Annotated in this window: 49 protein-coding genes; 18 read left to right on the forward strand and 31 right to left on the reverse strand. The window is 64.3% G+C overall.

Annotated elements, in window-relative coordinates:
- Positions 1 to 79 precede the first annotated feature (79 nt).
- The 3 genes from ACH2AT_RS03110 (at position 80) to ACH2AT_RS03120 (ending at position 3,273) form a co-directional block, all read left to right on the forward strand.
- Positions 80 to 775, forward strand: a complete 696-nt coding sequence (locus tag ACH2AT_RS03110; RefSeq protein ID WP_394963532.1) for a response regulator transcription factor — start codon at positions 80 to 82, stop codon at positions 773 to 775.
- On the forward strand, positions 772 to 2,118 hold the full coding sequence (locus tag ACH2AT_RS03115; RefSeq protein ID WP_394963534.1) for a sensor histidine kinase: 1,347 nt from the start codon (positions 772 to 774) through the stop codon (positions 2,116 to 2,118). The genes ACH2AT_RS03110 and ACH2AT_RS03115 overlap by 4 nt, the downstream gene beginning before the upstream one ends.
- A 132-nt stretch (positions 2,119 to 2,250) precedes the next feature.
- Positions 2,251 to 3,273: a PepSY domain-containing protein gene (locus tag ACH2AT_RS03120; RefSeq protein ID WP_394963536.1), complete on the forward strand. Its 1,023-nt coding sequence runs from the start codon at positions 2,251 to 2,253 to the stop codon at positions 3,271 to 3,273.
- 102 nt (positions 3,274 to 3,375) lie between these two features.
- Here ACH2AT_RS03120 and mgsA read toward each other — a convergent pair whose 3' ends face one another.
- From mgsA to ACH2AT_RS03175, 11 genes are all read right to left on the reverse strand, one after another.
- Positions 3,376 to 3,780, reverse strand: a complete 405-nt coding sequence (gene mgsA, locus ACH2AT_RS03125) for a methylglyoxal synthase (protein ID WP_177521873.1) — start codon at positions 3,778 to 3,780, stop codon at positions 3,376 to 3,378.
- A 91-nt stretch (positions 3,781 to 3,871) separates the two neighbouring features.
- Positions 3,872 to 4,648, reverse strand: a complete 777-nt coding sequence (locus tag ACH2AT_RS03130) for an AAA family ATPase (protein ID WP_394963538.1) — start codon at positions 4,646 to 4,648, stop codon at positions 3,872 to 3,874.
- A gap of 125 nt (positions 4,649 to 4,773) precedes the next feature.
- Positions 4,774 to 6,864 carry a penicillin-binding transpeptidase domain-containing protein gene (locus tag ACH2AT_RS03135; protein ID WP_394963539.1) on the reverse strand — a complete coding sequence of 697 codons (2,091 nt, stop codon included), beginning with the start codon at positions 6,862 to 6,864 and terminating at the stop codon, positions 4,774 to 4,776.
- A gap of 44 nt (positions 6,865 to 6,908) precedes the next feature.
- The gene (gene mreD / locus ACH2AT_RS03140; RefSeq protein ID WP_394963540.1) at positions 6,909 to 7,433 is read right to left on the reverse strand and encodes a rod shape-determining protein MreD; all 525 of its coding nucleotides are present in this window, start codon (positions 7,431 to 7,433) and stop codon (positions 6,909 to 6,911) included.
- 12 nt (positions 7,434 to 7,445) lie between these two features.
- A complete protein-coding gene (gene mreC / locus ACH2AT_RS03145) occupies positions 7,446 to 8,288 on the reverse strand; it encodes a rod shape-determining protein MreC (RefSeq protein ID WP_394963541.1) in 843 nt (280 codons plus the stop codon).
- A gap of 113 nt (positions 8,289 to 8,401) precedes the next feature.
- Entirely contained in the window at positions 8,402 to 9,418 is a 1,017-nt protein-coding gene (locus ACH2AT_RS03150) for a rod shape-determining protein (protein WP_394963543.1), read from the reverse strand.
- A gap of 126 nt (positions 9,419 to 9,544) precedes the next feature.
- The gene (locus tag ACH2AT_RS03155) at positions 9,545 to 10,096 is read right to left on the reverse strand and encodes a Maf family protein (RefSeq protein WP_394963545.1); all 552 of its coding nucleotides are present in this window, start codon (positions 10,094 to 10,096) and stop codon (positions 9,545 to 9,547) included.
- A 24-nt stretch (positions 10,097 to 10,120) separates the two neighbouring features.
- A complete protein-coding gene (locus tag ACH2AT_RS03160) occupies positions 10,121 to 10,366 on the reverse strand; it encodes a DUF4321 domain-containing protein (RefSeq protein ID WP_394963547.1) in 246 nt (81 codons plus the stop codon).
- 22 nt (positions 10,367 to 10,388) lie between these two features.
- Complete coding sequence (gene dut / locus ACH2AT_RS03165; protein ID WP_394963549.1) at positions 10,389 to 10,829, reverse strand: dUTP diphosphatase; 441 nt, start codon at positions 10,827 to 10,829, stop codon at positions 10,389 to 10,391.
- On the reverse strand, positions 10,826 to 12,940 hold the full coding sequence (locus tag ACH2AT_RS03170; protein ID WP_394963551.1) for a DUF3656 domain-containing protein: 2,115 nt from the start codon (positions 12,938 to 12,940) through the stop codon (positions 10,826 to 10,828). Before ACH2AT_RS03170 ends, dut begins: the two co-directional genes overlap by 4 nt.
- A complete protein-coding gene (locus ACH2AT_RS03175; RefSeq protein ID WP_394963553.1) occupies positions 12,937 to 13,281 on the reverse strand; it encodes a cell division protein ZapA in 345 nt (114 codons plus the stop codon). The genes ACH2AT_RS03170 and ACH2AT_RS03175 overlap by 4 nt, the downstream gene beginning before the upstream one ends.
- A gap of 292 nt (positions 13,282 to 13,573) precedes the next feature.
- On the opposite strand from ACH2AT_RS03175, the gene ACH2AT_RS03180 reads away from it, so the two are divergent.
- Together ACH2AT_RS03180 and ACH2AT_RS03185 are read left to right on the forward strand one after the other, a co-directional pair.
- The gene (locus ACH2AT_RS03180) at positions 13,574 to 15,979 is read left to right on the forward strand and encodes a glycogen/starch/alpha-glucan phosphorylase (protein WP_394963555.1); all 2,406 of its coding nucleotides are present in this window, start codon (positions 13,574 to 13,576) and stop codon (positions 15,977 to 15,979) included.
- Positions 15,980 to 16,072: 93 nt separating this feature from the next.
- On the forward strand, positions 16,073 to 17,914 hold the full coding sequence (locus tag ACH2AT_RS03185) for a glycoside hydrolase family 13 protein (protein ID WP_394963557.1): 1,842 nt from the start codon (positions 16,073 to 16,075) through the stop codon (positions 17,912 to 17,914).
- Between the two features lie 65 nt (positions 17,915 to 17,979).
- Here ACH2AT_RS03185 and ACH2AT_RS03190 read toward each other — a convergent pair whose 3' ends face one another.
- The gene (locus tag ACH2AT_RS03190; RefSeq protein WP_394963559.1) at positions 17,980 to 19,572 is read right to left on the reverse strand and encodes a hypothetical protein; all 1,593 of its coding nucleotides are present in this window, start codon (positions 19,570 to 19,572) and stop codon (positions 17,980 to 17,982) included.
- Positions 19,569 to 20,471 (reverse strand): helix-turn-helix domain-containing protein, encoded by a 903-nt coding sequence (locus tag ACH2AT_RS03195; RefSeq protein ID WP_394963561.1) that lies wholly within the window; start codon positions 20,469 to 20,471, stop codon positions 19,569 to 19,571. The genes ACH2AT_RS03190 and ACH2AT_RS03195 overlap by 4 nt, the downstream gene beginning before the upstream one ends.
- Before the next feature lie 174 nt (positions 20,472 to 20,645).
- Between ACH2AT_RS03195 and ACH2AT_RS03200 the strand changes: the two genes are divergently transcribed.
- Both ACH2AT_RS03200 and ACH2AT_RS03205 read left to right on the forward strand, forming a co-directional pair.
- On the forward strand, positions 20,646 to 22,034 hold the full coding sequence (locus ACH2AT_RS03200) for an MATE family efflux transporter (RefSeq protein WP_394963562.1): 1,389 nt from the start codon (positions 20,646 to 20,648) through the stop codon (positions 22,032 to 22,034).
- Between the two features lie 52 nt (positions 22,035 to 22,086).
- A complete protein-coding gene (locus ACH2AT_RS03205) occupies positions 22,087 to 22,965 on the forward strand; it encodes an NAD(P)-dependent oxidoreductase (protein WP_394963563.1) in 879 nt (292 codons plus the stop codon).
- Positions 22,966 to 23,049: 84 nt separating this feature from the next.
- On the opposite strand, the gene ACH2AT_RS03210 is transcribed toward ACH2AT_RS03205, so the two are convergent.
- The 4 genes from ACH2AT_RS03210 to ACH2AT_RS03225 form a co-directional block, all read right to left on the reverse strand.
- The gene (locus ACH2AT_RS03210; protein WP_394963565.1) at positions 23,050 to 24,453 is read right to left on the reverse strand and encodes an ROK family protein; all 1,404 of its coding nucleotides are present in this window, start codon (positions 24,451 to 24,453) and stop codon (positions 23,050 to 23,052) included.
- A gap of 231 nt (positions 24,454 to 24,684) precedes the next feature.
- Positions 24,685 to 25,407: an amino acid ABC transporter ATP-binding protein gene (locus tag ACH2AT_RS03215; RefSeq protein WP_394963567.1), complete on the reverse strand. Its 723-nt coding sequence runs from the start codon at positions 25,405 to 25,407 to the stop codon at positions 24,685 to 24,687.
- A complete protein-coding gene (locus tag ACH2AT_RS03220) occupies positions 25,394 to 26,128 on the reverse strand; it encodes an amino acid ABC transporter permease (protein ID WP_394963569.1) in 735 nt (244 codons plus the stop codon). The genes ACH2AT_RS03215 and ACH2AT_RS03220 overlap by 14 nt, the downstream gene beginning before the upstream one ends.
- Positions 26,129 to 26,235: 107 nt before the next feature.
- Positions 26,236 to 27,087, reverse strand: a complete 852-nt coding sequence (locus ACH2AT_RS03225) for a transporter substrate-binding domain-containing protein (protein ID WP_394963571.1) — start codon at positions 27,085 to 27,087, stop codon at positions 26,236 to 26,238.
- 408 nt (positions 27,088 to 27,495) lie between these two features.
- Here ACH2AT_RS03225 and feoB point away from each other — a divergent pair, with 408 nt between their 5' ends.
- The 4 genes from feoB to ACH2AT_RS03245 all read left to right on the forward strand — a co-directional run bounded on the left by feoB (position 27,496) and on the right by ACH2AT_RS03245 (position 32,503).
- Positions 27,496 to 29,832, forward strand: coding sequence for a ferrous iron transport protein B (gene feoB / locus ACH2AT_RS03230; RefSeq protein WP_394963573.1), 2,337 nt, complete (start codon positions 27,496 to 27,498; stop codon positions 29,830 to 29,832).
- A 24-nt stretch (positions 29,833 to 29,856) separates the two neighbouring features.
- Positions 29,857 to 30,015: a FeoB-associated Cys-rich membrane protein gene (locus ACH2AT_RS03235; protein WP_394963575.1), complete on the forward strand. Its 159-nt coding sequence runs from the start codon at positions 29,857 to 29,859 to the stop codon at positions 30,013 to 30,015.
- Between the two features lie 223 nt (positions 30,016 to 30,238).
- Positions 30,239 to 31,321: a 3-phosphoserine/phosphohydroxythreonine transaminase gene (gene serC / locus ACH2AT_RS03240; RefSeq protein ID WP_394963577.1), complete on the forward strand. Its 1,083-nt coding sequence runs from the start codon at positions 30,239 to 30,241 to the stop codon at positions 31,319 to 31,321.
- 18 nt (positions 31,322 to 31,339) lie between these two features.
- Positions 31,340 to 32,503: a 3-phosphoglycerate dehydrogenase family protein gene (locus ACH2AT_RS03245; RefSeq protein WP_394963579.1), complete on the forward strand. Its 1,164-nt coding sequence runs from the start codon at positions 31,340 to 31,342 to the stop codon at positions 32,501 to 32,503.
- Positions 32,504 to 32,582: 79 nt separating this feature from the next.
- Here the strand turns inward: ACH2AT_RS03245 and ACH2AT_RS03250 are convergent, their stop codons facing one another.
- The gene (locus ACH2AT_RS03250) at positions 32,583 to 33,446 is read right to left on the reverse strand and encodes a patatin family protein (protein WP_394963581.1); all 864 of its coding nucleotides are present in this window, start codon (positions 33,444 to 33,446) and stop codon (positions 32,583 to 32,585) included.
- A 139-nt stretch (positions 33,447 to 33,585) separates the two neighbouring features.
- Positions 33,586 to 34,404 carry a hypothetical protein gene (locus ACH2AT_RS03255; RefSeq protein ID WP_394963582.1) on the reverse strand — a complete coding sequence of 273 codons (819 nt, stop codon included), beginning with the start codon at positions 34,402 to 34,404 and terminating at the stop codon, positions 33,586 to 33,588.
- Between the two features lie 165 nt (positions 34,405 to 34,569).
- Here ACH2AT_RS03255 and ACH2AT_RS03260 point away from each other — a divergent pair, with 165 nt between their 5' ends.
- Positions 34,570 to 34,824 carry an NAD(P)-dependent oxidoreductase gene (locus tag ACH2AT_RS03260; RefSeq protein ID WP_394963584.1) on the forward strand — a complete coding sequence of 85 codons (255 nt, stop codon included), beginning with the start codon at positions 34,570 to 34,572 and terminating at the stop codon, positions 34,822 to 34,824.
- Positions 34,825 to 35,081: 257 nt separating this feature from the next.
- Here the strand turns inward: ACH2AT_RS03260 and ACH2AT_RS03265 are convergent, their stop codons facing one another.
- The 3 genes from ACH2AT_RS03265 to ACH2AT_RS03275 all read right to left on the reverse strand — a co-directional run bounded on the left by ACH2AT_RS03265 (position 35,082) and on the right by ACH2AT_RS03275 (position 37,195).
- On the reverse strand, positions 35,082 to 36,263 hold the full coding sequence (locus ACH2AT_RS03265; RefSeq protein WP_394963586.1) for a hypothetical protein: 1,182 nt from the start codon (positions 36,261 to 36,263) through the stop codon (positions 35,082 to 35,084).
- Positions 36,264 to 36,290: 27 nt separating this feature from the next.
- Positions 36,291 to 36,713, reverse strand: coding sequence for a hypothetical protein (locus ACH2AT_RS03270; protein ID WP_394963588.1), 423 nt, complete (start codon positions 36,711 to 36,713; stop codon positions 36,291 to 36,293).
- Between the two features lie 290 nt (positions 36,714 to 37,003).
- The gene (locus ACH2AT_RS03275; protein ID WP_177521957.1) at positions 37,004 to 37,195 is read right to left on the reverse strand and encodes a hypothetical protein; all 192 of its coding nucleotides are present in this window, start codon (positions 37,193 to 37,195) and stop codon (positions 37,004 to 37,006) included.
- Between the two features lie 180 nt (positions 37,196 to 37,375).
- Between ACH2AT_RS03275 and ACH2AT_RS03280 the strand changes: the two genes are divergently transcribed.
- The 4 genes from ACH2AT_RS03280 to ACH2AT_RS03295 all read left to right on the forward strand — a co-directional run bounded on the left by ACH2AT_RS03280 (position 37,376) and on the right by ACH2AT_RS03295 (position 40,990).
- Complete coding sequence (locus ACH2AT_RS03280) at positions 37,376 to 38,200, forward strand: bifunctional hydroxymethylpyrimidine kinase/phosphomethylpyrimidine kinase (protein WP_394963590.1); 825 nt, start codon at positions 37,376 to 37,378, stop codon at positions 38,198 to 38,200.
- Between the two features lie 3 nt (positions 38,201 to 38,203).
- On the forward strand, positions 38,204 to 38,701 hold the full coding sequence (locus tag ACH2AT_RS03285) for a tRNA (cytidine(34)-2'-O)-methyltransferase (RefSeq protein WP_394963592.1): 498 nt from the start codon (positions 38,204 to 38,206) through the stop codon (positions 38,699 to 38,701).
- Between the two features lie 10 nt (positions 38,702 to 38,711).
- Positions 38,712 to 39,587, forward strand: coding sequence for a DegV family protein (locus tag ACH2AT_RS03290; protein ID WP_394963594.1), 876 nt, complete (start codon positions 38,712 to 38,714; stop codon positions 39,585 to 39,587).
- A gap of 107 nt (positions 39,588 to 39,694) precedes the next feature.
- A complete protein-coding gene (locus ACH2AT_RS03295; RefSeq protein ID WP_394963596.1) occupies positions 39,695 to 40,990 on the forward strand; it encodes a putative ABC transporter permease in 1,296 nt (431 codons plus the stop codon).
- 54 nt (positions 40,991 to 41,044) lie between these two features.
- Here the strand turns inward: ACH2AT_RS03295 and ACH2AT_RS03300 are convergent, their stop codons facing one another.
- Genes ACH2AT_RS03300 through proB form a run of 3 tightly spaced genes read right to left on the reverse strand, consistent with a single transcriptional unit; the run spans position 41,045 to position 43,998 of the window.
- Positions 41,045 to 41,932 (reverse strand): Ice-structuring protein, encoded by an 888-nt coding sequence (locus ACH2AT_RS03300; protein ID WP_394963598.1) that lies wholly within the window; start codon positions 41,930 to 41,932, stop codon positions 41,045 to 41,047.
- A 33-nt stretch (positions 41,933 to 41,965) separates the two neighbouring features.
- Positions 41,966 to 43,222: a glutamate-5-semialdehyde dehydrogenase gene (locus ACH2AT_RS03305; RefSeq protein WP_394963600.1), complete on the reverse strand. Its 1,257-nt coding sequence runs from the start codon at positions 43,220 to 43,222 to the stop codon at positions 41,966 to 41,968.
- Positions 43,219 to 43,998, reverse strand: coding sequence for a glutamate 5-kinase (gene proB / locus ACH2AT_RS03310; protein WP_394963602.1), 780 nt, complete (start codon positions 43,996 to 43,998; stop codon positions 43,219 to 43,221). Before proB ends, ACH2AT_RS03305 begins: the two co-directional genes overlap by 4 nt.
- A gap of 164 nt (positions 43,999 to 44,162) precedes the next feature.
- On the opposite strand from proB, the gene ACH2AT_RS03315 reads away from it, so the two are divergent.
- The gene (locus ACH2AT_RS03315) at positions 44,163 to 45,206 is read left to right on the forward strand and encodes a threonine aldolase family protein (RefSeq protein WP_394963604.1); all 1,044 of its coding nucleotides are present in this window, start codon (positions 44,163 to 44,165) and stop codon (positions 45,204 to 45,206) included.
- Between the two features lie 37 nt (positions 45,207 to 45,243).
- The gene (locus ACH2AT_RS03320) at positions 45,244 to 48,009 is read left to right on the forward strand and encodes a DNA methyltransferase (protein ID WP_394963606.1); all 2,766 of its coding nucleotides are present in this window, start codon (positions 45,244 to 45,246) and stop codon (positions 48,007 to 48,009) included.
- 95 nt (positions 48,010 to 48,104) lie between these two features.
- Here the strand turns inward: ACH2AT_RS03320 and ACH2AT_RS03325 are convergent, their stop codons facing one another.
- From ACH2AT_RS03325 to ACH2AT_RS03350, 6 genes are all read right to left on the reverse strand, one after another.
- Positions 48,105 to 49,127 (reverse strand): hypothetical protein, encoded by a 1,023-nt coding sequence (locus tag ACH2AT_RS03325; protein ID WP_394963608.1) that lies wholly within the window; start codon positions 49,125 to 49,127, stop codon positions 48,105 to 48,107.
- Between the two features lie 220 nt (positions 49,128 to 49,347).
- The gene (rfbB, locus tag ACH2AT_RS03330; protein ID WP_394963610.1) at positions 49,348 to 50,406 is read right to left on the reverse strand and encodes a dTDP-glucose 4,6-dehydratase; all 1,059 of its coding nucleotides are present in this window, start codon (positions 50,404 to 50,406) and stop codon (positions 49,348 to 49,350) included.
- A gap of 22 nt (positions 50,407 to 50,428) precedes the next feature.
- Entirely contained in the window at positions 50,429 to 51,337 is a 909-nt protein-coding gene (gene rfbD / locus ACH2AT_RS03335) for a dTDP-4-dehydrorhamnose reductase (RefSeq protein ID WP_394963612.1), read from the reverse strand.
- A 21-nt stretch (positions 51,338 to 51,358) separates the two neighbouring features.
- Positions 51,359 to 52,246, reverse strand: coding sequence for a glucose-1-phosphate thymidylyltransferase RfbA (gene rfbA / locus ACH2AT_RS03340; RefSeq protein WP_394963614.1), 888 nt, complete (start codon positions 52,244 to 52,246; stop codon positions 51,359 to 51,361).
- Between the two features lie 120 nt (positions 52,247 to 52,366).
- Positions 52,367 to 53,125 carry a glycosyltransferase family 2 protein gene (locus ACH2AT_RS03345; RefSeq protein WP_394963616.1) on the reverse strand — a complete coding sequence of 253 codons (759 nt, stop codon included), beginning with the start codon at positions 53,123 to 53,125 and terminating at the stop codon, positions 52,367 to 52,369.
- Positions 53,126 to 53,333: 208 nt separating this feature from the next.
- The coding region (locus ACH2AT_RS03350) for a S1 RNA-binding domain-containing protein (RefSeq protein ID WP_394963618.1) at positions 53,334 to 53,758 on the reverse strand (425 nt) is incomplete at its 5' end.

Below are 53,758 nucleotides of genomic sequence, written 5' to 3' on the forward strand. Positions count from 1 at the left end.
GCTTAGGCACGAGATGGAAGGAAAGCCGGACTGGCTGCACGGCTTTCCTGTCCAAATTTATTGTAATAGGAGTGGTCCCATGCGCATCCTCGTGGTGGAGGACACAAAGGACATGAACCGGCTCATCGTCAAGGCCCTGGCCAAGGCGGGCTACAGCGTGGACGGCTGCTTTGACGGCGAAGAGGCCCTGGACTATCTGGCCGGGGCGGAATACGACGGCATCGTGCTGGACGTGATGATGCCCAAAATGGACGGTCACCAGCTGCTGGCAAAGCTGCGGGCCCAGGGCAGCGACATCCCGGTGCTGTTCCTCACCGCCCGGGACTCGGTGGCCGACCGGGTGGAGGGGCTGGACCTGGGGGCGGACGACTATCTCGTGAAGCCCTTCGCCTTTGAAGAGCTGCTGGCCCGCATCCGGGCCATGACCCGCAAGCACGCGGGCAGCCGCACCGACACCTTGACGGTGGGGGACCTGGTGCTGGACACCCGGGGCCGCACCGCGTCCCGTGCCGGGCGGGACATCCCCCTGCTGCCCAAGGAGTACGCCATTCTGGAGCATCTTGTGCGTCACGCGGGCACGGTGCTCAGCCGGGAGCAGCTGGAAGACCGCATCTGGAACTATGAAAAGGCCGGCAGCTCCAACAACATCGACGGCTACATGAGCCGCCTGCGCAAGAAGATCGACGCGGACGTGCCCGAAGGCCGCCGCCTTCTGCACACGGTGCGGGGCTCCGGCTGGGTGCTGCGCGCCCCGAAGGAAGGAGGCGCGCCGTGAAGCTTCGCTCTGTCAAGACCCGCATCACCCTGCTCATCACCCTGCTGGTGGTGACGCTCTTTGCGCTGATGCTGCTGTTTGCCTTCAGCATGAGCAATTCGGTGGTGCAGCGCACCGCCCGCCAGCAGCTGGCGGACACGGTGCGGGCCAACGCCGCCCTGGTGACCTTCACCGACGGGCAGTTTGCCGCCGGCGAGGGCTTTTCCTTCTCCCGCGGGGGCGTTTCCTGCCTTGTATACAGCAAGGCCGAGGCACTGCTGGCGGGGCAGCTGCCGGTGGGTTTTTCCGAGACGGCGGCCTTTGAGAACGGGGCCCTGCGCACGGTGGAGACCGCCGGCGGCGAGTGGTATCTGCTGGACCTGTGGGTGGCCGACGGCTGGGAGAACGGCGTGTGGCTGCGGGGGCTCGAGGAGGTGCCGGACGCATCCTCCGCCGCCCGCAACCTGCTGCTGGCCGCGGCGGTGGCCCTGCCCCTCTTCGTGCTGGCGGGGGCGCTGGGCAGCTACTTCATCCTGCGCCGCTCGCTGCGGGGGCTGGACGCGGTGAACGCCGCGGCCGCCTCCATCGGCGAGGGCAGAGACCTTTCGCTGCGCATCGGGCATGTGCCCGGCGGCGAAGAACTGACACAGCTTGCTCAAAACTTCGACGGCCTGCTGGAGCGGCTGCAGCGCAGCTTTGAGGCAGAGCGCCGCTTCACCGCCGACGCCTCCCACGAGCTGCGCACGCCGGTGGCGGTCATCAAGAGTGCCTGCGAATACGGCAAGGCCTACGACGAGACCGAGGAGGAGCGGCGAGAGACGCTGGACACCATCCAGCGCCAGGCGGACAGGATGGCCGGGCTCATCGGCCAGCTGCTGGCCCTCACCCGGCTGGACCAGGGCACCGAGCCCCTGCGGCCCGCGCCCCTGGACCTGGGGCAGCTGGCCCGGCACGCGGTGGAAGAACAGAACTACGACCCTTCGCGGCTGCGCCTCGCGCTGGCAGAGGGGGTCGCCGTGCAGGGGGACGAGGCGCTGCTGGGGCGGCTGGTGGCGAACCTTGCGGACAACGCCTTCAAGTACGGCCTGCCCGGCGGCACGGTGACGGTGGAGGTGCGCGCCGAGGGCGGCGAAGCCCTTCTCACCGTGGCCGACGAGGGCCCCGGCATCCCCGCCGCCCAGCAGGAGAAGATCTGGCAGCGGTTTTATCAGGTGGACGCCGCCCGCAGCGATGAGCAGGAGGGCGTTGGCCTGGGCCTCTCGCTGGTGCAGCGCATCGCCCAGCTCCACGGCGGGCGCATGACGCTGGAAAGCGCCGAGGGCGCGCCCAGCGCTTTCACCCTGCACATGCCGCTGGCGCAATGACGTTCCGCCTCCCCGGCGCCGGGGAGGCGTTTTTTTTGAAAAAATTTTTGAGGATCGTTCGAAAATTTCATGTTCGCTTCATGTTGGGGGCCTATACTGGCATCAGAACAAAACAGGAAGGAGAATCCTCTGATGAAAAAATTGATCGCCGCGGCCCTTGCCGCCCTCACCGTTGCCCTCTTCACCGCCTGCGCCAACGACGGCCAGCTGGCCTACATCGGCGATGAGGCCGCCCGCGCCGCCGCCCTTACCGGGGCGGGGCTCTCCGCCGAAGCGGTGACCTTCCTTGGCACCGAACTGGCCAGCCGGGACGGCACGGAGTACTATCTGGTGTCCTTCACCTCCGGCGGCAGCCGCTACGAGAGCCAGGTGGACGCTTTGTCCGGCGTGGTCCTCCAGACCGAGAGCGCGCCCCTGGCCCAGAGCGCTTCCTCCCCCGCCGGAGGCTCCATCACCGCCGGGGACGCCAAGGCCAAGGCCCTGGCCCACGCGGGCCTTGCCGAGACCGACGTGACCTTCATCAAGGCCGAGCTGGACCGGGACGACGGCCGCCTTGTCTATGACGTGGAGTTCTACACCGCCGATCACAAGGAATACGACTACGAGATCGACGCGGCCACCGGCGAGGTGGTGAGCTTTGACTACGACGTGGAGCACTACGCGCCCCCCACCGCTGCCCAGAGCCCGGCGGCCATCGTGAACGACGGCTCCACCCTTTCCGCCGAGGACGCCAAGGCCAAAGCCCTGGCTCACGCGGGCCTTTCCTCCGACAACGTGACCTTCATCAAGGCCGAACTGGACCGGGACGACGGCCGCCTTGTCTACGACGTGGAGTTCTACACCGCCGATTACAAGGAGTACGACTACGAGATCGACGCGGCCACCGGCGAGGTAGTCAGCTACGACTACGACGCCGAGGACTACGCCCCGCCCGCCGCCTCCGGCGCCCTGAGCGCCGAGGACGCGAAAGCCCTGGCCCTGGCCCAGGTGCCCGGCGCCTCCGCCTCGGACATCCGGGAGTTTGAGATCGACCGGGACGACGGCCGCGTGGAATACGAGGGCAAGATCGTTTACGGCGGCATGGAGTATGAGTTCGAGATCGACGGCCACAGCGGCGCCATCCGCAATTGGGAGGCCGAGCCCCTCCACGACTGAAGCCAGCCGCCGGCCCGAAACCGCTCCGCATCAAAGCGCCCTAGCAGGCAGAAAGCGGCCCCCGGCAATGCCGGGGGCCGCTTTTATGGTTTTTGTGAAGGCTCAGCGCTTGGGGTTCACGATGCTGCGCCACTCCAGGTCGCCCCGCTCCAGGCCGTGGATGAGCACCTCGGCGGTGGCGATGTTGGTGGCCAGCGGGATGTTGCGCACGTCGCACAGGCGCAGCAGGTTCATCTCGTTGGGCTCGTGAGGTTTGGCGCTGATGGGGTCCCGGAAAAAGAGCAGCAGGTCGATCTCGTTGCAGGCGATGCGCGCCGCGATCTGCTGGTCGCCGCCCTGAACGCCCGCCAAAAAACACTGGATGGGCAGGCCGGTGGCCTCGCTGACCACCTTGCCGGTGGTGCCGGTGGCCACCAGCGTGTGCTGGCTGAGAATGCCGCAGTATGCGATGCAGAACTGGACCATCAGTTCTTTTTTTGTGTCGTGCGCGATCAACGCGATGTTCATGATGTTTCCTCCCCCCTGCTCTGTTTCCCAACGTTGTATATACGATGCTCATGGTGCAGATATAATTGAAAAGCCGGCTGCGGCGGCCTTGTCAGCCCCACACGGCAAGCGGCACCCGCTGGCCCAGAAGGCGGCGGGCAAGGTTGTCTACCGCGCGGAAAGCCAGTGTGTCGGCGGGCAGCGCCTGCCCCCTGGCGGCGCACAGCTGCAGCTGGCTGCTCTCGGGCACCACGGCGATCAGCTGGGCGGCCACCGTGTCGATGCACTCGTCCAGGTCCCGCACCGCACCGCCAAAGCTGGCGGGCCCCACCCGGTTCAACACCAGGCGCACCTGTTTGGCCCCCGCGGCAAAGGCTTCCTCCGCCGCGATGTGCCCGTCCCGCAGGGTGACAGGGTCCGGCGTGAGCACCAGCAGCACCGTTTCGCTCACCGAAAGGGCCGCCTTGAAGGGCGCGCCCAGGCCGGCGGCGGTGTCCACCAGCACCCAGTCGAAAACGGGCGCGAGTTTGTCCAGCAGTTTTTTGAGCGCCGCCGGCTGCACCGTGCCGCCCCACTCATAGGGCGCAGAAATCACCGACAGGCCCGGATAGAGCGGACTTGCCACAACGGCTTTTGCGCCTTCGCACCGGCCGCTGAGGACGTCGGCGATGTCGTAGACCGTTTTTCCATAGACGCCGGAAATGATGTCCACGCTGCGCAGGCCGGAATCCAGCTCAATGAGCAGCACTTTGGCCCCTGCGGCGGCCAGGCGCCCGCCCAGCAGCACCGAAAGGGTGCTTTTCCCGGTGCCCCCCTTTCCGGAAGCCACCATAACGATCTTTGCGCTCAAGCCCACGCCTCCCTGCCAGTCGGTTTCTGCCAGCTGCATATCGCCCCGGCTGGCGGGAACAGCACGCTCTTATTATCATAGTAGCACAAACCATCCCCGAGCGCAAGGGATGTTTTGTGAAGAAGGGACAAAAAAATCCGGGAAATGGCGTGTTTGCGCCATTTTCAGGGCAGAAGCTGGCCCGCCTCGGCGCTTTGCAGGTCGCCGGTCTTTTCGATGAAGTAGGCGTTGAAAATGTCCCGCACCACCGGCAGCAGGTTGGAGCCGCCGCCGCCGTACTCCATGATGGCGCCGATGGCGATCTGGGGGTCCTCCACCGGGCCGTAGGCGATGACCGCGCTGTTCAGGTAGGTCAGGCCCTTTTCCTTGTCGTAGTACTCGGCGCGCTGGGGGCTGCCGGTCTTGACGGCGATGGTCATGGGATAGTCCCGCAAAGCGCTGCTGTTCCTGGCAGCCCGGATCATGCCCTCTTCCACCGCGTCAAAGGCGCCGATGTTGTCCTCCACCTGGGCCACCACCTCCGGCTCGAAGCTCTCCACCACCTCGCCGGTGTTGGAATCGCGGTAGCTGGAGATGAAGTGGGTGCGGTAGCGGGTGCCGCCGTTGGCGATGGTGGCGGCGCAGGTGGTCAGCTGCACCGGGGTCACGGCGGTGTTGCCCTGGCCGATGGCCGCCATCAGCTCAAGGCCCAGGGTGAAGTTGTCGTCGTCCGGGTCGGTGGTGCGGCCGGTGTATTCCGACAGCTCCACCCCCGTCTCGGTGGCAAGGCCCAGCGTGCGGGCCATCTCGTTGAAGTTCTCGGCCCCTTCCCGGCGGCCCAGGTCGTAGAAATAGGTGTTGCAGCTGTAGCCCAGGGCGTCGTAAAGGTCAAGGCTGGCGCCGCCCACGTGGCCGATGCCCTCGCACCGGGGCCCGCCGCTGGTGACGTAGTAGTTGTAGCTGGACTGGGCGCCGCCGCAGCGGATGGGGGTGTCGGTGGGGGTGATGAGGCCCGAGAGCAGCCCCTCCAGCGCCACCGCCGGCTTGAAGGTGGAGCCCGGCGAATACAGGCCCCGCAGCGCCCGGTCCACCAGGGGGGTGTTGGGGTCGCTGGCGTACTGGGCGGCGTTGGTGCTGCGCAGGTTAAGGTCGTAGCTGGGGTAGTTGACGCAGGCCAGGATGCCGCCGGTCTTGACGTCGATGACCACCACCGCCCCGGCGCTGGCCTCCTTGCCCTTGTACTGCTCGGCGGTGGCCTGCAGGTTGAGGATCTGGTTTTCCAGCGCCTCATAGACTTTTTTCTGCAGGTCGGCGTTGATGGTGGTCACCATGGTCAGGCCCGGCTGGGGGTCCTGGATGACTTCGGTGGAGATGATGACGCCGTCCTTGTCGCGGGTGACCTGCTTGATGCCGTCCTCGCCCCGCAGCTTGTCCTCGCCCACCTGCTCCAGGCCCGCCTGGCCGATGGTGTCGTTCATGGCGTAGCCCTTTTCCTTCAGGGGATAGCTGACGTTGCCCTCTTCGTCGGTGACCTTCCAGTCCTCGGCGTAGATGGGGCCCACGTAGCCCAGAAGATGGGGGGCCAGGGTGCCGTCGGCATAGACGCGGTAGCTGGTCTCGGTGATGTCCGCGCCCTCGCTGGTGAGGCCCCGCTCCTTGACGGTGGCCACCGTGCGGCTGCTCACGTCCTCGGCGAGGGTGAAGTTGTTGTTGTCGCTGAACTCCTCCAGCTCCATCTGGTAGCGGATGCCGCCCAGGATGCGCTGCCACTCGGGGGAATAGTCCTCCAGCTCATAGCGCTCCACCACGGCGGCCATCACCTGATCGGCGGTGGCGTAGGGCTGTTTGACCAGGTTCTCTTTCAGGGCGTCCAGCCGGCTCTGGGCGCGGGAGTCGTCCTCGCCGGCGGTGAATTCATAATGGCCGTTTTCCGGCGCGCTGATGGGCATGGTGTCGTTCCACTCGTCGCCGCCGGCCTGCAGGATCTCCACCAGCTCCACCAGGGTCTCGTTCAGATCGCCGGTGAGCATCAGCTTGTTGATGACCAGGTTGTAGCCCGAGACGTTGGAGGCCATGGCCCGGCCGTATTCGTCCACGATCTCGCCCCGGGCGGCGGGGATGCTGAACAGGTAATTGCTCACCTGCTGGGCCTTTTCCAGCAGCTCCTCCCCCTGCACCAGCTGGAACTGCACCAGGCGCAGGATGAAGGCGCCCATCACCACGGCGGTGGCGGCGATCAGCGCGCCAAGGCGGCGGGCAAGGCTTTTTCGATCCATGGGCAGTTGCCTCCTTTGCGGCAGGGGAATGGAAAAAAAGCGGGTCAGTCGGGCAGGGCAAAGCGCCGGTTCACCCAGCGGGCGGCCCAGAGGCTGGCGGGGGAAAGGGCGGCGGTGAACACCGCGATGGGCAGCACCACCTCAAAATAGCGGGCCGCCGCCCCGGCGTAGCCGGGCATGGCATAGAAGAACAGAAAGTCCACGCCGGTGACCAGCACGGCGCAAACGCCGCTCACCAGCACGAAGTTCATGGAGTTGAGCCGCAGATAGAGGCTCACCAGAATGGCGGCGCCGAAGCACACGCAGAGCATGCCCAGGCCCAGCAGGCCGCCGGGGCGGCCTGCGGTGAAGTCCCACAGAAGGCCGCCCGCCGCGCCGAAGAAGGCGCCGGGATACTCGCCCTCGCACACCGCCACCGCAAGGCACAGCGGCAGGATAAACACCGGGCGTATCTCGCCCAGCACCAGAAAGCCCGGGGTGGTCTGAAGGGTGGCGGCCAGCATAAGCAGCACAAAGTAGCTGGCCCACTTGCCGGCCAGCATCAGATTGCGCTTGCTGCGTGAGGTCATGGCGCGTCCTCCTTACCCCTCGGAAGAATCATCGGTGACGATGAACACATGGGTCAGCTTGTTGATGTCCGCCCCCGGCTCCACCACCGCGATGGTGGAGGTGCCGCTCTCCTCGGGCACCAGCTCCAGGATGGCGCCCACCCGGATGTCGGCGGGGAACTCGCCCCCGAGGCCGGTGGTGATGACCTCGTCGCCCACCATGGCCAGGGTGTCGCGGGGGAGGTTTTCCAGCACGCACATGCCGTCGGCGGCGTAGTCCGCCGAGCCGTTCAGGTTGCCGCTGTCGCGGGTGCGGCTCACAAGGCAGGCCACATAGGAGCCGGGCTGCAGGATGGTCATCACCTTGCTGCTGGAAAGGTCCGCCTCCAGCACGCGGCCCACAAGGTAGCCCTGGTCGCTGACCACCACGTCCCCCTTTTCCACCCCGTTCAGGGTGCCCTGGTCGATGGTGAAGCCGCCGAAGCGGTCCAGCGGGTCGCGGCTGATGACGAAGGCCGAGGCGTACTGGAACTCGGGGTTTTCCTCCCGGATGTTGAGCAGGTCCCGGAAGGCCCTGTTTTCCGCCGCCAGCTGGTCATAGTCCACCAGCTGGTCCCGCAGTTCCTGGTTCTCCTGCTGCAGGGCCTCGTTCTCGGCGATGATCTGGTCGATGCGCGCGTATTTGTCCAAAAGGCCGTCCACCCCGCCGCCCAGCAGCTGAGCCGCCTTCTGGAAGGGGGTGAGCAGCGCGCCCAAGATCTCCTGGGGGGCGTTGGTCAGCCGGCCGTTGGCGCCGGCCCAGGCCATCATGCCCGCCAGCACCACCGCCACGGCCAGCAGGATCTTGAATTTTTTGGTGTGGAAAAAGTCGCGCATGGGCAAAACTCCTTGCGCCCCGTCCGTGCCGGGGCCTTCAATTCAAAAGCGGGCGGCGAAAGAACGCCGCCCGCGCACAGGTTTTCCGCCCGCGCCTCTTTTTTGCGCGGCGCTCAGAAATGGCTGGAATCCTCGTCCAGCACGTCGCTGAGGATGTCCAGATGGTCCAGCACCGCGCCGGCGCCCACGGCCACGCAGTCCAGGGGGTTCTCGGCCACATGCACGTCGATGCCGGTCTCCCGGTTGATCAGCTGGTCCAGCCCGCGCAGCAGCGCGCCGCCGCCGGTGAGCATGATGCCGTGGTCGATGATGTCCGCCGACAGCTCCGGCGGGGTGCGCTCCAGGGTCTCCTTGATGGCGTCGGTGATCTTCTGCAGGCTTTCTTCCAGGGCCTCCCGCACCTCTTCGGAGTGCACGGTGATGTTCTTGGGCAGGCCGTCCACCAGGTTGCGGCCCTTGATGTCCATGCTGGTCTCCTGGTCCAGCTCGAAGGCGGAGCCGATCTCGATCTTGATCTGCTCGGCGGTGCGCTCGCCGATGAGCAGGTTGTACTTGCGCTTGATGTAGGCGATGATGCTCTGGTCGAACTCGTCGCCGCCCACGCGCACGCTGCGGGAGGCCACGATGCCGCCCAGGCTGATCACGGCCACCTCGCTGGTGCCGCCGCCAATGTCCACCACCATGCTGCCGGAGGGCTCGCTGATGGGCAGGCCCGCGCCGATGGCCGCGGCCATGGGCTCTTCGATGACCCGCACCTGACGGGCGCCGGCCTTCAGGCTGGCCTCCTTCACGGCGCGGCGCTCCACCTCGGTCACGCCGGAGGGGATGCAGATGACCACCCGGGGGCGGAAGAACATGCTGTTGCCGCACACCTTCTTGATGAAGCGGCTGAGCATGGTGGCGGTGATGTCGAAGTCGGCGATGACGCCGTCCTTCAAAGGGCGCACCGCCACGATGCTGCCGGGGGTGCGGCCGATGACCGCCTTGGCCTCGTGGCCAACGCTGCGCACCTCGTCGTTTTTGATATCCACGGCCACCACGCTGGGCTCGCGCATGATGATGCCCTTGCCCCGCAGGTAGACAAGGGTATTGGCGGTGCCGAGGTCGATGCCGATGTCTTTGCTGAACATGTTGAATTACTCTCCTTTACACACTCTCTATGAACGTATATGATGCGATCCCGCAGATTTTTACTTTTATATTATAACCGCACGCCCTGTGTTTCTCAAGCGGCCGGGCGAAGTTTCGCATTTTGTTCAAAATTTTTGCAGAAGGCGGGCCAGACGGGAGACAGGAAGCCCCATAATGTTGTAGTAGCAGCCCTCGATCTCCTCGCAGAAGAGGGCCGCGGCCCCCTGGATGCCGTAGCCGCCGGCCTTGTCGTAAGGCTCACCGGTGGAGATGTAGGCCTCGATCTGCTCGTCGGAAAGCGCAAAAAAGCGCACCCGGGTGGTGGCGGTGAAGGTGTGGCTCTCCCCTTCGTGCCACACGCACACGCCGGTGTGGACGTAGTGGTCCGCCCCGGAAAGGGCTTTGAGCATGCGGCGGGCGTCCTCTTTGTCCCTGGGCTTGCCGAACACTTTGCCGCCGCAGTCCACCACGGTGTCGCAGCCGATGACGGTGTCTTCGGGGTATTCCCGGGCCACCACCATGCACTTGCCGAAGGCCAGGTTCTCGGCGGTCTGGCGGGGGTCGGCGGCGGTGAGGGCGCTCTCGTCAAAATCGCTTCCCACCACCTTGAAATCGGTGGTGATGAGGCTCAAGAGTTCTTTGCGCCGGGGGCTGGTGGAAGCAAGGATCAATGACATAACGAAACGCTCCTTCAGTTTATTTCAGATGCGGGTGCGGGTGTAGGCGAAAATGGCCAGGCTGATGGTGATGATCTGGGCCACGCTGATGCCCATGGTGAAGTTGAGGTCCAGTTTGACGACGGACAAATCCAGCACCGGGTGGAATCCGATGCTCTGGGAGAAGGCCAGCCAGGAAAGGCCGGGCGTGCCGGCGGCGAGGCTGGCGATCATGGCCCCCAGCAGGATGCCGGAGAGGATGAAAAAGCAGAGCAGCAATGTGCGTTTCACGGGCGTATCTTCCTTTCTTTTGTCACAGGCGGCCGGTGGAGCCGAAGCCCCCCTCGCCCCGCCGGGTCTCGTCCAGTTTTTCCGCGAAGGTGAAGGCGCAGCGGGCCACGGGCATCACCATCAGCTGGGCCACCCGCTCGCCGGGCTGGATGGTGCAGGGTGCGTCGGAGAGGTTCACCAGCCCCACCTGGATGGCGCCGCGGTAATCCGAGTCGATGACCCCCACCCCGTTGGAGAGGGTCAGCCCCCGCTTGACCGCAAGGCCGCTGCGGGCGCACACCAGCGCCACATACTCCGGCCCCGGCAGCTGGATGGCCACCCCGGTGGGCACCAGCGCCCGGCCCATGGGGGGCACGGTGAGGGGCGCGTCCAGCACAGCGAAAAGGTCCGCCGCCGCGGAGCCTGCCGTGGCGTATTCCGGGGCTTTCGCCCCCGGCAGCGTCAGGGTGTAGTTCACGTTCATCTCGTTTCATCCTTTCCGGCCCCGGGGGCACTGGGGGTCTTGAAGTAGAGCCCGCGGGTGAATTCCTCCGGCCAGCTCTCCCCTTTTTCCAGCGCCGCCAGCACCCGGGCGGCCTCGGCGGGCGTTTCCAGGGTGAACCAGGCAAGCGCTCCGTCCGCCGGGAGTTTTTTCAGCTTGTCCCCCATGTAAAGGGGCACGGGATTGTAAATTTGCCGCACTCCCCCGCCGCAGCGCACCGGGAAACGCCGGCGCTTGCGGTCGGTGAGCAGGCCCTGCCTGTTGCAGTGGGCGCAGTCGGTGACGTTTTGCAGCGGGCAGGCGCGGGTGATCATCAGCGGCAGGTGGCCGTACACGATGGCCCAGGTGGGCACGCCGGGGTCGATGGCCTCCATCTCAGCAAAGGGCGTCTCGGGGGAGACGGTGAGGGCCGAGAGGCCCAGGTCCTTCCAGCACAGGGCGGACAGGGGGTTGGCCACATTGAGGCCGAAGCCGCCATAGAGTTTCCAGCCCTTCGCCAGGGGCAGATGGCCGATGTTGTGGACCATCACCCCGGCAAAGCCCGCGTCCTTCGCCTCGGCCAGGGCCTTGGCGGTGGCGGCCTCCATGCCGCCGAACATCACCCGGGGGGCTTCCAGCACGGTTTTGGCCCGCAAGGCTTCCGGCGCCTCCCGCCAGCGCAAAAGGGGCAGGATGATGCCCGCGAGGTCCCCGGGCAGGGGCGCGGGCAGCTGCTCCGGCCCTTCAAAGCGGGCCCAGAGCTGTCTCGCGCCCAGGGCGTGCCGCCGCGCCGCGGGCAGGCGGGCGGGGGCGCAGCTCCAGGCTTTCGGCGCGCTGCGCAGGGCCAGAAGCCGCTCCAGCACGGCGCGGCGGGCGTCGTTCCAGGCGGAGGCGGGCAGGTAGCCCGGCTCGCCCTCAAAGTCCACGCTCTCGGAATAAAAAGGGGTGCCGCCGGTCTTGGCCAGCGCCTTTTCGATGGCGGGGCGCTGGTCCGCCCGGGCGGGCTCCATGGCCCCGGCCAGGGCCACTTCGGCCCGGCGGCCCGCGCCGTCGGCGGCGACCAAGGTGCAGCCGTTTTCGGCCACGGTGACCGTGAAGGCCACCGGCACCCGCTGGGCCTCCCGGCGGTAAAGCGCCCGGATGGCGGGCATGGCCGCCCTGCTGGCGGCGGTGTCCTCGGGGGTGCGCACGCCGAACATATCGCCGCTTATCCTGCCCTCGATGTAGCCGTTGGTGAAGCCGGAGCGGGAGAACACATCCTGCAGCTGCTGCTTGTCGAACGGCTCCCCCGCAAGGCTCTTGCGGCAGGCGTTGACGGCGGCGGCCACATACTCCGGCCCCCGCAGCCGGCCTTCAATTTTGACGCTGGCCACCCCGGCCCTGGCCAGGGCGGGCAGGCTGCCCACGGCGCACAGGTCCTTCAGGGACAGGTGGGCCGCACCGGAGCCGTCCGCCGCGAAGGGCAGCCGGCAGGGCCCGGCGCACTCGCCCCGGTTGCCGCTGCGCCCGCCCAGAAAGGCGCTCATGTAGCACTGGCCGGAAACGGACATGCACAGCGCCCCATGGACGAACACCTCGATCTCGATGGGGCTTTCCTTGGTGATGGCGGCGATCTCGGCAAGGCTCAGCTCCCGGGCCAGGATGGCCCGCTCGAAGCCCATTTCCGCCAGCTGCCGCACCCCGGACAGGGTGTGGACGGTGAGCTGGGTGGAGCCGTGGAGGGCAAGGCCGGGGGCCATCTGCCGCGCCAGGGCGGCGGTGGCCAGGTCCTGCACGATGAGGGCGTCCACCCCGGCCCCGGCGGCCATGCGGATGGTGCCGGCCAGAAGGCCCAGTTCGCCGGAAAAGGCGGTGGTATTCACCGCCGCGTGGACGCGCACGTCCCGCGCGTGGCAAAAGGCCACCGCCTCTTTCAGCTGCTGCTCATCAAAATTGCCGGCGGTGCGCCGGGCGCTGAACTGCCGAAGGCCCAGATACACCGCGTTTGCCCCGGCAAAGACGGCGGCCCGCAAAGCTTCGCCGTCCCCCGCCGGGGCCAGCACCTCCACCGAACGGCGAAGGCCGTATTTCTCTGCCAGGCCCGCGGCCCGGGCGGGGCCCGGCTGGCCGGTCACGGGCGGCTCTCCCGCAGGCGCTGCACTTCCCTTTGCAGCCGCTCCACCTCGCGGCGGGCCTGCTCGGCGGCCAGTTTCGCCTTGGCGGCGTCCTCCAGATAGTCCTTGATCTGGCTGCGCATGTTGTCGGCGCTGGAGGCGTTCTTCTGCAGTTCGTCCAGATAGCCCAGGGCCACCACCACGGCGCTGGCGGCCACGCTGGCCGAGGGGCTCTGGTTCATCAGTTCGTTCATGTCCCTGTCCAGCCGCTCGGCCAGGGACTGCACATATTCCTCAGGATCGGTGGTGGAGATCACATAATTGGACCCGCACACCGTCAGCTTCACTTTGTTCGCAGGCATGGTCTTCCCTCGCAATCGAATCTTCTTGTATGCAAAGCCGGGGCGCGCCCGGTTCTCTTTTATACGCTATTATAATATATTTCACCGGCGCAGAAAAGCCCATTTTTGGAATTTCCGCCCCCTTTCGGCCCCGCGGTGGCGGATTTCGGTTCCCGGGAACGGATTTTTTCTTGAAACAGCCGGCAAAACTTGGTACAATAGAAAAGCATATGGACCGCTTTTCTCAAGGCCTGCGCCGCCCTTTCCCGGCGGCCGCGCCTTTTTGTCCAATACAAAACAAGGGGAGATACATTTGGCAAAGTATACGAAACGGGAATTTGACAAGCTGCTGAAAGACCGGCTGGCCAGCGAATACGGCACCACGCTGGACGTGGCCAGCAACCAGCAGATCTATCGTGTGCTGGCGCTCATCGCCCGGCGCATGATGAGCGACGGCCACAAGAAGTTCATCAGCCGCGCCTACGGCACCGGCGCAAAGCAGGTGTACTACCTGTGCATGGAGTTTTTGATGGGCCGCAGCCTGAAAAACAGCCTGTTCAGCCTGGGGCTGGCGGACGTGGCCGAGGCCGTTCTGGCGGACGCCGGCATCAAGCTGGAAAGCATCTACGACGAAGAGCCCGACGCGGGGCTTGGCAACGGCGGCCTGGGCCGCCTGGCCGCCTGCTATCTGGACGGCATGGCCACCACCGGCATCGCCGGCACCGGCTACTCCATCCTCTACGAATACGGCATCTTCAAGCAGAAGATCGTGGACGGCTGGCAGCAGGAGAAGGCCGACAACTGGCTGCCCGGCGGCCAGGTGTGGCTGAAGAGCCATCCCGACCAGAGCATCGAGGTCAAGTTCGACGGCGAGGTCGAGGAGAGCTGGCAGGGCAGCTTCCACCACGTCATCCACAAAAACTACTCCAGCGTCATCGCCGTGCCCAGCGACATGTACGTGCAGGGCTACGACGGGCGGGGCGTCGCCAAGCTGCGGCTGTGGCAGGCCAAGGCCCCCGATTTTGACATGAAGAGCTTCAACGCCGGCGAGTACGGCAACGCCATCCGCCAGAACGCCTCGGCGGAGCTCATCAGCAAGATCCTCTACCCCAACGACAACCACATGGAGGGCAAGATCCTGCGCCTGCGCCAGCAGTACTTTTTGTCCGCCGCCTCCATCGGCGACATCTGCCAGAACCACCTGGCCCAGTTCGGCAGCCTGGACACCCTGCCCGAGAAGGCGGCCATCCAGCTGAACGACACCCATCCCACCCTGGCCATCCCCGAGCTGATGCGCATTTTGCTGGACGAGTGCGGCTACGGCTGGGACAAAGCCTTCGACATCTGCCGGCGCACCTTCGCCTACACCAACCACACCGTGATGAGCGAGGCGCTGGAGAAGTGGAACATCGACATCTTCCGCACCACCCTGCCCCGCATCTTTACCATCGTGCAGGAGATGGACCGCCGCTGCCGGGCCGACTTTGAAAAAGCCTTCCCCGGCGATACGGGCAAAATCGACTACATGGCCATCCTGGGCGACGGCCAGGTGCGCATGGCCAACATCTGCTGCTATGTGTGCCACTCCATCAACGGCGTGTCCAAGCTGCACAGCGAGATCATCAAGGACAGCGTCTTCCACGACTACTACCTCTACAAGCCCCAGGCCTTCAAGAACGTCACCAACGGCATTGCTTACCGCCGCTGGCTGCTGGCGGGCAACCCGGCGCTGACCAAACTGCTGTGCGACGTGATCGGCCCCGGCTTCAAGCACGACGCTTCCCAGCTGAGCCGCCTGGCCGCCTTCAAGAACGACAGGAAGGTGCTGGCCGCCCTGGACGAGGTGAAGAAGGCCAACAAGGCGGAATTTGCCGCCCATCTGAAAAAGGCCACCGGCCAGGTCATCGACCCGGGCTCCATCTTCGACTGCCAGGTCAAGCGGATGCACGAGTACAAGCGCCAGCACCTGAACGCGCTGAACATCGCCGCCCAGTACCTGTATCTGAAAGCCAATCCCAATGCCGACGTGACCCCCAAGACCTACATCTTCGGCGCCAAGGCGGCCCCCGGCTATTACATGGCCAAACAGATGATCCGCCTGATCTGCAAGCTGGGCGAATACATCGACGCCGACCCCGCCGTGCGGGACATCCTGAAGGTGGTCTATCTGGAGGACTACAACGTCACCACCAGCGAGCGGCTGATGCCCGCCAGCGAGGTGAGCGAGCAGATCAGCCTTGCGGGCACCGAGGCTTCCGGCACCGGCAACATGAAGTTCATGCTGAACGGCGCCATCACCCTGGGCACCCTGGACGGCGCCAACGTGGAGATCGCCGACGCCGCCGGCATGGACAACGAGGTCATCTTCGGCATGCGCACCGAGGAAGTGAACGCCCTCAAGGCCATGGGCTATCATCCCAGCATGTTCGCCAACCGGGACGAGGTCACCCTGGAAGTGCTGAACTTCCTGGAGAAGGGCTGGAACGGCGAGGACTTCCACGAGATCGTGAACAACCTGCGCAATGTGGACCCCTACATGGTGCTGGCGGACTTTGCCGATTACCGCCGCGCTCACACGGACCTTGCGAAGCTCTACGCCGACCGCACCCGCTGGAACCAGATGAGCCTTGCCAACATCGCGGGCAGCGGCGTGTTCAGCGCCGACCGGTCGGTCACCGATTACGCCAACAACATCTGGGGCGCCAGCCCGGTGAAATGAATCCCGCGCCCCCGGCCCATTGCGCCCGGGGGCATTTTTTGAAGCGCGGCCTGGACCTGCCGCCAATTTCTCTTGCCAGAGGAGCGATCTTGCTTGGACCATCTGTTCAACAGCCTTGACAGCGCCTACAAGACCCCCCGCGGGGCGGTGAGGGCGGGCGAACCGCTGCGCCTGGCGCTGACCATCCCCGAACACTACGGCTTTGTGGAGCCGCGGCTGGTGCTTGCCAAGGACGGCGGCGCCCCCGTGGAATACCGCATGGGTTTCAAGGGCTGCGTGGAGGGGGTGAACCACTTCCGCCTGGACCTGACGCTGGACGAAACGGGGCTTTATTTCTATTACTTCGACCTCTATTCCGACTTCCGCAAGCTCTACCGGGGCGAGCTGGGCGAGGCGGTGCTCAGCTGGACGGCGGGCGCCTGCTGGCAGCTCACCGTTTATGAGGCGGGCTTTTCCACCCCGAAGGCCCTGCGGGGCGGGGTGATGTATCAAATCTTCCCCGACCGCTTTTTCGAGGGCAGGCCCCACCCGGTGATGCCCTTTGCCGACCGGGTCTACCGGGCCAACAAGCAGGGCGAGCCCTACTTCTGGCCCAACGAGCAGGGCGGCCAGCTGAACCTGGACTACTTCGGCGGCGACTTTGAGGGCATCCGCAAAAAGCTTGGCTACCTGCAGCAGCTGGGGGTCACCTGGATCTACCTCAACCCCATCTTCGAGGCCCACGCGAACCACCGCTACAACACCGCCGACTATCTGAACGCCGACCCTCTGCTGGGCACCAACGAGGAGTTTGCCCGCCTGTGCCGGGAGGCCAGAAAGCGGGGCATCCGCATCATCCTGGACGGCGTGTTCAGCCACACCGGGTCGGACAGCCTCTATTTCAACCGGGAGGGCCGCTACGGCCAGGGCGGGGCTTACCACGACCCGAACAGCCCCTACCGCAGCTGGTACGACTTCGACAAAAAATACCCCTGCGGCTACCGCAGCTGGTGGGGCTTCGACACCCTGCCCGAAGTGCGGGAGAACGACCCCGCCTACCGGCAGTTCATCTGCGGCAGGGGCGGCGTCATCGACACCTGGCTTTCCCGCGGGGCCAGCGGCTTCCGGCTGGACGTGGCGGACGAACTGCCCGACAGCTTCATCGAGGACATCCGCAGGGCGGTGAAGGCCCACGGGCCGGACTGCTACCTGCTGGGCGAGGTGTGGGAGGACGCCACCACCAAAGAGGCCTACGGCGTGCGCCGCACCTACCTTTTGGGCAAGGGGCTGGACGGGGTGATGAACTACCCCTTCCGCAACGCCATCCTGGGCTTTCTGCGGGGCGGCAGCGCCCTCTCCTGCGCCGAACAGCTGGCCGCCATCTGCGAGCACTACCCCGCCCCGGCGCTGCACGCGCTGATGAACCACCTGGGCACCCACGACACCGAGCGCGTCCTCACCGCCCTGGAAGACGAGCCCGCCGAAGGGCGGGACCGCTACTGGCAGAGCGGGCGGCGGCTGCCCCGGCCCAGGTACGACCACGGCATCCGGCTGGTGCGGCTGGCCTACGCCATGCTGTTCACCCTGCCGGGGGTGCCCTGCATCTACTACGGCGACGAGGTGGGCATGCAGGGCTACCGGGACCCCTTCAACCGGGCCTATTACGACTGGGACTCCACCGAGAACCGGATCAAGCCCCTGCTGCGCCAGCTGGCGAAGCTGCGCAAGGAGTGCGACGCCTTCTGGGAGGGAGGCTTCCGGGTGACGCGGGCGGACGGCGGCCTTTTGCAGTACCGCCGCAACGGCCCCGCCGAGACCGCCGAGATCGTGGTCAACCGCACCCCCCGGCTGCTGGCCACCCGGGCCCTGGGCAAGGTGACCGAAGTGAACCCCTTCAGCTTCACCGTGGTGGTGGAGGACACGGCAAAACTGGCCGCAGCCGAAACCGCCCTGTGAGCCGCGCTTTGCAAACGCAAAGGGCGGCCCGCCGGATGTCTCTCCGGCGGGCCGCCCTGTTATTTTTATTCCTGCCGCTGATACAGCAGATAGCGCACGGTATAGTAGGTCGTCCGGTTGAGCTGGCGCTCCTGCCCTTCGCCCACCCGCGCATAGCCGTGCTGTTCCAGCAGCGGCTCCCACCGTGCCAGGCTGGCCTCGTATTCGTCCTCATAGCTGCCGCAGACGATAAACTCGGTGTCAAAGGCGGGCTCGCCGTAAAATTCCTGCTGGATCTGCTCCACCGGCAGGTTGAAGCTGCCAATGTAGGGGCTGGCCTGCAAAAGGTCCGCCGCCATGCCAAACCCCCGGTCCAGCACGCCCCACATCTCGTAGCTTGCGTCCGGCACGCTGCGCATCACCTGGGCGAACTGGTACTGCACCGCATCCTCCCGCCTTTGGCCAAAGGCCTGCCGGTTGGGGGCGTGCCACCAGGCAAAGCCCACCCCGGCGGCCAGCGCCGCCGCGGCCAGGGCCGCCCACAGCCGGCGGCCGGCGCGCCCGTCGCCCGCCAGCTTGTCCCCCACGGCCCGCACCGCCGCCAGCAGCGGCACAAAACCGAAGGGCACGAACAGCGCCAGCGCCAGGGCGTAGTAGATGGGGACGTTGTTGGGCGTGCCGTAGATGGCCGCCGTCACCGCCAGAAAGCCCAGCGGCAGCAGCAACCGCTGCAGCCAGAAGGCCGCGTCCCGCTTTTCGCCCCGGGCGCGGGGGGCGAAGGTGAACCAGAGCAGCCCCAGCGCCACGAACACGCCGAACACCCAGTTGAGGCGCAGGTCGGAACAGGTGTTGCGCCACATGTTGGCCAGTATCTGAGCCGGGGCGGCGTCGGCTGAGTCGGAATAGAGAAAGAGATTGCAGTAAAAATAGTTATACAGCATCTCATCCAGCGCGCCGCCTGCCCAAAAGTAGAAAAGCCAGGGCAGGCTCATGGCCGCAAGGCCCAGCACGCCGCCGGCAAAAGCGCGGCAAAGGCCCTTCCAGTCCCGGCGGGCAAGGCCCCAGGCCAGCAGCACCGCGGCCACCGCCGCGAAGGGGGCGCAGAGGTTATACTTGATCCAGAACGCCCCGCCGCACAGAAGGCCCAAGGCGAGGCCCAGCCGGAGGGTAAGCGGGCGGCGCAGGCGCAGCGTCTCCAGCCCCAGCACCATCCCGCCCAGCAAAAGGGGCAGGCAAAGCTCCTCGGCGCTGTCCCCTTTTTGGAAGGCGATGGTGGAATAGCTCACCGCCAGCACCAGCGCGGGGGCCAGCGCAGCCGCCCGGCCCGCGCCGCACAGAAGGAACAGCCGCCGGGCAAAGTGCAAAAACAGCGCCGCCGCGGCGATCTCGATGAGCCAGACGCCCAGAAAGCCGTCCGCCTCGACCCAGTTGGCGATGCAGTGCAGCAAAAACAGCAGCGGGCCCTTCTGGTCCACCGCGTCCACATAGAGCATCCGCCCCTGGGCCATGGCCTTGCCCATCAGGAAAAAACACTGGGCGTCCGACCAGTTGTTCACGGCATAGAAGGGGGAGCTGCGGCTGACCACGGCCAGCACGCCCGCCGCGGGCAGCACGAGCCAGAGCGCAGAAAACCGGCGCAGCGCGCCGGCTTTCCCTTCCGCCTTCCCGGCGGGATTCATTCCTCACCTCTGCCCCGGCGGGCCAGCACCTTCACGCTGCTGGCGTACTCCGAGGGGGTCATGCCGGTGACCTTTTTGAAGTGGCGGGAGAAGTAGTGGATGGAATTGTAGCCCAAAAGGGCGGCGATCTCGGTGAAGTTGTGGCTGCCCTGGCGGATCATCTCCTTGGCCTTCTGGATCTTCAGGTTGCCAAAGTACTCCATGGCGCCGCCGCCGGTCTTTTCCCGGAAGACCTTTTGCAGGTAGCTGCGGCCCACCAGGTTGTCGCGGCAGATGTCGCTTAAGGTCAGCCGGCGCTGGATGTTGGCTTCCAGATACTGCTGCACCCGGGCCAGAAACTCGTTCTGGCTGCGCTCGCGGATGAGGCTGGTGGGGCGGCTTTGGGGGGTCTCGTCCCCCCGGCGCACAAGGCACAGCAGCATATACTCCAGCGACACGCCGATGATCTGCTCGCAGCCGAAGGGCGCGCCCTCCCGCCGGATGAGGTGGGGGGTGAGGGGGTCGTCCAGCGGGGTGGAGAAGGCCGCGCCGGCCATCTCCACAATGCGGGCCAGCAGCACCCGCTCGTTGTCGCTCACGTTCACCACCCGGCGGCGGAAAAAGTCCATGGCGGGGCCGCCGCACTCAAAGGAGATGATGACGATGTTGGGCGCGCCGTCGCCGGTGGCCCGCACGTTGTGGAATTCGCCCGGCTGATGGAAGATCATCTGCCCCTTTTTCAGCAGCTTCTCCTCGTCGCCGGCGGTGACATACACCTCGCCCTTGTCGGCGTAGACCAGCTCCCAGAAATCATGGCTTTCACCCACAAAGGCGTAATCCGGCCCATACTCAAAGTAATGCACCGAATAGATGCGGTCGATGGCCAGCGGGCGCTCCAGTTCAAGCGGCGTGTATCCCATGCCCTGCCTCCTTTTTCCCTGCGGGGGCGGAAATTGCATATTCTTCCATTAGTATACCGCATTCCGGCTGATTGTGCAAACTTTTTTACAAAAAATACACCTTGCCCGGGGGCTGTTCAAGCCGGCCCCGCCGTGTTATACTGGAAACCAGCAACAGATCTGTGAGGGGTTTTTATGCTGCAAACACTGCAAGCCCGGTTTTTCACCGACTGGGGTTTTTACCGGCGGGTGCTGGCCATCACCCTGCCCATCGCCATCCAGAACGTCATCAGCCTGGGCGTAAATATGATGGACATCATCATGCTGGGCCAGCTGGGCGACACGGCCATCGCCGCCGCCAACCTGGGCGGCCAGCTGTTCATCCTTCTCAACGTCACCGGTTTCGGCCTTGCCAGCGGCGCGGCGGTGCTCATCGCCCAGTACTGGGGCAGGCGGGACATGCCGCGCATCCGGCAGGTCTTCGCCCTCAGCCTGCGCTTTGCCCTGGGCGCGGCGGCGCTGTTCACCGTGCTGGGGCGGCTGTTCCCGGTGCAGATCATGCACATCTTCGCCGCCGACGCCGGCGTGATCCGGGAGGGGGCCGCCTACCTGGAATGGCTGTCGTTGAGTTTCATCTTCTACAGCTTCTCCAACTGCTACATCATGTGCCTGCGGGCGGTGGAGCAGGTGAAGGTGAGCATCGCCGTTTATTCCAGCAGCTTTTTCGTGAACGTGTTCTTTAACTACTGCTTCATCTTCGGCAAGCTGGGCGCGCCGGAGCTGGGGGTGCGGGGCGCGGCCCTGGGCACCATCATGGCCCGCCTGTTCGAGTGCGGGGCGGTGCTGGCGTACATGTGCTTCGTCGAGCGCACGGTTCGTTTCACCCCAAGATGGCTGCTGCGCTTTCGCAGCGGGCTGTTCGGCGACTATGTGCGCAACAGCGTGCCGGTGGTGAGCAACGAGCTGCTGTGGGCGCTGGGCACGGCGGTGACCAACCTGACCATCGGCCATATGGGCCCCAGCTTCACCAGCGCGGTGAGCATCGTGAACGTGGTGAACAACCTGGTGAGCGTGTTCATCTTCGGCATGGCCAACGCCACCGCCGTGGTGGTGGGCAAGACCATCGGCGAAGGGCGCCTGGCGGACGCCCGCCGGGCCGCCAACAGCACGGTGGCGGTGAGCGTTGTGCTCAGCCTTGCCGCCTCGGCGCTGCTGCTGGCGGGCCAGCGCCCCGTCATGAGCCTTTACAACGTGAGCCGGCAGGCCCACGACACCGCCCTCATCCTGATGACCATTCTGGCGGCCATCCAGCCCTTCCAGGCGGTGGGCACCGTGATGGTGGTGGGGGTGCTGCGGGGCGGCGGCGACGTGCGCACCAACCTCATTCTGGACAGCGGCCTGCTCTGGATGCTGGCCATCCCTCTGGGCCTTCTGGGCGGCTTTGTGTTCCACTGGTCCGCGCCGGTGGTGTTCTTCTGCCTGCGGTGTGACAACATCGTCAAGAGCATCTTGGGTTTCATCCGCCTTTGCAGCGGCCGCTGGGTGCGTGTGGTCACCCGCGCCGACGCGGTGCAGGAGGCGTAAGATCTTGCCCATAAAATTCCGGCATCCCCGGATGAGATAAGGAGTGTTGAAGATGGAAAAGCAGAAAGTCGCATGGATCGGCGCCGGCGTGATGGGCGCGTCCCAGGCCGGGCATCTGGTGAAGGCCGGCTGGGAAGTGAAGGCCTACGGCCGCCACTACGAGAAGGTGGCCGCCAAGGCGCCCGAGTTCGGCTTCATCCCCTGCCGCACCATCGCCGAGGCGGTGGCGGACGCGGCCTTCGTGTTCGTGATGGTGGGTTACCCCGCCGACGTGGAAGAGGTGTTCTGCAGCGAGGGCGGCATCCTGGCCTCGGCCCGCCCCGGCGCCGTGGCGGTGGACATGACCACCTCCAGCCCCACCCTGGCCCAAAAGCTCTATGCCCTGGGCAAAGAGAAGGGCATCGCCGTGCTGGACGCGCCGGTCTCCGGCGGCGACAAGGGCGCGCGGGAGGCCACCCTGTCCATCATGGTGGGCGGCGACGAGGCCGCCTTTGAGAAGGCCCTGCCCTTCTTCAGCGCCATGGGCAAAAGCGTGCTGCTGATGGGCCCCGCGGGTTTCGGCCAGCACACCAAGGCCGCCAACCAGATCGCCGTGGCGGGCGCCACCGCCGCCTACACCGAGGCCATCCACTACGCCGAGAAGGCCGGCCTGGACCCTGAGAAGATGCTGGCGGCCATCGGCGGCGGCGCGGCGGGCAGCTGGCAGATCGCCAACATGGCCCCCCGCGCTTTGGCGGGCGACTTCGCCCCCGGCTTTTTTGTGAAACACTTCATCAAGGACATGAAGATCATCTGCGAAGAGGCTTCCGCCCGGGGCGAGAGCCTGCCCATGGTGGAGAGCGTGCTCAAGGTGTATGAGGAGTTCGCCGCCGCCGGCGGTGAAAACGAGGGCACCCAGGCGCTCATTGATTTTTACAGAAAGAATAAGTAATAAGTATATTTCCAATTTGTATTTTCTTGGAGGCAGAAAAGCCCCGGGCCGCAGGGCCCGGGGCTTTTTGCGCAACGCGGGGGCTTATTTCACTTCCGGCAGGCTGGCGGCGGCGGCGCTCTGGCCCACGCGGCGGGTCATCTCGTCGGGGGCTTCGGGGCGGAAGGCCACATCGGGGTACTCCTCGTCCATCACACGGGCCGCCTCGGCCAGGATGATGTCGCCGCCCTTGCCGCTCATCACGCGGCCCATCATCTGCACGTGATGGATGTCGTAGAACTGGGCATAGAGGCCCATGGTGTGGCCCAGATACACGCCGATGCTGCGGTAGACCGCGGCGGCGCGGCCGTCGCCGGCGGCCATCCGCTCCTGCACCGCCTTCAGGCGCTTTGCGGGGGGTTCGGTCTCGTCCAGCTCGATGCCGGCGCGAGGGGCCAGCTTGTTCACGCCGTCCTGGCTGAAGTACTTCACGCCGCAGCCGATGTCGCCGCTCCACTCGTCCTCCATGGCGCCGGGCTGGCCGTCCACGGGGGCGAAGGCCAGCTCGTTCAGCCAGCCGCAGATGTTGCCCTCGCCGTCCACATAGCCCACGGCCTCGCTGGTGCCCATGGCGATGCCCATGATGCCGTTTTCGCCCAGGCCCATGGCGCCCGCCAGCGCGGACACGTCGCCGTCGTTGGCCACCACCACGGGGATCTCGTAGCCCAGCATGCGGGAAAGGTCCTCAGCCACGCGGGTGTAGATGTTCTTGACCTTCTTTTCGAAGTCGGACTTGTTCACCTTGAGGAACAGGCTGGCCACCATGCACTTGTTGTCGATGTAGACGCCGGCGGAGGAAACGCCGATGCCGTCCACCTTGCGCCCTTTTTCCATGATCTTGGCGGCCGCGGTGGCGCAGGCGGCCAGGATGCCCAGATAGTGATAGTCGGGGTTGGGGTTGACCTTGGGGTACCAGACCACCTCTTCGCTGTAGATGGTCTCGCCGTCGATGACGGCGCTCACCTTGCGGTCGGAGCCGCCGGCGTCAAAGCCGATGCGGGCGCCGTTCGTGTGGCGGCCCACGCTCTCCGATTTCTGGAAGGCGGTGGGGCGGCTTTCATAGGGCAGGCTGATCACCTGGAACTCCCGCTCGTAGACGTTCTCCATAAAGTCCTTGTCGAAGGCGCGGGAGCCGGTGGCGGTGTAGGCCTTCTGGATCTGGCGGGCCAGGGCGTCGTCGCCGCAGATATACACCTTGAAGCCGCCCCAGCTCCACAAGAGGAACTTGACCATGCGATCCACATAGTAAGCGTCGGCCTCGGCCATCTCGGGGGTGCCGCAGACCTTGCACTCCCAGGTGCCGATCTGCCCGCCGGAGCGCTCCACCGCGATGCACAGGGGCTTTTGGGCAACCATCTGGTGGTGCTTGAAAAACAGGCCCAGGGGAACAAAGCCCTGATCCAGCTCGGGCAGGTTCTTCACCGGGATCTCAACGTTCAGAAACTTCATTTGCGCGTCCTTCCTTTCAGCGTTTGGGCCCCTTTGGCCGGGGCGGTGTTCTTTGGCTTCATTGTAGCACGCGCTTTGCGCCTTTGTCTTGTGTGGGTCAGCCGCCGTGTTTGCACTTTCTGCTTTGGCCCGGCGCAGCGTGTGCAGATTTGCCAAATTTCTTTGCCCAAATTGCACAAAGGCGCGGGGCGGCAGAACGCCGCCCCGCGCCGGGGTCTGCGTGATAAAACCTTAAAGCACTTTGGAAAGGAAGTCCTTGAGGCGGGGGTTCTTGGGGTTCGAGAAGAACTCTTCGGGGGGTTCGTCCTCCTGCACCTTGCCCTCGTTGATGAACACCACCCGGTTGGCCACCTCGCGGGCAAAGCCCATCTCGTGGGTGACCACCACCATGGTCATGCCGCTGGCCGCCAGCTCCTTCATCAGCTGCAGCACCTCGCCCACCATCTCGGGGTCAAGGGCGCTGGTGGGCTCGTCGAAGAGCAGCACTTCCGGGTCCATGGCCAGCGCCCGCACGATGGCGATGCGCTGCTTCTGGCCGCCGGAAAGGGTGCTGGGATAGGCGTCCGCCTTGTCCGCCAGGCCGATGCGCTCCAGCAGCTGCACGGCCCGTTCGTCAGCCTCGGCCTGGGTCTTGAGCTTCTGCAGCACCGGGGCCAGGGTGATGTTCTGCTTCACCGTCAGGTGGGGGAACAGGTTGAAATGCTGGAACACCATGCCCATCTTGCGCCGCAGGGCGTTGATGTCGGTGCCCTTGCCGTTCACCAGCTGGCCGTCGAACCAGACTTCGCCCCCCTCGGGCACCTCCAGCAGGTTGAGGCAGCGCAGAAAGGTGGACTTGCCGCAGCCGGAGGGCCCCACCAGCACCACCTTGTCTCCCCTGTTCACGGTGATGTCCAGCCCGTCCAGCACCGGTACATCGCCGAATTTTTTGCAAAGGCCTTTAACCTCGATCACTCTGCGCCAGCCTCCTTTCGATGACCTTGCCCACCTTTTCCAGCAGCATCACCATGATCAGGTAGATGGCCGCCACCGCCAAAAGGGGCGGGAACGCGTCCCAGGTCTGGCTGCGGATCTGGTCGCCGCCGCGGGTGAGGTCGCCCAGGGCGATGTAGCCCGCCACGGCGGTCTCCTTGAGCAGGGCGATGAACTCGTTGATGAGGGTGGGCAGGATGTTCTTCACCGCCTGGGGCATGATGACGCGCAGCATCACCTGGCCGTAGGAAAGGCCCAGGCTGCGCCCGGCCTCCATCTGCCCCGGGTCGACGCTCATGATGCCGCTGCGGAAAATTTCCGCCACGTAGGCGCCGGAGTTGATGCCGAAGGCGATGATGGCCACCATCAGCTTCTGGTCCGGTTTCGCCGTGGCGAACACCACGAACCACATGATGAGCAGCTGCACCACCACAGGGGTGCCGCGGATGACCGTGAGGTAGACCTTGCAGACAAGGTTCAGCAGCCTCAGGCCGATGCCGGGCCGGTCCGCCTTGTCGTGGGTGACCCGCATCACCGCAACCATCGCGCCCAGGGCGATGCCGATGATCAGCGCGCCGATGGTGATGATGATGGTGTTCTGCAGGCCGTCGGTGAGATACTTCCAGCGGTCCTTCGCGATGAAATTCAGATAAATGTGTTTCTGCCAGAACTCGCTGGCCGTGATGGACTGCAACAGGCCCATGGCTTCCTTCCTCTCCGTATAAGAACAGGGGCCGGGAAAGCCGGCCCCCGTTCTGCCGCACACTTGTGCGTTTCATTATACACCAAAAACCCTCTGGCCGCCAGCCCTTATTTCAGCACCAGAACGGACTGGATGCCGGTGCAGTAGCTGTTGGTGAAGTCCACGTTCACCAGGCGCTCCTCGGTGACGGTCATGCCCGCGGCGCCGAAGTCGGCCTTGCCGCTGTTGATGGCGGGGATGATGGAAGCGAACTCCATGTCCTCGATCACCAGTTCATAGCCCAGGTAGTCACAGATGGCCTTGGCGAACTCGGCGTCGATGCCCACGATCTCATCGCCCTCGTAGTACTCATAGGGGGGGAAGTAGGCGTTGGTGGCCATGGTCAGGGTGCCGTTGGGATACTCGGTGCCCTCCGGGGTCACATAGCCCTCGGCGCCCTCCACGCCGTTGATGTACTTGTCCAGGATGGCGTCCAGGGTGCCGTTCTCCTGGATGGCGGCAATGGCCTCGTTGAACTGGGCGGTCAGCTCGCTGCCCTTGTTCAGCGCGATGGCGTAGTCCTCCACAGCGAAGTCCTCATCCAGCATGGTGATGTCGTCGTTCTGCTCCACAAACACCTTGCCGGGCTCATTGTCGATGATGACCGCGTCCACCTTGCCCTGCTTGAGAGCCAGCACCGCGTCGTTGAACTTGTTGTACTGCTCAACAGTGGCGCCCTCCACGTCCTGGGCGTAGATGTCGCCGGTGGTGCCCAGCTGCACGCCGATGTTCTTGCCGGTCAGATCGTCCACGCTGAAGATGTACTGCTTCGACTCGGCGGCCGCGCTGGCGGAAGCCGGGGTGGAAGCGGAGGTGGCGGTGCTGCCGGAAGCGGGCTCGCTGGCGGGGGGGGTGGAGCCGCAGGCGGCGAGGCTCAGGGCCAGAACGCCGGCCAGAACCGCGGAGATCAGTTTTTTCATATGGATACACTCCTCTTTGCGCCCCCGCTGCGGGGGTGTTGTTTTTTGGCTCCCCGTCCTGTGGTGGGGAAAACCTTGGAATCAGTATACCGCATATTTATGCTTTGTCAATGAATTTTTATGAATTTCTCAGCTTTTTGTCGCTTTGAACAAAATCACGCTTTTGGGGGCGGGTCCTCTCGTTCGCATTGCCATATATCCTGTTTCGCGCGGCTTCGAAGGGGTTCGAAAGCGGTCCGGCGGCGGCGCAGGCCGCGCCTGTCAGTGAATATATATGCATAAAAATGCATGATTCAGTCATTCCCGGGCGGGGCGGCGGGCCCGCGCCTTGACTTTTGCGTTTTCGGATGCTATAGTTGTGCGCGTTGGAAGATGCTGATTCTTATATGTAAAGGAGGTGCCGCAGCAATGACGCTGGACAGGCTGCCGCTGGGCAAAGCCGCCACCATCGAGGCGGTGAGCGGCGAAGGCGCGCTGCGCCGTCATTTTCTGAACATGGGCCTGACGCCGGGCACCCGGGTGACCCTGCGCAAGACCGCCCCCATGGGGGACCCCATCGAACTGGAGCTGCGGGGCTACGAACTGACCCTGCGGCTGGAGGACGCAAGGAACATCGAGATCGGAGAGCCGGGCGAGCCGGGCCAGGCGCCCGCCGCCCCCAGGGCGGCCATCCCGCCCATCCCCCACCCCGGCCACGGCGAGAAAAAGCGCACGGCGCTGGCGGCGGACACGCCGCTGGTGTTCGCGCTGGCGGGCAACCAGAACTGCGGCAAGACCACCCTGTTCAACCAGCTCACCGGCGCAAACCAGCACGTGGGCAACTTCCCCGGCGTGACGGTGGACCGCAAGGACGGCCAGATCCGCAAGCACCCCCAGGCCACGGTGGTGGATCTGCCGGGCATCTATTCCCTCTCGCCCTACACCAGCGAGGAGATCGTGACGCGGGATTTTCTGGTGAACAACAAGCCGGACGGCATCATCAACATCGTGGACGCCACCAACATCGAGCGCAACCTCTATTTGACCTTGCAGCTCATCGAGCTGGGCATCCCCATGGTGCTGGCCCTGAACATGATGGACGAGATGCGCTCCAACGGCAACACGGTGCATGTGAACCACCTGGAGCAGGCGTTGGGCATCCCGGTCATCCCCATCTCGGCGGCCAAGAACGAGGGCATCGACGAGCTCATCGAGCACGCCATGCAGGTGGCGCTGAACCGGGAAAAGCCCCAGCGGCTGGATTTCTGCTTTGGCGCGGTGCACCGGTGCATCCACGCCATCTGCCACCTCATCGAGGACCACGCCCAGCGGGCCGGGGTGCCGGTGCGCTTTGCCGCCACCAAGCTGGTGGAGGGCGACGCGCCCATGCTGGAGAAGATGGACCTCTCGGAAAACGAGAAGGACATGATGGAGCACGCCATCACCGAGATGGAGGGCGAAGTGGGCACCGACCGGGAGGCGGCGCTGGCGGACATGCGCTACGGCTTCATCGGGCAGGTGTGCGCCGAGTCGGTGGTGCGCCGGGGCGAGAGCCGCGAGCACGCCCGCAGTGTGAAGATCGACAGCATCCTCACCCACCGGGTGCTGGCCATCCCCATCTTCCTTGCCATCATGGGGGTGGTGTTCTGGCTCACCTTCGGCCTCATCGGCCAGGCCTTGAGCGACCTTTTGGGCCTGGGTCTGGACCAGCTCACCGCCCTGGCGGACAAGGGCCTCTCCGCCTACGGCATCAACCCGGTGGTGCACAGCCTGGTCATCGACGGCATCTTTGCCGGCGTGGGCAGCGTGCTCACCTTCCTGCCCATCATCGTGACCCTGTTCTTCTTCCTCTCCATCCTGGAGGACTCGGGCTATATGGCCCGGGTGGCCTTCGTGATGGATAAGCTTTTGCGCAAGATCGGCCTTTCCGGCCGCAGCTTCGTGCCCATGCTCATCGGCTTCGGGTGCAGTGTGCCCGCCATCATGGCCACCCGCACCCTGTCCAGCGAGCGGGACCGGCGGATGACCATCCTGCTGACCCCCTTCATGAGCTGCTCGGCCAAGCTGCCCATCTACGCCATGTTCACCGCCGCCTTCTTCACCAGCCACAAGGCGCTGGTGATGATCGGCCTGTATGTGATGGGCATGGTCATCGGCGTTGTCTACGGCCTCATCCTGAAGGCGGTGGCCTTCAAGGGCGAGCCGGTGCCTTTTGTGATGGAGCTGCCCAACTACCGGCTGCCCAGCGCGGGCAGCGTTGCCCGCCTGATGTGGGAAAAGGCCAAGGACTTTTTGGTGCGGGCCTTCACCGTCATCTTTGTGGCCAGCCTGCTCATCTGGTTTTTGCAGACCTTCGACACCCGGCTCAACGTGGTCACCGACTCGGCGGACAGCCTGCTGGCGGCCCTGGGCGGCCTGCTGGCTCCCCTTTTCGCCCCCCTGGGCTTCGGCGACTGGCGGGTGTCCACCGCGCTCATCACCGGCTTTTCCGCCAAGGAGGCGGTGGTCAGCACCCTGGCGGTGCTCACCGGCTCCAGCCTGACGAGCCTGCCGCAGGCGCTGGGGGGCATGTTCACCCCCCTCACCGCCTTCGTGTTCCTCACCTTCACCCTGCTCTACACCCCCTGCGTGGCGGCCATCGCCGCCGTGAGGCGGGAGATGGGCAGCGCAAAGGCCGCGGCGGGCGTGGCGCTGGCCCAGTGCGCCATCGCCTGGGGCGCGGCCTTCCTGGTGCGGTGCATCGGCCTGGCTTTGGGCCTGGGCTGAATTCTTTCAAAGGAGTCTTGCTGTATGGGTCTTGGAGACATCCTCATCCTTGCCGCGGTGGCGGCCGCCTTCATCGGGGCGCTGGTCTTCATCTTCAAAAACGGGGGCTTTTCGGCAGGCTGCGGCGGCGACTGCGCCCACTGCGCCTCCCGGTGCACCCACGCCGACGACGAGGAAAAATAAACCGGCGTTTGCCCGCCGGGGACGGAACTGCCCGTCCCCGGTTTTTTTGCCGTGTTTTGTCCACGAATCAAAGACATTTGTGTTTTTTGTGCGTCCACAATGGAAAACCGCCCGCTTTTTTGTGAATCTTTGCGCTGGCGCGCCCTTTGGTTTTGTACTATACTAAAGTTACCGCAGTCTCCCTGCCGGGGGATGCGGCATCTTTCTATTGGAGGGAAACGAAATGGCAAGAGTGTACAATTTCAGCGCAGGCCCGTCCATGATGTTTGAGCAGGTGCTCAAGACCGCCCAGTCAGAGCTGATGGAATACGGCTTTAGCGGGCAGTCCGTGATGGAGATGAGCCATCGCAGCAGTACCTTCGACGCCATTATCAAGGACACCGAGGCCCGGCTGCGGCGGGTGCTGTCCATCCCGGACAATTACAAGGTGGGCTTCATCCAGGGCGGCGCCTCCACCCAGTTCGACATGGTGCCCCTGAACCTGATGACCACCGGCCAGGCGGACTATCTGGTCACCGGCAACTTCTCGAACCGCGCGGCCAAGGAGGCGGCCAAGTTCGGCAAGGTGAACATCGTTGCCAACACCAAGGACATCAACTACACCGCCATCCCCGATGTGGACGCCATTGAATACACCCCCGGCGCAAGCTACGTGCACATCTGCGAGAACAACACCATCTTCGGCACCCGGTTCACAAAGCTGCCCTGGGTGGAGGGGGTGCCGCTGGTGGCGGACATGAGCAGCTGCATCCTCAGCCGCCCCACCGATGTGAGCAGATACGGCCTCATTTACTTCGGCGTGCAGAAGAACGTGGCCCCGGCGGGCATGGCCATCGCCATCGTGCGCCAGGACCTGCTGGGCAAGGCGGCGGAAAACGTGCCCAGCATGCTGAACTACCAGACTCTCATCGAGGCGGGCAGCATGTACAACACGCCCCCCTGCTGGTGCATCTACATGACCGGCCTCACCCTCAAATACATCGAGGAGGAGATCGGCGGCCTCGAGGAGATGGAAAAGCGCAACAACGCCAAGGCGAAGGTGCTCTACGACTATCTCGACAGCCAGGAATTCTTCAGGAACCCGGTGAACAAACCGGACCGCAGCATCATGAACGTCACCTTCACCAGCCCCGACGCGGACACCGACAAGCTCTTCTGCGCCAAGGCCGCCGAGGCGGGCTTTGTGAACCTGAAGGGCCACCGGCTGGTGGGCGGCATGCGCGCCTCCATCTACAACGCCATGCCCGCCGAGGGCGTGGCCAAGCTGGTGCAGTTCATGGAGGACTTTGTGAAACAGTACGGCTGAAAAAGGAGAATGGCTTTTATGTATACCATCAAGACACTGAACAACATCGCCCCCGCAGGGCTGGCGAAGCTGGGCCCGGCCCAGTTCAAAGTGGATAACGAGGCCGGCGCGCCCCAGGGCATCCTGGTGCGCAGCGCCAAGATGCACGAGATGGAACTGCCCGAAAGCCTGCTGGCCATTGGCCGCGCGGGCGCGGGCGTGAACAACATCCCGGTGGAAAAATGCAGCGAGGCGGGCGTGGTGGTGTTCAACACCCCCGGCGCCAACGCCGGCGGCGTGGCCGAGCTGACCATCGGCGGCCTGGTGCTGGCCAGCCGCAACCTGCTGCCCGCCATGGAGTGGGCCCAGGGCCTTGCCGGCGAGGGCGACGCGGTGGCGGCCCTGGTGGAAAAAGGCAAGAGCCAGTTCGTGGGCCCGGAGCTTGCGGGCAAAAAGCTGGGCGTGGTGGGCCTTGGCGCCATCGGCGTGAAGGTGGCCAACGCGGCGGTGCATCTGGGCATGGAGGTCTACGGCTATGACCCCTATATCTCGGTGCAGGCGGCCTGGAATCTGAGCCGCGGTGTGCGCCACAGCGTAAGCCTGACCGAGCTGGTGGCCCAGTGCGACTACATCACCCTGCATCTGCCCGCCAACGCCCAGACCAAGGGCTTCATGAATGCCGGCGTATTCCGCGCCTGCAAGCCGGGGCTGCGGCTGTTGAACTTTGCCCGCGGCGAGCTGGTGAACAACGCCGACCTGCTGGCAGCCCTGGCCGAGGGCCAGCTGGCCGCCTACGTCACCGACTTCCCCGCCGCCGAGCTGCTGGGGGTGCCGGGCGTCACCTGCATCCCCCATCTGGGCGCTTCCACCCCCGAGAGCGAGGAGAACTGCGCCGTGATGGCCGCCAGCCAGCTGGCGGACTACCTGCTGAACGGCAACATCGTGAACAGCGTGAACATGCCGGAAGTGGTGCAGGCAAGGGCCGCGGGCAGGCGGGTGTGCGTCATCCACAAGAACGAGCCCGGCCTCATCAGCGCCATCACCGCAGTCATCACCGAGAGCCGGCTGAACATCGAGAACATGGTGAACAAGAGCAAAAAAGAAATGGCCTACACCATGCTGGACGTGACCGGCGGCATGGACGCCGCCCTGGCCGATCAGCTGGCCGCCATCCCCTCGGTCATCCGGGTGCGGGTGCTGTGAGATAATTTCTTCTTTCCTCCCCATAGCGCAGGCAAAAGCGCCCCCGGGCCGAAGGGCCCGGGGGCGCTGCGTTTCGTTTTTATTCCAGGCCCAAAAACGCCTTCATGGCGGGCAGGGCCGCCCCGGCGGCGGCGCGGCCCCGGCGGTAGAGGGCGTCCAGCTTTTCCACGCTGCGCTCGGCGCGGCTCACCGTCACCGGGCCGTCGGGGCGGATGACAAAGATCTCGCCCGCCTCTTCCAGCCGGTCGATCTCGTCCATCCGCCGGTTGTAGCGCTCGGGACCGGACAGGCAGGCCTCCAGAAGCTCCGGGTGCGCGCCGTAGCGCCGGCGGTAGAGCCGGCGCACCACCCGGTGCTGGCCGCCCTTGCGAAAGCCCGCCTGCCGCGTGAGCACCAGCACCGTTTTGCCGCAGGGCACCGGCAGCTCGGCGGGCAGGGGCACCGGGTCGGCCACGCCGCCGTCCAGGCACACGTCCCGCCCCACCTTGACCATCCGGCCCATCAGGGGCAGGCTGGCAGAGGCGCGCACCGCGTCCATGAAGTCCAGCCCTGGCTGGTTTTTCTCAAAGAACACCGCCCCGCCGGTGCGGCAGTCGGTGGCCACTGCCCACAGCTTTTGGGGTGAGGAATAGAGGGTGTCGAAGTCCAGGGGATTGAGGGTCTCGCTCACCTCGCCCAGCAGAAAGTCGAAATTGAAATAGCTGAAATCCTTGATGAGGTGGCTCGCGCCCATGTACCGGGGGTCATTCACATAGTCCAGATTCACCGCCCGGCTGCGCCCCGGCTGGTGAGACACATAGTTCACGCCGTTGAGCGCCCCGGCGGAAACCCCCGCCACCTGGGGGAAATACAGGTCGTTCTCCATGAACACATCCAGCACGCCCGAGGTGAACAGGCCCCGCATGGCGCCCCCTTCCAGGATGAGGGTGGTGTTCTGTTCCATTTCCTTCACGCTCCTTTTGGTCGCTTTCTGTCACTGTTCCTATTATACTCCCCCGGCGGCGCCGCGTCACAAAACAATTTGTAAAGTTTTTGAGACGAAAAAAGGGCCGCGCTGAAAAGCGCGGCCCGGAAGGGGCGGCTCAGGCCGGGATGTCGGTGCCGAAGCGGAAGAACACGGTGGTGTCCGCCGCGACGCTTTCATCGTTCAGCAGGTCCATGGCGTAATACTCGCTCTCGTCGATCTCCTCGTTGTAGGTGGAGAGGTCATAGCTCACCTTGTCGGTGGCGCAGTAGACCAGGCCGTCGTAAGCCTTGGGCACCTCGAAGGTGATGGTCTGATCGCAGAAGCGGAACACCTCCACACCGTCCGGAGACTCCCAGTGCCAGCGCACGTCCTTGCTGTAATACAGATCGTAGGAGACGCCGTCCACCTCCACGGTGGTGGTGTAATCGTAGGTCGTGTCGTCGGTGGTGCTGCGGGTGGGCAGCGCGCGGCCGGTGTACAGGTCATAGAACCCGCTGTGGTAGCTCAGGTTTTCGTCCAGGCCGCCCTGCTCGTTGTATTCAAAGCCGGAGCAGGTGACCGATACATACAGAATGACCTTTTTGTAACCCTCCTTTTCGCTGTCGGCCACCACCGCATGGGCCGTGCCCTTGGCGGAAACCGGGCGCTGGATGGTGCTGTCCTCCATGTCGTAGGCGATCGCGTGCACCTCGAAGTTCGAGGGCTCGTCCAGCACAGGGATGCCGTTGGCGTCAAAATAGCTCTCCCCCGTCGGGGCGGGCACGCTTACGGGCGCGCTTTCCGGCTGGGAAGCGGACGCCGGCTGAGACGCGCTTTCCGGCTGGGACACGCTGGCCGGCTGAGACACGGACTGGGACGCGGACGCGGGCTCGCCGCAGCCCGCGAGGGAAAGGGCCATCGCCGCAGCGAGGGCCAGTGCCATAGCTTGTTTCATCTTTAAAAAGCCTCCTCACTTTGCGCCGGGGCGAGGCGTCCCGGTGGGTTCTACCATCACCGTTATACCACCGGACGTCGAAAAATGCAAGGTGCAAAAGAAAAAGGCCGCGCGTTCTGCGCGGCCCGGCGAAAGCGGCTGCCCGTTCAGCGGTAATAACGGCCGATGGCCTTGTCCAGGTCCAGCACGGCCTGCTGGGCGCCCCGGCCCACCTTCTTCGCCATCTTCTTCACCCTGCATCTGCCCGCCAACGCCCAGACCAAGGGCTTCATGAACGCGGGGGTGTTCCGGGCCTGCAAGCCGGGGCTGCGCCTGTTGAATTTCGCCCGCGGCGAGCTGGTGAACAACGCCGACCTGCTGGCAGCCCTGGCCGATCAGCTGGCCGCCATCCCCTCGGTCATCCGGGTGCGGGTTCTGTGATGCAACTTCTTCTTTTCTTCCCATCGCGCAGGCAAAAGCGCCCCCGGGCCGAAGGGCCCGGGGGCGCTGCGTTTCGTTTTTTATTCCAGGCCCAAAAACGCCTTCATGGCGGGCAGGGCCGCCCCGGCGGCGCGTCGCAAAACGATTTGTAAAGTTTTTGAATAAAAAGGCAGATCGGGGCGGGATTCCGGTCATTGGGGCAGGCGGTTTTCTTTGCCGTGAATGATGGACAGATAAGATGTATCTATTCCAGGATGTTAGCCGGAACGAGAATAAGCCTGATGATGCACCATGACATCGTCCAGGATGCCTGAATCATCAAAGCCAAGTTTCCAATAGGCCGGGTCGGCAGGGTCGTTCATTTCGTATGTCAAGCTATATCCGCCATACGTTGCCTCAAAGCTATCGCTTGGTTGGCCATACAGCTCTAACACATCTTCTCTGGTAGACCATCCCAGCATCAACCCGCCGGGAAGGCGCAGCTCTGTGCCGGAAAAGTCGTAGTTGCCATAGATCACATGGATCCCTCCCACCGTGCTCTCGGCGACGGGGATCGCGCTTTCGGTGGTGTTGAAGACGCAGGCGCTGACAGTCTGTTCGCGGTCGTTGGTCAGCGAGACCCATTCCCATTCATAGGACGCATACGGGCCTTCCCCGCCAGCCAGAGAAAGCCCAGCATCCTCCACGGAAATCTCCCACCCATCGTCAAGAAAGTCCGCAAGAGGGACCGGTAATGTATAAACCGTGTCATTGATCTGGATGGAGAAACTTTCCCAATCATTCGGGAGTTCAGGGGATGGCGGGTACAATTCTGCCCCTGCCGCATCGAGTTCTGTCATAAATTCGAGCGTCATCAAGGTGGAGGTGTGCGGCAGGTAGGTGACTTTCGCAAACAGATCAAAGTCGTTCTCGCTCCACAGTGCGCGCCCCTCCTCGTACCTCTTTTCGCTGATATCGAAGGAATGGCGTTCGCCGGCCATATCTACGCCGCGCAAATAATAGGAGTCTGAGCCATAGTCTCCGATCCCCCTCTCGAAATCGAATTCCAGCCGCTCCAAATAGGCGGTTTCCGGATGCTTGAGATAGGGGATGTCCAAAACGAGCGGCCGGACAAGGAAAAAAGCGGCGGCGGCACAAAGTATGACCGCAGCAGCCCTTCCGGCTTTTTGTTTGGGCGAAGCCTTTGACCGAACAAGTTTTACGGCGAAGGCAAGGGAGGCGATCGCCGCCAGCAGGCCCAGGCAGCCGTTGATGATCCCCTTCTGCATAAACCCCGTGGCCCCGATGGCAAGGGCGTCGGAATGAACGAACCAGTCCAATGCCCCGACGAGGGCGGCTGGCAGAAAAACAATGGCTGCAAGAAACAAAGCAAATAGCGCGATCTCCGTTTTTCCTGCTTCGTTACCGGATGCTTTTTTATCCGTTCTGTTATCTTCCATATGATTTGTCTTTCTCTTTTATGGAAGTCAATGCTTCAAATGTTCCAGCGCTTCACAAATCACGCGCATCCCCTGCTTTTGATCTTTGATTTTTGCCGTGATGGTGTTGTTTACAAGGGATAACTTTATTTTTGTCTTTCCGCTTTTCACTTTAATGATCCGTTGGGAAGGCATCAAGCCTTTTTGGATTTTCACTTCGTCAAGCCGATCAAACGGAAGGAGGATTTTTCCATAGATGTGGGAGATGTCAAAGGTTTCCAGCACTGCGATAACCAATGTTTTTTCCGTCACGCCAACATAACAGGATACATTGCTCAAGGCCCCCAGCGCCAGCATTTCGGCTGTGCCGGACATGAGAGTTCCCCATGCTTTTCCCTGGTACGTTTCCCCTTCCGGACAAATACCGGCCAGCATTTCGTTCATATCTTTCTCATTCATGAATAAAGCCATAAAGCTCACCTCGTTGTTTTATTCACAAGACCGTGGTTTCTGTTCCGATTTCATTATAACACTTCGCCCATTGCATGGTGTGAAGCCGGGGTAAAGCACTCGTAAATGTTAGGCAAAACTTCCGCGGCTGTCAAACGGCCCCGCTGTTGGCTGTTGATGCCGTTTTATGGGCAGCTGCCAGCCGCCACCGCGCATGCCGCGCCCCCGGCGGGCGCCGGGCGGCGGAAAATGCACGAAGCAAAAGAAAAAGGCCGCGCGTTCTGCGCGGCCCGGCGAAAGCGGCTGCCCGTTCAGCGGTAATAACGGCCGATGGCCTTGTCCAGGTCCAGCACCGCCTGCTGAGCGCCCCGGCCCACCTTCTTCGCCATCTTCTTCACCTTGCGGCTGTTCTTGGCGGCGGCCATGCCCGCCGCGGCCATGGCGGCGGTGGCGGCCAGCCCGCCGGCCACCATCATGGTGGTGCGGGTGGTGTGCTTGTTCATCCCTTGTGCCCCTCCTTTTTTCTCTGCGCGGCCCGGCGTTTTTCCGGGCCCTGGCGATAGTATTCCCCGCAAAATGTTCCCCCATACGTCTTTTTTTGACCCCCCGTTTGTGTTACAATAGGGGGCAATGATTCTATTTGATTGGTACGGGCCTGCCCCGCGCCGGGAGGAGTGACCTTTTTGCATCTTCAAGCGCCGAAAACTGTTTTGTGCATCCACGATCTGTCCGGCCTGGGCCGCTGCAGCCTGTCGGTGATCGTTCCCGTGCTGGCCGCCATGGGCTGCCAGCCGGTGGCGCTGCCCACGGCGATTTTTTCCACCCACACCGGCGGGCTTGGCCAGCCGGCGGTGCAGCTGTGCCAGGGCTACGGCGAGGCCGCCCTGGAGCACTACCGCGCGCTGGGCGTTTCCTTCGACTGCATCTACACCGGGTACTTGGCCAGCGAGGAGGACCAGCATCTGGCCGCCAAAGCCTTTTACCTGTGGCCCGAGGCCCTCAAAGTGGTGGACCCGGTGATGGCCGACCACGGGCGCTTTTACGCCGGCATGGAGGACAAGCTCGCCGGCATGCAGGCGCTGTGCCGCTCGGCGGACCTGATTTTGCCCAATCTCACCGAGGCCAGCCTTCTGCTGGGCCGCCCCCTGCCCGAGGGCGAGCTGAACAACGAGGCCGCCCTGGAACTGGCGGGCAGCCTTTCTTCGCTGTGCCCCCAGGCGGTGGTGACCGGCATCCCCATGGGGCGGCACCTCTCCTGCGCGGGGGCCGGGCGCTCCAGCTTTGTGGTGCGCCGCCTGAAGCTGGACCGCAGCTATCCCGGCACCGGCGACCTGTTCGCGGCGGTGCTCACCGGGGCGCTGCTGCGGGGCAACGCCCTCTCCGCCGCCACCGACGCCGCCGCCGGCTTTGTGGCCGATTCCATCGCCGCCACCGACCCGGAAGCCCCCACCGCCCTGGGCGTGTGGTTCGAGCCGCTGCTGGGCCGGCTGGCCCCCCGGGAGGGATGAGCCATGCCCACCGTGAACATCGTGCTGGTGGAGCCCCAGATCCCCGAGAACACCGGCAACATCGCCCGCACCTGCGCGGTGACGGGCGCGCGGCTGCACCTGGTGAAGCCCCTGGGTTTTTCGGTGGACGACCGGCATTTAAAGCGCGCCGGGCTTGACTACTGGCACCTGCTTGATGTAACATATTACGAGGGGCTCGAGGACTTTTTTGCCCGCAACGAAGGCCCCTTTTATTATTTCACCAGCAAGGGTCCCCGGCGGCACACCGACGTGGCTTACCCCGACGGCGCCTGCCTGGTCTTTGGCCGGGAGGACGCCGGGCTGCCGGAAGATCTGCTGCACCGCAACCAGCCCTTCTGCGTGCGCCTGCCCATGCGGCGGGGCGCGCGCTGTCTGAATCTGTCCAATTCTGTGGCGGTGGGCGTTTATGAGGTGCTGCGTCAGTGGGATTTTGCGGATCTCGAGTCCCGGGGCCAGCTGCGTGACTATCAATGGGAGTGAGAGAGTACCTATGCGAAAGATCGCCATTCTGACCGATTCCGCCTGCGACATCCCCCCCGAGCTGGAAAAACAGTATGCCATCGACATCATGCCCTTCGTCATCACGCTGGACGGCGTGAGTTATGTGGAGCGCCGGGATTTCGGCTTTGACGAATTTTATCAGATGCTGCGCGCCGCCCAGGGCGTGCCCAGCACCGCCCATGTCACCGCCATCCAGTTCTGCGAACAATATTGCAAGTATGTGGACGAGGGCTACACCGACGTGGTGCATGTGACCATCAACTCCACCGGCAGCGCCACCCACGACGCGGCGGTTCTGGCGCAGGACATGCTGCGGGAGGAGCGGCCCGGCCACAAGCTGAACATCCACCTGATCGACAGCCACACCTATTCCTATGTGTACGGCGGGCCGGTGGTGCAGGCGGCCCGCCGCCTGCTCAACGGGGCCGAGGTGGGCTATGTGTGCGCCGAGCTGGAGGCGGCCTTTGCCCGGCAGGAGATCGTGCTCTCCGCCTTCAGCCTCAAGCAGATGAAAAAGAGCGGGCGCATCAGCGCCGCAGCCGCCTTTGCCGGCGAGCTGCTGGGCCTGCGGCCCATCATCAGCCTCATCGACGGGGTGACCAAGGTGGAGGACAAGGTGCGCGGCGACGCCGCCGTGCCCGCCGCCATGATCCGCCAGGCGCGCAAGCGGATGGACTGCCCCGACGGGGACGTCCATTACATGCTGGGCTGCACCGACATCCCCAACGTGAAAGAGCTGGAAAAGCTCTGCCGCAAGGAGTTTGGCCGCGGGCCCGACGCGGTGTTCAAGCTGGGCGCCGCCGTGGCCAGCAACACCGGGCCGGACGCCATGGCCATCGTTTACCAGGGCGTGCCCCGGCGCTGACCCCCCTTTCTACTGTTCCTTCCCGCCCGCGTGGGCCGTCTGTCGCGATCTTCTGACGTGCGGTCCCCCGCGGGCGGTTTTTTTCTCTGGCCGATGGAGGTCCCATTATGCATCTCGAACATATCCTTTGGCTGTTCCTCTGTTTTTCCATGCTGGGCTGGGCGATGGAGACCGTTCTTGCCGCCATCCGCACCCGCCGTTATGTGGACCGCAGCGCGCTGTTCGGCCCCTGGTGCATCATCTACGGCATTTCCGGCGTGCTCATCGTCGTGGGCCTTGAGGAGCTGCGCTCCAACCTCCTGTTTTTGTTTATCGGCAGCGCCGTGCTGGCCACCGTGGTGGAATGGCTGGCGGGCCACCTGCTGGAAAACGTGAGCCACACCCGCTGGTGGGACTACTCGAACCGCCGCTGGAACCTGGACGGCTACATCTGCCTGAGCGCCTCGGTCCTGTGGGGCCTGCTGGGCATGGTGACGGCGCGGTGGGGCAGCCCGCTGCTCGTCTGGCTCTATGACCTCATCCCCGCCCCCGGGCGGCAGATCCTGCTGTGGGCGCTGGCGGGCCTGGTGGCGGTGGACGGCCTTGCCAGCGTGCTGACGCTGGCGGGCGCGGCGCACAAGCTGCCCGCGCTGGAAAGCACCGGCCGCCGGCTGGATGCGGTGAGCGCCCGGCTGGGCGGCTGGATCCTCAGCCGCACCGAGCGGCGCATCCAGAAGGCCTACCCCGCCGCCAGCTTCGTGCACAAAAAGCGGGAAAAGGCCGCCGTGTTCGCCGCCGGGTGCAGCTTTTCCAAGCTGTTTCTGCTGTTTTTTATCGGCGCGTTTCTGGGCGACATCGTGGAGACCATCTTCTGCCGCGCCACCGCCGGGGTGTGGATGAGCCGCAGCAGCGTGGTGTGGGGGCCCTTCAGCCTGGTCTGGGGCCTTGCGCTGGCTCTGGCCACCCTGCTGCTTTACCGCTACAAGGACAAGCCCGCCAGCTTCCTCTTCGTGGCGGGCACCGTGCTGGGCGGCGCTTACGAGTATCTGTGCAGCGTGTTCACCGAGCTGGTGTTCGGCACCGTGTTCTGGGATTACAGCAAGATCCCCTTCAACCTGGGCGGGCGCATCAACCTGCTCTACTGCTTCTTCTGGGGCTTTGCCGCCGTGGCCTGGTTCCGGCTGGTCTACCCTCATTTCTCCCGCTGGATCGAGGCCATCCCCATCACCCCGGGCCGCATCCTCACCGCGGCGCTGGTGGTGTTCATGGCCGCCAACATCTGTGTGAGCGCCCTGGCCATGGGGCGCTACAGCCAACGGGCGCAGGGGCTGCCCGCCACCGCCTCCTGGCAGGTGTGGATGGACGAGCACTACCCCGACGAGGCCATGAAGCGCATCTACCCCAACGCAAAGCGCACCGACTGAAGCCATAGAAAAGGGAGCCCCGCGGCGTTTGCCGCGGGGCTCCCTTCTTTGCGCTTATTCGGCCGCGCTGTCCGGCGCGGGCTCGGAAGCAGGCTCGCTGTCCGCAGCGGCGCTGGCGGAAGAGGACGTGCTGCCGGTGGGCAGGCTGCCCGCGTCCTCGGCGATGACGCTGGTGGGGTCGAAGTAATCCTCGTAATCCATGTCGGTCTCGGGGGCGCTGGCGGCGGCGCTGGAGCTGGGCACCATCTCGCTCACTTCCAGCGCGGCGAGGTAATAGGTGCGGTCCACCTTTTCAAACACATAGTCCATATACTTGGTGGGCTCGGTGGGGGCGGAAAGGCTGAAGTCGCCGTTGAGGCCCGGGGCGGGCACATAGCCCACCGTGACATAGAGCCTGCCGCTCTTCTTTTTCAGCTTTTCCACCGTGGGAGTGTACATGCCCACCTGGCCGGTGACGGGGATGAGATAGCACTGCTTCTCCTCGTCGTACTCGAAGGTTATGTCGCCGCCCACGTTGTTGAAGGTCTCGTGGGTGAGCTCATAGTCCGGCCCGAAGAGGGCGGCCGCCGCGGCGTCCACCTCCACGGCGGGCAGCAGCAGGCTGTCGGTGTTGGGGTCGCGCTCGTAGGCGTCCAGCCCGGTGGCGCTGGCCTGGGCAGCGGACACGGCGGCCCAGATGGAGGCCTCCTTGAACAGGGCCGGGTCGGCCTGGTCCAGGTTCTCAAAGGGCAGCGGGTCCAGCATGACCAGCGCCTGCAGCCGCTGTTCGTATTCCTGCTTTTCTTCGGTGTCGTCAAACAGCACCGCCACGCCGTTCACCGCCGTGGCGACGACGGTGAAGCCGCCGATGAGCACCAGCACGCAGACGGCAAGGCCCAGCCACTGGCGGGCGCGCCGGCGCTTGTGACGCTCGTGTTCCTGTTGGGAAATGGTGTTTGCCATGGGTGTTCTGTCCCCTCCTTGCATGGGATGCGGTCAGCGGGTCTGGCCGCTGCCCAGGATGATGTATTTGTAGCTGGTGAGCTGCTCGAGGCCCATGGGGCCCCGGGCGTGCAGCTTTTGGGTGGAGATGCCCATCTCGCACCCCAGGCCGAACTCGCCGCCGTCGGTGAACCGGGTGGAGGCGTTCACATAGACCGCCGCGCTGTCCACCCTTTGGGTGAAGGCCGCGGCCGCCGCCTCGTCGGCGGTGACGATGGCCTCGCTGTGGCCGGTGGAGTGGCGGGCGATGTGGTCTGTGGCAGCCTCGAGGCTGTCCACCACCGCCACCGCCAGGATGTAATCGAGGAACTCGGTGTCGAAATCCTCCGGGCCCGCCGGGGCGCCGGGGATGAGGGCCGCGGCGGCCTCGTCCAGCCGCAGCTGCACCGGCGCAAGGCCCTGTTGGGCCCGCTGCGTCACCAGCCGGTCATGCAGGCGGGGCAGGAAGGCCGGGGCCGCGTCCCTGTGCACCAGGCACACCTCGGCGGCGTTGCACACCGAGGGGCGGCTGGTCTTGGCGTTTTCCACGATGTCCAGCGCCATGGAAAGGTCGGCGGCCTTGTCCACATAGATGTGGCAGATGCCGGTGCCGGTCTGGATGACGGGCACGGCGGCGTTCTCCACGCAGGCGCGGATGAGCCCCGCGCCGCCCCGGGGGATGAGCAGGTCCACAAGGCCGGCGGCCCGCATCAGCTCGGTGGCGGAGGCACGGCTGGTGTCCTGCACCAGGGCCACCAGCCCGGCGGGCAGGCCGGCGTCCTCCAGGCCCTTTTTCAGGGCGTTCACGATGGCGTTGTTGGACTGAAAGGCCTCCTTGCCGCCCCGCAGCACGCAGGCGCTGCCGCTGGCAAGGGCCAGGGCCGCCGCGTCGCTGGTGACGTTGGGGCGGCTCTCATAAATGATGGCGATGAGGCCCATGGGCACGCTCACCCGTCGGATGACCAGCCCATTGGGGCGGGTCACCTCGCTCAAAACGCGGCCCAGCGGGTCGGGCAGGGCGGCCACGGCTTCCACGCCGGCGGCCATGGCCTCCACCCTGGCCTTGTCCAGGCGCAAACGGTCCAGCATCACCGGGGCCACGGCGGCCCTGGCGGCCTCCAGGTCTTCGGCGTTGGCCGCAAGGATGGCGGCGCACTCGCCGCGCAGGCGGGCGGCCATGGCCCGCAGGGCGGCGCGGCGCTTTTCTGCGCCGGCCAGGGCCAGCGCGCCCATCGAGGCGCGGGCCGCCACAAGAAGTTCACGGGTGGTCATCGCGCAGCCTCCTTTCGGGCCAGGAAGCGGGTGCCCGCTTCGCCCCCCTCAAAGACGGTGTAGAGCACCGCGGGGTCGCGGCCGTTGGCGATGACCATGTCCGCCCCGGCCCCGGTGACGATCTTGCCCGCCCGGAGTTTCGTGGCCATGCCGCCGGTGCCAAGGCTGCTGCCCGCGCCGCCGGCCAGCGCCTCCATCTCCGGGGTGATGGCCTCGACCCGGCGCAGCAGCTGCGCGTCGGGGCAGGCGCGGGGGTCGGCGGTGTAAAGGCCGTCGATGTCGCTCAAGATCACCAGCAGCTCCGCCTGGAGGCTGCGGCACAGCCGGGCGGCCAGGGTGTCGTTGTCGCCCACGGCGATCTCGGCGGTGCTGACGGTGTCGTTCTCGTTCACGATGGGCAGCGCCCCCAGCTCCAGCAGGCGGGCCAGGGTGTTGTGCAGGTTCTCGCTGCGCTCGGGGTCCGCCAGGTCCTCGCTGGTGATGAGGATCTGGGCCACGGTGTGGTTGTATTCGGAAAAGAGCTTGTCGTAGGCATACATCAGTTCGCACTGCCCCACGGCGGCGGCAGCCTGCTTGGCGGGCATGTCCGCCGGGCGGCCGGGCAGGCCCAGTTTGCCCACGCCCATGCCGATGGCGCCGGAGGACACCAGAATGATCTGGTGCCCGGCGTTCTTCAGGTCGCTGAGCACCTTGCACAGCCCCTCGATGCGGCGGATGTTCAGCCGCCCGGTGGCGTGGGCCAGGGTGGAGGTGCCCACTTTGACCACAGCTTTCAAGCCCGGTCCCCCCTCTTTACAGTCGGATACAGATTAAAGTATAGCATAAACCGGCCCGCAACACAAACGCCCAATGGTGGACTTTTTGTGAAATAATGGTATAATTTTGCCAGACGATACTCCGGGCCGGCCCGTTCGGCCCGCAGAAAAAAGAGGTTATGACGATGTACCGGTTTACCAACGACTACAGCGAAGGGGCCCACCCTTCCATTCTTGAGGCCATGGCCGCCGCCAATCTGGAGGGCAACTTCGGCTACGGCTGCGACTCTCACTGCGAGCGGGCCGCCGCCCTCATCCGCCAGAAGATCGGCCGCCCGGATGCGGACGTCCACTTCTTCGTGGGCGGCACCCAGGCCAACGCCACCTGCATCTGCGCCTTCCTGCGGCCCCACGAGGCGGCCATCGCGGCCGATTCCGGCCACATCTGCGTGCATGAGACCGGCGCGGTGGAGGCCACCGGCCACAAATGCATCGCCATGCCCGCCGCCCCCGGCGGCAAGCTGACCCCGGACCTGGTGCGGCAGGCGGTGGCGGCCCACCCGGACGAACACATGGTAAAGCCCCGCCTTGTGTATGTGAGCAGCACCACCGAGGCAGGCGGCGTGTACACCACCGCCGAACTGAAAGCCCTGCGGGCGGTGTGCGACGAGCTGGGCCTGCTGCTCTATCTGGACGGCGCGCGCCTTGCCAGCGCCCTGGCCTGCGGCGGGGCCTCCTTTGAAGACCTGGGGGCCCTGTGCGACGCCTTCTACATCGGCGGCACCAAGAACGGCGCCATCTTCGGCGAGGCGGTGTGCATCCTGAACCCGGCCTTAAAGCCCGACTTCCGCTACATCCTCAAGCAGCACGGCGGCATGCTGGCCAAGGGCTGGCTGCTGGGGGTGCAGTTTGAGCAGCTGATGGCCGGCGGCCTTTATGAGGAGCTGGGCGAGCACTCCACCCGGATGGCCCGGCAGCTGGCCGAGGGCCTCAAGGGCCTGGGTGTGGAATTCCTGTTCGAGAGCCCGTCCAACCAGATCTTCCCCATCCTGCCCGACGAGGTGCTGGCAAAGCTGGAGGGGGCCTTCCACTGGGAAGTGAACGCCGCGCTGGAGGGCGGCCGCAGCTGCATCCGCCTTGTGTGCAGCTGGGCCACCCAGCAGGCGGCGGTCACCGCCTTTTTGCTGGCGGTGGAAGGGGCGCTGAAAGACTGCCCGGCCTGCCTGTAAGATCCCAAGCCCTTTGGGGATAAGGAGGAAGTTTTCCATGACGCAAGCACAACAGCGCTCGGCCGCAAAACGTTTTGCAGCTGACTGGGCTGACAAAGGCTACGAAAAAGGCCACAGTCAACCTTTTTGGCTTTCTCTGCTTCGTGATGTTTACGGTGTGGAGCACCCTGAACAATTCATCTTTTTTGAGGATCAGATCGTACTGGACCACACCAGTTTTATCGATGGATTTATCCCCACCACCCATGTGCTTATCGAGCAGAAAAGCCTGGGAAAAGAGTTGAACAAGCCTATCCGCCAGTCGGACGGAAGTCTGCTGTCTCCATTTCAGCAGGCAAAGCGATACGCCGCCGAGCTTCCTTATTCCCAGCGCCCCCGGTGGATCGTCACCTGCAATTTTGCGGAATTCCATGTGTACGACATGGAACGTCCCACCGGCGAGGCTGAAGTGATTCGCCTGTGTGATTTGGAAAAAGAATACTATCGTCTGCAATTCCTGGTGGATACGGGAGATACCTCCATAAAAAAAGAAATGGAGGTATCCCTGCAGGCGGGCGACATCGTGGGTATTCTCTACGACGCGCTGTTCCATCAATACAAAGACCCCGGTTCAAGCCAAGCGCAAAGAAGTTTGAACGCTCTGTGTGTGCGTCTGGTTTTTTGCCTGTATGCCGAGGACGCAGGTATTTTCGGCGGACGAAACATGTTTCACAATTACCTGCAGCGCCACAAATCCGATGCGCGCCGTGCTCTTATCGACCTGTTCAAGGTATTGGACACAAAGCCTGAGGACCGCGACCCCTACATGGACGATGACTTGGCTGCCTTCCCCTATGTGAATGGCGGCTTGTTCGCAGATGAAAGCGTTGTTATCCCACGGCTGGACGAAACCATCGTGGAACTCATCCTCCGTCGGGCCAGTGAAGACTTCGATTGGTCTGCCATCAGCCCCACCATCTTCGGTGCGGTGTTCGAGAGCACCCTCAACCCGGATACACGCCGGGCAGGCGGTATGCACTATACCAGCATCGAAAACATCCACAAGGTCATCGACCCGTTGTTTTTGGATGAACTCCGCGGCGAGTTCGAAGCTATCCGGGAAATTGCGGTGGACAAGACCCGAACCGCCAAGCTGCGGGCGTTTCAGCAAAAGCTGGCCGATCTGACTTTTCTGGACCCCGCCTGTGGTTCCGGCAATTTCCTCACCGAAACCTATCTTTCCCTGCGGCGGCTGGAAAATCAAGTGATTGGGGCGTTGCATTATGGTCAGATCACCCTGGATGTGAACGACCCCATCCAGGTATCCATCGGGCAGTTTTATGGCATCGAGATCAACGATTTCGCGGTGACCGTCGCAAAGACCGCCCTATGGATCGCAGAGAGCCAGATGATGAAGGAGACCGAGGACGTGGTGCACATGTCCCTGGATTTTCTGCCTCTCAAGTCCTACGCCAACATCGTGGAGGGGAACGCCCTTGGGATGGACTGGGAAACGGTGGTCCCGAAGCAGAAGCTGGACTACATCATGGGCAACCCGCCTTTTGTGGGCGCGCGCATGATGAGCGCCGCGCAAAAAGAGGACCTGAACGCCGTGTTTCCCGGCTGGAAAAACGCCGGCAATCTTGACTATGTTTCCTGCTGGCACAAGAAGGCCGCCGACTTGATGGCGGCCACCCCCATCCGCGCGGCGTTGGTGTCCACCAATTCCGTCACCCAGGGCGAGGCGGTGGCAAACCTCTGGAAGCCGCTGTTTGAAGCCGGCGTACACATCGACTTTGCCCACCGCACCTTCCGGTGGGACAGCGAGGCAAAAAGCAAAGCCCACGTTCACTGTGTGATCGTGGGGTTCAGCACCGCGCCAAATCCTGCTCCGCGGCGCATCTACACGGCCGGGCGGCCCCAAATCGTTCACAACATCAACGGTTACCTGGTGGACGCGGAAAACGTGTTTGTGGAAAGCCGCAGCGTTCCCCTGTGTGACGTGCCGGAGATTGGCATTGGTAATAAGCCTATCGATGGCGGCAACTACCTTTTCACCCCGGAGGAAATGGAAGCGTTCGCGCAGAAGGAACCTGCCTCCCGACCTTGGTTCCGGCCCTGGTACGGCTCTCAGGAATTCATCAATCGCTGCCCCCGCTATTGCCTGTGGCTGGGCGACTGCCCGCCCAATGAACTGCGAAAAATGCCCGAATGTTTAAAGCGGGTGGAGGCTGTGCGGCAGTTCCGGCTGGCCAGCAAAAGCGCCGGCACGGTGAAGTTAGCGGAACGGCCCACCCGTTTCCATGTGGAAAACATGCCCCAAGGCAACTATATCGTCATCCCCGAAGTTTCTTCCGAACGGCGCAAATATGTGCCAATGGGATTCATGACCCCAGATGTGCTTTGCAGCAATCTCGTAAAAATTATCCCTGATGCTTCTCTCTACCATCTCGGCGTGCTCACCTCCAACGTCCACATGGCCTGGATGCGAGCTGTATGCGGGCGGCTGAAAAGCGATTACCGCTACTCCAAAGACATCGTCTACAACAACTTCCCCTGGCCGAACCCCACCGAGGAGCAAAAAGCAAAGATCGAGCAGACGGCCCAGGCCATCCTGGACGCCCGCGCCCTGTTCCCGGATTGCTCCCTGGCGGATCTGTACGACGAGGTCACCATGCCGCCTGCTCTGCGCAAGGCCCACCAGGAAAACGACAAGGCTGTGATGCGCGCCTACGGCTTCAATGTAAAAACCACCACCGAGGCTACCTGTGTGGCCCGGCTGATGGAGCTGTATCAGCGGCTTTCGAGCGAAAAGGACAAATAAGGCTGCGCTTGTGGCGGGCTGGACAAGCGGCGGGGGCCGCCTGCGTAATTACGCAGGCGGCCCCCGCCGCTTTCCTCAGGATACCAAAACAAGGCTTATTCCGCTGTCGATGCGGGGTCCAGCATGCCCAGCTCCTCCATGGCCTTGCGCTCCTTTTCCGCTATTTCGGCGGCGGCTTCGGCGTTGGGGATGAAGGGCCCGCCCACCGGCGCGCCGTCGTTCGGGTCGGGCATGTAGCAGCGGATGGTGTAGCTTTCCAGCGCAAGGCCGGGCACGCCCTCGTTGAGCCGGTGGCTGAGCACGCACCGGCAGTTCACCCGCAGTTCCAGCAGGGTGCCGGCGTAATAGACGTTGTCCACTTCGGTGAAGGTGGCTTCCAGCACGCCGGGCAGCGTTTCGAGTTGTTCGGCCAGGGCCGGGTCGGGGGCCGCGGTGTTGTTGAAGAGCACCGCCATCCGGTACTCGCCGTCCACATCGTTGTTCCAGACAGGCGGGAAGTAAAGTTCCGTTCCCGTCCAGCTCTCGTTTTCCTCGGCGGGTTCAAACCGGAAGGTCACCGCGTCCTCCCCCACCGTGCACTCCCCGAAGGTGTAGTGATCGTCCACGGTGGAGCACTCCCGGCCGTAAACGCCCTCCGGGTAGACGAACTCGTTGTTTTCATAGCTCGCCGTTTCGCCGGTCCCAAGGTCCACCTTGAACACGCCCATGCCGTTATGCATGACCTCGTCGCCCCCGTGGATGACGCCGTCGGTGAGGACGTTCAGCAGGCCCGCGTCGTCCACATACATCCCGGTGACGGAACTGTTGTCCGGCAGGGTGATGTAAAAGGCGCTGCCGTCCGGCTTTTCCACCAGCAGCGCGGCCACGTCCGGCAGTTCCAGCGAGGAGTAGACGGTGCACTCCAGAAAATCGTTCACCTCATAGCTGCTTTCAAATCGGGTGGTTTCAATGTCCACGCCGCATTGGCCCAGCAAAGCGCGGATGTGGTCCTGTTCTCCTTCCCCGGCCGGGGCGGCGGGCGCGGAGGTGCTTTCCATGCTTTCTGAGGGGGGCGGCGCGGCGCAGGCCGAAAGGGCCAGCAGAGCCGCGGCGAGGGCAAGGCACAGTGCTTTTTTCATGGGGAGATACCCTCCTTTTCTTATGTTGAGGTCTCTGTCTCGTGAACGGCGGGGCAGGGCCGAAAAATCGCCTTTTTGCTCGGGGTTTGCCGCTTTCTCCCTTTTGCACAAAAAGGCCCGCATGCCTTGCATGCGGGCCTTTGGTTTGCTTTGGTGGACAGCCCGCCTATTGAAACAGCCGGAGTGCCAAGGGAAAGCAATGATTATACCAAATGTAATATCAGCGGTTTTTGTACATCTCTTCGTAATACTTCTGGTAGTTGCCGCTGGTGACGTTGGCCATCCACTCTTCGTGGGCCAGGTACCAGTCGATGGTCTTGACGATGCCCACCTCAAAGGTGGTCTCGGGGTACCAGCCCAGCTCGTTTTTGATCTTGGTGGGGTCGATGCCGTAGCGGCGGTCGTGGCCCAGGCGGTCGGCCACATACTTGATGAGGCCCTCGTTGATGCCCTCGTCCGCGAGGCGCTCGTGCAGCTGGGCGATGATGGTTTTGACGATGAAGATGTTGGGCCGCTCGTTGTGGCCGCCCACGTTGTACACTTCGCCCACGCGGCCGCCCTCCGCCACCATGTCGATGGCCTTGCAGTGGTCCTCCACATACAGCCAGTCCCGCACGTTCATGCCGTCGCCGTAGACCGGCAGCTGCTTGTGGTGCCTGACGTTGTTGATCATCAGCGGGATGAGCTTTTCGGGGAACTGGTAGGGGCCGTAGTTGTTGGAGCAGCGGGTGATGTTCACCGGCATGCCGTAGGTGTCGTGGAAGGCCATCACGAACATGTCGGCGCTGGCCTTGCTGCTGGAGTAGGGGCTGTGGGGGCACAGGGGGGTGGTTTCCATAAAGTAGCCGTCCTCGCCCAGGCTTCCGTACACCTCGTCGGTGGACACCTGCAGGTATTTCTTGCCCTCGGCCCACTTGCCGTCTTTCAGCCAGGCGTTCTTGGCGCACTGCAGCAGGTTCACGGTGCCCAGCACGTTGGTCTCCACAAAAATTTCGGGGTTCGAGATGCTGCGGTCCACATGGCTTTCGGCGGCGAAGTTGATGACGCAGTCAAAGCCGTATTTCTCGAACAGGCCCGTCACCAGCGCCCGGTCGCAGATGTCGCCCTGCACGAACACATGGCGCTCGTCGCCCTCCACACCCTTCAGGTTCTCCAGGTTGCCGGCGTAGGTCAGCTTGTCCAGGTTTACAAGGAGTATATCCTTGTATTTATTCAGCATATAGTAAACAAAGTTGGAGCCAATAAAGCCGGCGCAGCCGGTGATGAGGTACTTTTTCATGGGGAGGTATCCCTTTCCTTTCTTATTTCAGGCCGTTTTCGCCGTCCCAGTGGTCAAAGTAGCATTGCAGCGCTTCCTGCCAGGGGCGCATCCCGTTGCCCACGGTGCAGGCAAGCATGCGGTTTTCCAGGGCGCTCCAGGCGGGGCGGCTGGCGGCCGCGGGGTGCTTTGCGGCGTACTCGGCGCTGGTGCAGGGGGTCACCTGGGCGTCCACCCCGGCCAGCCGGATGATCTCTTTGGCGAAATCATACCAGCTGCAAACGCCCTCGCCGGTGCAGTGGTAGACGCCGTAGTCGTGGCTCACCGCCAGCTTGAGGATGTGGTGGGCCAGGTCCTCGGCGTTGGTGGGGTTGCCCAGCTGGTCGTTCACCACTTCCAGCCTGCCAAACTTTTTGCCGGCGTTCACCATGGTCTTGACGAAGTTGCTGCCGTTGTAGCCGTAGAGCCAGGCGGTGCGCACGATGAAGAAGCGGTGGCAGAAATTGCGCACATACTCTTCGCCCAGGGCTTTGGTGCGGCCGTAGGCGCTCACCGGGCGGATGGGGCAGCTCTCGTCCAGGGGGGCGTCGCCCTCGCCGCTGAACACATAGTCGGTGGAGACGTGGATGAGCCGCGCGCCCACCCGTTCGGCCGCCTGGGCCAGGTGGGAGGCGCCCATGGCGTTCACCTTGAAGGCGGCGTCGGGGTTTGTCTCGCAGCCGTCCACGTTGGTGAAGGCGGCGCAGCTGATGATGGTGTCCGGCTGGTGGCGGCGCACAAAGGCGATGGCGGCCGCCCGGTCGGTGATGTCCAGTTCGGCCACGTCGGTGGAGATGACGGTGGCGTTTTTCAGCCGCTCAGGCAGAGGGCCCAGGCTGCTTCCGCCCTCGGCAAGCTGCCGCTGCAGTTCGGCGCCCAGCTGGCCGCCGGCCCCGGTGATGAGGATCTTCATCTGCGTTCCTCCTCTTTATGCTCAATAGCGGATCTTGGCGTCGGCCACCCGCTTCAGGTGCTCGCCGTAGGGGCTCTTGCCGTAGCGCCCGGCGCTTTCCAGCAGTTTTTCCTTGCTGATCCAGCCGTTCTTGTAGGCGATCTCCTCGGGGGCGCTGATCTTGATGCCCTGGCGCTTTTCCACCATGCGCACAAAGTCGGCGGCGTCCACCAGGCTGTCCATGGTGCCGGTGTCCAGCCAGGCAAAGCCCCGGCCCAGCAGCTGCACGTCCAGCTTTCCCTCTTCCAGATACATGGCGTTGAGGGTGGTGATCTCCAGCTCGCCCCGGGCGCTGGGCCTGACCTTCTTGGCCTGGGCGCTCACCCGGTTGTCGTAGAAATACAGGCCGGTGATGGCGTAGTTGCTCTTGGGCTCCTTGGGTTTTTCCTCCACGCCGATGACCCTGCCGTCCTCGTCGAATTCCACGATACCGAAGCGCTCGGGGTCGTTGACGTAATAGCCGAAGACGGTGGCGCGGCCGTTCTGCTCGGCGTTGGCCACCGCCGCCTTGAGGATGCGGGAGAAGCCGTTGCCGTAGAAGATATTGTCGCCCAGGATCATGGCGCAGCAGTCGCCGCCGATGAATTCCTCGCCCAGCAAAAAGGCCTGGGCCAGCCCGTCGGGGCTGGGCTGCACCTTGTAGGACAGGCGCAGGCCGTACTGGCTGCCGTCGCCCAAGAGATGCTCGAAGCGGGGGGTGTCCTCGGGGGTGGAGATGATGAGGATGTCCTGGATGCCCGCCAGCATCAGGGTGGACAGGGGGTAGTAGATCATGGGCTTGTCGTACACCGGCAGCAGCTGCTTGGAGGTGACCATGGTCAGCGGGTAGAGACGGGTGCCGGCGCCGCCGGCCAGAATGATGCCTTTCATACCATTCGCTCCTTATTCGGGCGCGTGCGCGCCCTTGGTTTTTGCGGCTTGGCACAAAGCGGAGCCACTTCCGCTGTTCACAGGTTTGGGGCCGCGCCGGGCACGGCGGGCCGGGGGCTTTTACAGCCGGAACCCCCACTTGCAGAAATAGCGGCCCATGCTTTTGAGCTGCTGCAAAAAGGGCTTGAGGCTTTTTTGGGGCGCGCGGCGCCAGGCGTGGCAGGCGGTGAACTGGGGCAGGTAGTAAACAAGGCCCTTGCGCCGTGCCTTCTGGGTGATGTCCGCGTCCTCCACATACATGAAGTATTTTTCGTCGAAGCCGCCGATGGCCTTGAACACGGCGGTGCGCATGCAGAAAAAGCTGCCGGTGCAGAACTCGATGGCCGTGGGTTTCGAGAGGTCCTCGTCCAGCATGGCGTAGCGGTCGCCGAAGCGTTTGAGGCCCGGCACCCCCTGCCGCGCGGCAAGGCCCAGCACGCAGGGCTTGCGCTTGGGCAGCACCTGCTCGCGCCCGTCGGGGAAGGTCAGGCGCGGGGTGGCCATCACCGCCTCGGGGTGCTCTTCCAGCCAGCCGCACATCCCGCCCAGCACGTCGCTCTCCACAAAAATATCGGGGTTGAGCACGAAGTGATAGTCGCTGTCCAAAAAAGGCAGCACCTTGTTGTGCCCCGCGCCGAAGCCCAGGTTCTTTTCCAGCCGCACCAGGCGCACGTTCTCCGGCCAGGGGTGGGCGGCCAGAACTTCGCCCGCCCCGTCGGGGCTGGCGTTATCCACAAGATAGAGGGTGAGGGGCGCGGCGGTGTGCCGCAGCACCGATTCGGCGGCGCGGATGACCTCGCCGGCCCCGCCGTAGCTCACGATGCAGGCGCTGATCTTCAACGCGCCGCCCCCTTTCGAACAACCAGAAATAGTCGAGTATAGTATACCACAAAGGCGCCGCCGGGGCAACACAAGACGGGCCGCCTTTCGCTCTTGCCGCGACCGCCCGCAGATCAAACGCCGCAGTGCTTGAAAGCCGTCCCGCCCCGCGGCAGGAAAAAGCCGCCGCTCCCCCAACGGAAGAGCGGCGGCCCTTGTTTTGTTTCGCTCAGCCCTGCTGCCTGCGCTTGGCCTCGATGGCGGCCAGAGCGTCCTTGCGGGAGAGGTTGATGCGGCCCTGCTGGTCGATCTCGGTGACCATGACGATCAGCTCGTCGCCCACGGCGACCACGTCTTCCACCCGCTCGACGCGCTTGGTATCCAGCTTGGAGATGTGCACCAGGCCCTCTTTGCCCGGGGCGATCTCCACGAAGGCGCCGAAGTTCATCAGCCTCGTCACGCGGCCCTTGTAGATGGCGCCCACCTCGGGGTCCTCCACGATGGTCTTGATGGTGTGGATGGCGCGGTTGGCGTCGTCCACGTCGATGGCGGAGACGAACACATGGCCGTCCTCCTCCACGTCGATCTTGCAGTTGCAGTTGGCGCAGATCTCCTGGATGACCTTGCCGCCCTTGCCGATGACGTCCTTGATCT

It is taken from the genome of Candidatus Allofournierella excrementigallinarum (assembly GCF_944388085.1).
Classification (GTDB): Bacteria; Bacillota; Clostridia; order Oscillospirales; family Ruminococcaceae; genus Allofournierella_A; species Allofournierella_A excrementigallinarum.

Coding starts and splice junctions, on each gene's coding strand:
- ACH2AT_RS03110 (WP_394963532.1), top strand. CDS start 80: ATGCGCATCCTCGTGGTGGAGGACACAAAGGACATGAACCGGCTCATC.
- ACH2AT_RS03120 (WP_394963536.1), top strand. CDS start 2,251: ATGAAAAAATTGATCGCCGCGGCCCTTGCCGCCCTCACCGTTGCCCTC.
- mgsA (WP_177521873.1), bottom strand. CDS start 3,780: ATGAACATCGCGTTGATCGCGCACGACACAAAAAAAGAACTGATGGTC.
- ACH2AT_RS03130 (WP_394963538.1), bottom strand. CDS start 4,648: ATGCAGCTGGCAGAAACCGACTGGCAGGGAGGCGTGGGCTTGAGCGCA.
- ACH2AT_RS03135 (WP_394963539.1), bottom strand. CDS start 6,864: ATGGATCGAAAAAGCCTTGCCCGCCGCCTTGGCGCGCTGATCGCCGCC.
- mreD (WP_394963540.1), bottom strand. CDS start 7,433: ATGACCTCACGCAGCAAGCGCAATCTGATGCTGGCCGGCAAGTGGGCC.
- mreC (WP_394963541.1), bottom strand. CDS start 8,288: ATGCGCGACTTTTTCCACACCAAAAAATTCAAGATCCTGCTGGCCGTG.
- ACH2AT_RS03150 (WP_394963543.1), bottom strand. CDS start 9,418: ATGTTCAGCAAAGACATCGGCATCGACCTCGGCACCGCCAATACCCTT.
- ACH2AT_RS03155 (WP_394963545.1), bottom strand. CDS start 10,096: ATGTCATTGATCCTTGCTTCCACCAGCCCCCGGCGCAAAGAACTCTTG.
- dut (WP_394963549.1), bottom strand. CDS start 10,829: ATGAACGTGAACTACACCCTGACGCTGCCGGGGGCGAAAGCCCCGGAA.
- ACH2AT_RS03175 (WP_394963553.1), bottom strand. CDS start 13,281: ATGCCTGCGAACAAAGTGAAGCTGACGGTGTGCGGGTCCAATTATGTG.
- ACH2AT_RS03190 (WP_394963559.1), bottom strand. CDS start 19,572: ATGAATCCCGCCGGGAAGGCGGAAGGGAAAGCCGGCGCGCTGCGCCGG.
- ACH2AT_RS03195 (WP_394963561.1), bottom strand. CDS start 20,471: ATGGGATACACGCCGCTTGAACTGGAGCGCCCGCTGGCCATCGACCGC.
- ACH2AT_RS03200 (WP_394963562.1), top strand. CDS start 20,646: ATGCTGCAAACACTGCAAGCCCGGTTTTTCACCGACTGGGGTTTTTAC.
- ACH2AT_RS03205 (WP_394963563.1), top strand. CDS start 22,087: ATGGAAAAGCAGAAAGTCGCATGGATCGGCGCCGGCGTGATGGGCGCG.
- ACH2AT_RS03210 (WP_394963565.1), bottom strand. CDS start 24,453: ATGAAGTTTCTGAACGTTGAGATCCCGGTGAAGAACCTGCCCGAGCTG.
- ACH2AT_RS03220 (WP_394963569.1), bottom strand. CDS start 26,128: ATGGGCCTGTTGCAGTCCATCACGGCCAGCGAGTTCTGGCAGAAACAC.
- ACH2AT_RS03225 (WP_394963571.1), bottom strand. CDS start 27,087: ATGAAAAAACTGATCTCCGCGGTTCTGGCCGGCGTTCTGGCCCTGAGC.
- feoB (WP_394963573.1), top strand. CDS start 27,496: ATGACGCTGGACAGGCTGCCGCTGGGCAAAGCCGCCACCATCGAGGCG.
- ACH2AT_RS03235 (WP_394963575.1), top strand. CDS start 29,857: ATGGGTCTTGGAGACATCCTCATCCTTGCCGCGGTGGCGGCCGCCTTC.
- serC (WP_394963577.1), top strand. CDS start 30,239: ATGGCAAGAGTGTACAATTTCAGCGCAGGCCCGTCCATGATGTTTGAG.
- ACH2AT_RS03245 (WP_394963579.1), top strand. CDS start 31,340: ATGTATACCATCAAGACACTGAACAACATCGCCCCCGCAGGGCTGGCG.
- ACH2AT_RS03250 (WP_394963581.1), bottom strand. CDS start 33,446: ATGGAACAGAACACCACCCTCATCCTGGAAGGGGGCGCCATGCGGGGC.
- ACH2AT_RS03255 (WP_394963582.1), bottom strand. CDS start 34,404: ATGAAACAAGCTATGGCACTGGCCCTCGCTGCGGCGATGGCCCTTTCC.
- ACH2AT_RS03260 (WP_394963584.1), top strand. CDS start 34,570: ATGGCCTTGTCCAGGTCCAGCACGGCCTGCTGGGCGCCCCGGCCCACC.
- ACH2AT_RS03265 (WP_394963586.1), bottom strand. CDS start 36,263: ATGGAAGATAACAGAACGGATAAAAAAGCATCCGGTAACGAAGCAGGA.
- ACH2AT_RS03270 (WP_394963588.1), bottom strand. CDS start 36,713: ATGGCTTTATTCATGAATGAGAAAGATATGAACGAAATGCTGGCCGGT.
- ACH2AT_RS03275 (WP_177521957.1), bottom strand. CDS start 37,195: ATGAACAAGCACACCACCCGCACCACCATGATGGTGGCCGGCGGGCTG.
- ACH2AT_RS03285 (WP_394963592.1), top strand. CDS start 38,204: ATGCCCACCGTGAACATCGTGCTGGTGGAGCCCCAGATCCCCGAGAAC.
- ACH2AT_RS03290 (WP_394963594.1), top strand. CDS start 38,712: ATGCGAAAGATCGCCATTCTGACCGATTCCGCCTGCGACATCCCCCCC.
- ACH2AT_RS03295 (WP_394963596.1), top strand. CDS start 39,695: ATGCATCTCGAACATATCCTTTGGCTGTTCCTCTGTTTTTCCATGCTG.
- ACH2AT_RS03300 (WP_394963598.1), bottom strand. CDS start 41,932: ATGGCAAACACCATTTCCCAACAGGAACACGAGCGTCACAAGCGCCGG.
- ACH2AT_RS03305 (WP_394963600.1), bottom strand. CDS start 43,222: ATGACCACCCGTGAACTTCTTGTGGCGGCCCGCGCCTCGATGGGCGCG.
- ACH2AT_RS03315 (WP_394963604.1), top strand. CDS start 44,163: ATGTACCGGTTTACCAACGACTACAGCGAAGGGGCCCACCCTTCCATT.
- ACH2AT_RS03320 (WP_394963606.1), top strand. CDS start 45,244: ATGACGCAAGCACAACAGCGCTCGGCCGCAAAACGTTTTGCAGCTGAC.
- ACH2AT_RS03325 (WP_394963608.1), bottom strand. CDS start 49,127: ATGAAAAAAGCACTGTGCCTTGCCCTCGCCGCGGCTCTGCTGGCCCTT.
- rfbB (WP_394963610.1), bottom strand. CDS start 50,406: ATGAAAAAGTACCTCATCACCGGCTGCGCCGGCTTTATTGGCTCCAAC.
- rfbD (WP_394963612.1), bottom strand. CDS start 51,337: ATGAAGATCCTCATCACCGGGGCCGGCGGCCAGCTGGGCGCCGAACTG.
- rfbA (WP_394963614.1), bottom strand. CDS start 52,246: ATGAAAGGCATCATTCTGGCCGGCGGCGCCGGCACCCGTCTCTACCCG.